This window comes from Spirilliplanes yamanashiensis (assembly GCF_016863475.1).
Classification (GTDB): domain Bacteria; phylum Actinomycetota; class Actinomycetes; order Mycobacteriales; family Micromonosporaceae; genus Spirilliplanes; species Spirilliplanes yamanashiensis.
In genome coordinates this window covers 1-56,479 of record NZ_BOOY01000027.1, presented here as the reverse complement: position 1 = coordinate 56,479, position 56,479 = coordinate 1, and the positions used below count along the sequence as shown (strand labels likewise).

The 56,479-nt window shown below is 75.4% G+C and carries 51 protein-coding genes and 1 pseudogene (1 of these 52 cut by a window edge); 17 read left to right on the top strand and 35 right to left on the bottom strand.

The window, feature by feature from the left end; translation table 11 throughout:
• The 5 genes in view from Sya03_RS18770 to iolC are tightly spaced (each overlapping or abutting the next) and all read right to left on the bottom strand, a layout consistent with a single transcriptional unit that may run on beyond the window.
• On the bottom strand, window positions 1-71 hold the beginning of the coding sequence (locus Sya03_RS18770) for a CoA-acylating methylmalonate-semialdehyde dehydrogenase (protein ID WP_203939629.1). It extends 1,432 nt beyond the left edge of the window; only the first 71 of its 1,503 coding nucleotides appear in the window; the start codon lies at window positions 69-71; its stop codon lies off the left edge, out of view.
• Entirely contained in the window at window positions 68-1,951 is a 1,884-nt protein-coding gene (gene iolD / locus Sya03_RS18765) for a 3D-(3,5/4)-trihydroxycyclohexane-1,2-dione acylhydrolase (decyclizing) (RefSeq protein ID WP_203939628.1), read from the bottom strand. The genes Sya03_RS18770 and iolD overlap by 4 nt, the downstream gene beginning before the upstream one ends.
• Complete coding sequence (gene iolB, locus Sya03_RS18760; RefSeq protein ID WP_203939627.1) at window positions 1,948-2,760, bottom strand: 5-deoxy-glucuronate isomerase; 813 nt, start codon at window positions 2,758-2,760, stop codon at window positions 1,948-1,950. The genes iolD and iolB overlap by 4 nt, the downstream gene beginning before the upstream one ends.
• Window positions 2,757-3,608 (bottom strand): Cgl0159 family (beta/alpha)8-fold protein, encoded by an 852-nt coding sequence (locus tag Sya03_RS18755; protein WP_203939626.1) that lies wholly within the window; start codon window positions 3,606-3,608, stop codon window positions 2,757-2,759. The genes iolB and Sya03_RS18755 overlap by 4 nt, the downstream gene beginning before the upstream one ends.
• Entirely contained in the window at window positions 3,601-4,545 is a 945-nt protein-coding gene (gene iolC / locus Sya03_RS18750; RefSeq protein WP_239107672.1) for a 5-dehydro-2-deoxygluconokinase, read from the bottom strand. Before iolC ends, Sya03_RS18755 begins: the two co-directional genes overlap by 8 nt.
• A 194-nt stretch (window positions 4,546-4,739) precedes the next feature.
• Here iolC and Sya03_RS18745 point away from each other — a divergent pair, with 194 nt between their 5' ends.
• Complete coding sequence (locus Sya03_RS18745; RefSeq protein ID WP_239107671.1) at window positions 4,740-5,501, top strand: GntR family transcriptional regulator; 762 nt, start codon at window positions 4,740-4,742, stop codon at window positions 5,499-5,501.
• Here the strand turns inward: Sya03_RS18745 and Sya03_RS18740 are convergent.
• From Sya03_RS18740 to Sya03_RS18725, 4 genes are all read right to left on the bottom strand, one after another.
• A complete protein-coding gene (locus Sya03_RS18740) occupies window positions 5,498-5,995 on the bottom strand; it encodes a TspO/MBR family protein (RefSeq protein WP_203939624.1) in 498 nt (165 codons plus the stop codon). The two genes, Sya03_RS18745 and Sya03_RS18740, sit on opposite strands and share 4 nt — an antisense overlap.
• A gap of 786 nt (window positions 5,996-6,781) precedes the next feature.
• A complete protein-coding gene (locus Sya03_RS18735) occupies window positions 6,782-8,842 on the bottom strand; it encodes a histidine decarboxylase (RefSeq protein WP_203939623.1) in 2,061 nt (686 codons plus the stop codon).
• On the bottom strand, window positions 8,839-10,305 hold the full coding sequence (locus tag Sya03_RS18730) for a hypothetical protein (RefSeq protein WP_203939622.1): 1,467 nt from the start codon (window positions 10,303-10,305) through the stop codon (window positions 8,839-8,841). Before Sya03_RS18730 ends, Sya03_RS18735 begins: the two co-directional genes overlap by 4 nt.
• 4 nt (window positions 10,306-10,309) lie before the next feature.
• Window positions 10,310-11,761, bottom strand: a complete 1,452-nt coding sequence (locus tag Sya03_RS18725) for an APC family permease (RefSeq protein ID WP_203939621.1) — start codon at window positions 11,759-11,761, stop codon at window positions 10,310-10,312.
• 577 nt (window positions 11,762-12,338) lie between these two features.
• On the opposite strand from Sya03_RS18725, the gene Sya03_RS18720 reads away from it, so the two are divergent.
• Complete coding sequence (locus tag Sya03_RS18720) at window positions 12,339-13,358, top strand: TerC/Alx family metal homeostasis membrane protein (protein WP_203939620.1); 1,020 nt, start codon at window positions 12,339-12,341, stop codon at window positions 13,356-13,358.
• Between the two features lie 166 nt (window positions 13,359-13,524).
• On the opposite strand, the gene Sya03_RS18715 is transcribed toward Sya03_RS18720, so the two are convergent.
• From Sya03_RS18715 to Sya03_RS18685, 7 genes are all read right to left on the bottom strand, one after another.
• The gene (locus tag Sya03_RS18715; protein WP_203939619.1) at window positions 13,525-15,795 is read right to left on the bottom strand and encodes a M4 family metallopeptidase; all 2,271 of its coding nucleotides are present in this window, start codon (window positions 15,793-15,795) and stop codon (window positions 13,525-13,527) included.
• A 355-nt stretch (window positions 15,796-16,150) separates the two neighbouring features.
• Window positions 16,151-16,765, bottom strand: a complete 615-nt coding sequence (locus Sya03_RS18710) for a hypothetical protein (protein ID WP_203939708.1) — start codon at window positions 16,763-16,765, stop codon at window positions 16,151-16,153.
• A gap of 157 nt (window positions 16,766-16,922) precedes the next feature.
• Window positions 16,923-17,435, bottom strand: a complete 513-nt coding sequence (locus tag Sya03_RS18705) for a hypothetical protein (protein ID WP_203939618.1) — start codon at window positions 17,433-17,435, stop codon at window positions 16,923-16,925.
• Window positions 17,436-17,463: 28 nt separating this feature from the next.
• Window positions 17,464-17,832 (bottom strand): DoxX family protein, encoded by a 369-nt coding sequence (locus Sya03_RS18700; RefSeq protein WP_203939617.1) that lies wholly within the window; start codon window positions 17,830-17,832, stop codon window positions 17,464-17,466.
• 40 nt (window positions 17,833-17,872) lie between these two features.
• Complete coding sequence (locus Sya03_RS18695) at window positions 17,873-18,958, bottom strand: winged helix DNA-binding domain-containing protein (RefSeq protein WP_203939616.1); 1,086 nt, start codon at window positions 18,956-18,958, stop codon at window positions 17,873-17,875.
• A complete protein-coding gene (gene pgi / locus Sya03_RS18690) occupies window positions 18,959-20,593 on the bottom strand; it encodes a glucose-6-phosphate isomerase (protein WP_203939615.1) in 1,635 nt (544 codons plus the stop codon).
• 69 nt (window positions 20,594-20,662) lie between these two features.
• Window positions 20,663-21,355 carry a spermidine synthase gene (locus tag Sya03_RS18685; protein ID WP_203939614.1) on the bottom strand — a complete coding sequence of 231 codons (693 nt, stop codon included), beginning with the start codon at window positions 21,353-21,355 and terminating at the stop codon, window positions 20,663-20,665.
• A gap of 72 nt (window positions 21,356-21,427) precedes the next feature.
• On the opposite strand from Sya03_RS18685, the gene Sya03_RS18680 reads away from it, so the two are divergent.
• Window positions 21,428-21,817 carry a YchJ family protein gene (locus Sya03_RS18680; protein ID WP_306891593.1) on the top strand — a complete coding sequence of 130 codons (390 nt, stop codon included), beginning with the start codon at window positions 21,428-21,430 and terminating at the stop codon, window positions 21,815-21,817.
• On the opposite strand, the gene Sya03_RS18675 is transcribed toward Sya03_RS18680, so the two are convergent.
• From Sya03_RS18675 to Sya03_RS18660, 4 genes are all read right to left on the bottom strand, one after another.
• Window positions 21,807-22,919 (bottom strand): SGNH/GDSL hydrolase family protein, encoded by a 1,113-nt coding sequence (locus Sya03_RS18675; protein ID WP_203939612.1) that lies wholly within the window; start codon window positions 22,917-22,919, stop codon window positions 21,807-21,809. The genes Sya03_RS18680 and Sya03_RS18675 overlap by 11 nt on opposite strands.
• 1 nt (window position 22,920) lies before the next feature.
• On the bottom strand, window positions 22,921-23,820 hold the full coding sequence (locus tag Sya03_RS18670; protein WP_203939611.1) for an SGNH/GDSL hydrolase family protein: 900 nt from the start codon (window positions 23,818-23,820) through the stop codon (window positions 22,921-22,923).
• A gap of 69 nt (window positions 23,821-23,889) precedes the next feature.
• Entirely contained in the window at window positions 23,890-24,501 is a 612-nt protein-coding gene (locus Sya03_RS18665) for a CE1759 family FMN reductase (RefSeq protein WP_203939610.1), read from the bottom strand.
• Window positions 24,498-25,574: an LLM class flavin-dependent oxidoreductase gene (locus Sya03_RS18660; protein WP_203939609.1), complete on the bottom strand. Its 1,077-nt coding sequence runs from the start codon at window positions 25,572-25,574 to the stop codon at window positions 24,498-24,500. The genes Sya03_RS18665 and Sya03_RS18660 overlap by 4 nt, the downstream gene beginning before the upstream one ends.
• A 94-nt stretch (window positions 25,575-25,668) precedes the next feature.
• Between Sya03_RS18660 and Sya03_RS18655 the strand changes: the two genes are divergently transcribed.
• The 4 genes from Sya03_RS18655 to Sya03_RS18640 all read left to right on the top strand — a co-directional run bounded on the left by Sya03_RS18655 (window position 25,669) and on the right by Sya03_RS18640 (window position 27,941).
• On the top strand, window positions 25,669-26,265 hold the full coding sequence (locus Sya03_RS18655) for a molybdopterin-dependent oxidoreductase (protein WP_203939608.1): 597 nt from the start codon (window positions 25,669-25,671) through the stop codon (window positions 26,263-26,265).
• Window positions 26,235-26,954 (top strand): ferredoxin reductase, encoded by a 720-nt coding sequence (locus Sya03_RS18650; protein ID WP_239107670.1) that lies wholly within the window; start codon window positions 26,235-26,237, stop codon window positions 26,952-26,954. The genes Sya03_RS18655 and Sya03_RS18650 overlap by 31 nt, the downstream gene beginning before the upstream one ends.
• On the top strand, window positions 26,951-27,217 hold the full coding sequence (locus tag Sya03_RS18645; RefSeq protein ID WP_203939607.1) for a DUF6510 family protein: 267 nt from the start codon (window positions 26,951-26,953) through the stop codon (window positions 27,215-27,217). The genes Sya03_RS18650 and Sya03_RS18645 overlap by 4 nt, the downstream gene beginning before the upstream one ends.
• Before the next feature lie 91 nt (window positions 27,218-27,308).
• Window positions 27,309-27,941, top strand: a complete 633-nt coding sequence (locus tag Sya03_RS18640) for a Scr1 family TA system antitoxin-like transcriptional regulator (protein ID WP_275411459.1) — start codon at window positions 27,309-27,311, stop codon at window positions 27,939-27,941.
• Window positions 27,942-27,944: 3 nt separating this feature from the next.
• Here Sya03_RS18640 and Sya03_RS18635 read toward each other — a convergent pair whose 3' ends face one another.
• The 14 genes from Sya03_RS18635 to Sya03_RS18570 form a co-directional block, all read right to left on the bottom strand.
• Complete coding sequence (locus tag Sya03_RS18635; protein ID WP_203939606.1) at window positions 27,945-28,697, bottom strand: alpha/beta hydrolase; 753 nt, start codon at window positions 28,695-28,697, stop codon at window positions 27,945-27,947.
• A gap of 74 nt (window positions 28,698-28,771) precedes the next feature.
• Window positions 28,772-29,440: a response regulator gene (locus Sya03_RS18630; RefSeq protein ID WP_203939605.1), complete on the bottom strand. Its 669-nt coding sequence runs from the start codon at window positions 29,438-29,440 to the stop codon at window positions 28,772-28,774.
• Window positions 29,437-30,645: a sensor histidine kinase gene (locus tag Sya03_RS18625; protein ID WP_203939604.1), complete on the bottom strand. Its 1,209-nt coding sequence runs from the start codon at window positions 30,643-30,645 to the stop codon at window positions 29,437-29,439. Before Sya03_RS18625 ends, Sya03_RS18630 begins: the two co-directional genes overlap by 4 nt.
• A gap of 64 nt (window positions 30,646-30,709) precedes the next feature.
• Window positions 30,710-31,315 (bottom strand): class I SAM-dependent DNA methyltransferase, encoded by a 606-nt coding sequence (locus Sya03_RS18620; protein WP_203939603.1) that lies wholly within the window; start codon window positions 31,313-31,315, stop codon window positions 30,710-30,712.
• A 104-nt stretch (window positions 31,316-31,419) separates the two neighbouring features.
• Window positions 31,420-31,833 (bottom strand): hypothetical protein, encoded by a 414-nt coding sequence (locus Sya03_RS18615; protein WP_239107669.1) that lies wholly within the window; start codon window positions 31,831-31,833, stop codon window positions 31,420-31,422.
• Between the two features lie 29 nt (window positions 31,834-31,862).
• A complete protein-coding gene (locus Sya03_RS18610) occupies window positions 31,863-32,792 on the bottom strand; it encodes a glycosyltransferase family 9 protein (protein WP_203939602.1) in 930 nt (309 codons plus the stop codon).
• Window positions 32,789-33,469 carry an SDR family oxidoreductase gene (locus Sya03_RS18605; RefSeq protein WP_203939601.1) on the bottom strand — a complete coding sequence of 227 codons (681 nt, stop codon included), beginning with the start codon at window positions 33,467-33,469 and terminating at the stop codon, window positions 32,789-32,791. Before Sya03_RS18605 ends, Sya03_RS18610 begins: the two co-directional genes overlap by 4 nt.
• A complete protein-coding gene (locus Sya03_RS18600; protein ID WP_370872162.1) occupies window positions 33,466-34,833 on the bottom strand; it encodes a PfkB family carbohydrate kinase in 1,368 nt (455 codons plus the stop codon). Before Sya03_RS18600 ends, Sya03_RS18605 begins: the two co-directional genes overlap by 4 nt.
• Before the next feature lie 5 nt (window positions 34,834-34,838).
• Complete coding sequence (locus Sya03_RS18595; protein ID WP_203939600.1) at window positions 34,839-35,453, bottom strand: D-sedoheptulose-7-phosphate isomerase; 615 nt, start codon at window positions 35,451-35,453, stop codon at window positions 34,839-34,841.
• Window positions 35,453-36,658, bottom strand: a complete 1,206-nt coding sequence (locus tag Sya03_RS18590; protein WP_203939599.1) for a glycosyltransferase — start codon at window positions 36,656-36,658, stop codon at window positions 35,453-35,455. The genes Sya03_RS18595 and Sya03_RS18590 overlap by 1 nt, the downstream gene beginning before the upstream one ends.
• Entirely contained in the window at window positions 36,643-37,590 is a 948-nt protein-coding gene (locus Sya03_RS18585) for a glycosyltransferase (protein ID WP_203939598.1), read from the bottom strand. The genes Sya03_RS18590 and Sya03_RS18585 overlap by 16 nt, the downstream gene beginning before the upstream one ends.
• Window positions 37,587-39,206, bottom strand: a complete 1,620-nt coding sequence (locus Sya03_RS18580) for an HAD-IIIA family hydrolase (protein WP_203939597.1) — start codon at window positions 39,204-39,206, stop codon at window positions 37,587-37,589. The genes Sya03_RS18585 and Sya03_RS18580 overlap by 4 nt, the downstream gene beginning before the upstream one ends.
• Window positions 39,206-40,177 (bottom strand): glycosyltransferase family 2 protein, encoded by a 972-nt coding sequence (locus tag Sya03_RS18575; protein WP_203939596.1) that lies wholly within the window; start codon window positions 40,175-40,177, stop codon window positions 39,206-39,208. The genes Sya03_RS18580 and Sya03_RS18575 overlap by 1 nt, the downstream gene beginning before the upstream one ends.
• Window positions 40,174-41,799: a carbamoyltransferase family protein gene (locus tag Sya03_RS18570; RefSeq protein ID WP_203939595.1), complete on the bottom strand. Its 1,626-nt coding sequence runs from the start codon at window positions 41,797-41,799 to the stop codon at window positions 40,174-40,176. The genes Sya03_RS18575 and Sya03_RS18570 overlap by 4 nt, the downstream gene beginning before the upstream one ends.
• 73 nt (window positions 41,800-41,872) lie before the next feature.
• Here Sya03_RS18570 and Sya03_RS18565 point away from each other — a divergent pair, with 73 nt between their 5' ends.
• The 5 genes from Sya03_RS18565 (at window position 41,873) to Sya03_RS18545 (ending at window position 49,286) form a co-directional block, all read left to right on the top strand.
• Window positions 41,873-43,276, top strand: a complete 1,404-nt coding sequence (locus tag Sya03_RS18565) for an aldehyde dehydrogenase family protein (RefSeq protein WP_203939594.1) — start codon at window positions 41,873-41,875, stop codon at window positions 43,274-43,276.
• A 59-nt stretch (window positions 43,277-43,335) separates the two neighbouring features.
• Window positions 43,336-44,013 (top strand): septum formation family protein, encoded by a 678-nt coding sequence (locus tag Sya03_RS18560; protein ID WP_203939593.1) that lies wholly within the window; start codon window positions 43,336-43,338, stop codon window positions 44,011-44,013.
• Window positions 44,014-44,071: 58 nt separating this feature from the next.
• Window positions 44,072-44,734: a DUF4190 domain-containing protein gene (locus tag Sya03_RS18555; RefSeq protein WP_203939592.1), complete on the top strand. Its 663-nt coding sequence runs from the start codon at window positions 44,072-44,074 to the stop codon at window positions 44,732-44,734.
• A 77-nt stretch (window positions 44,735-44,811) separates the two neighbouring features.
• Window positions 44,812-48,072: a glucodextranase DOMON-like domain-containing protein gene (locus Sya03_RS18550; protein WP_203939591.1), complete on the top strand. Its 3,261-nt coding sequence runs from the start codon at window positions 44,812-44,814 to the stop codon at window positions 48,070-48,072.
• 38 nt (window positions 48,073-48,110) lie between these two features.
• Complete coding sequence (locus Sya03_RS18545; protein WP_239107667.1) at window positions 48,111-49,286, top strand: glycoside hydrolase family 18 protein; 1,176 nt, start codon at window positions 48,111-48,113, stop codon at window positions 49,284-49,286.
• 22 nt (window positions 49,287-49,308) lie between these two features.
• Here Sya03_RS18545 and Sya03_RS18540 read toward each other — a convergent pair whose 3' ends face one another.
• Window positions 49,309-51,570, bottom strand: a complete 2,262-nt coding sequence (locus Sya03_RS18540) for a catalase (RefSeq protein ID WP_203939590.1) — start codon at window positions 51,568-51,570, stop codon at window positions 49,309-49,311.
• Between the two features lie 172 nt (window positions 51,571-51,742).
• Here Sya03_RS18540 and Sya03_RS18535 point away from each other — a divergent pair, with 172 nt between their 5' ends.
• The 5 genes and pseudogenes from Sya03_RS18535 to Sya03_RS18515 all read left to right on the top strand — a co-directional run.
• On the top strand, window positions 51,743-52,309 hold the full coding sequence (locus tag Sya03_RS18535) for a dihydrofolate reductase family protein (protein ID WP_203939589.1): 567 nt from the start codon (window positions 51,743-51,745) through the stop codon (window positions 52,307-52,309).
• A gap of 67 nt (window positions 52,310-52,376) precedes the next feature.
• Entirely contained in the window at window positions 52,377-53,534 is a 1,158-nt protein-coding gene (locus Sya03_RS18530) for an acyl-CoA dehydrogenase family protein (protein ID WP_203939588.1), read from the top strand.
• A 20-nt stretch (window positions 53,535-53,554) separates the two neighbouring features.
• Window positions 53,555-53,935 carry a DnaJ family domain-containing protein gene (locus Sya03_RS18525; protein WP_203939587.1) on the top strand — a complete coding sequence of 127 codons (381 nt, stop codon included), beginning with the start codon at window positions 53,555-53,557 and terminating at the stop codon, window positions 53,933-53,935.
• Between the two features lie 124 nt (window positions 53,936-54,059).
• Window positions 54,060-54,893, top strand: coding sequence for a hypothetical protein (locus Sya03_RS18520; protein WP_203939586.1), 834 nt, complete (start codon window positions 54,060-54,062; stop codon window positions 54,891-54,893).
• 391 nt (window positions 54,894-55,284) lie between these two features.
• Window positions 55,285-56,479, top strand: a pseudogene (locus Sya03_RS18515) (glycosyl hydrolase); the annotation flags it as partial.

Genomic DNA, 56,479 nt, shown 5'->3' with positions numbered 1-56,479 from the left:
CAGACGGCGCCGCGGCGGGTCGACGCGCCGGCGGTGGTGCCGCCGCCGATCCAGTGCTCGATGGTGGTCATGGCGTGTCTCCTCCGAGGTACGGGCGCTGGGCGGTCTTCGCGGCCTCGTAGCCGGCGCGGGCCTGCCGGGTGCTGTCCAGGTGCGACACCGCGGCGACCGGCACGTCCCACCAGGACTCCGACGACGGCACGGGGGCGAGCGGGTCGGTCTCGATGTGCACGACGGTGAGCCGGACGTTGGCCCGGGCCTCCTTGAGCGCGTCCGGCAGGTCGCCGATGCCGCGGCAGCGGATGACGGTGGCGCCGAGGCTCTCGGCGTTCGCGGCCAGGTCGACCGGCAGCGTGCCGCCGGTCAGGTCGCCGGTCTCCGGGTCGCGGTAGCGGTAGCTGGTGCCGAAGCGCTGCGAGCCGAGCGCCTCGCTGAGCGCGCCGATGCTGGCGAAGCCGTGGTTCTGCACGACCACCACGACGAGCTTCACGCCCTCCGCGACGGCGGTGACGATCTCCTGCGCCATCATCAGGTACGACCCGTCGCCGACCAGCGCGAACACCTCGCGGGACGGGTCGGCCAGCTTGATGCCGAGCGCGCCGGCGATCTCGAAGCCCATGCAGGAGTAGCCGTACTCGACGTGGTACTGCTTCGGGTCGCGGGCCCGCCACAGCAGCTGCAGGTCGCCGGGCATGCTGCCGGCGGCCTGCACGACGACGTCGCGCTCGCCGCACGCCTCGTTGACGGCGCCGATCACCTCGGTCTGCGCGGGCAGCGGCTGGTGGCCGCGGTGGTACGCCTCGTCCACCGTCCGCTGCCAGGCGGCCGCGCTCTCGCGGTTGCCGGCCCGGTACGCCTCGTCGACGCGGTGGCCGTGCAGGGCCGCCGACAGCGCCTCCAGCCCGGCCCGGGCGTCGCCGACGAGCGACACCCCGGCGTGCTTGGCGGCGTCGAAGCCGGCGATGTTGAGGTTGACGAAGCGCACCCCGGGGTGCCGGAACGCGGTGCGCGACGCGGTGGTGAAGTCGCTGTACCGGGTGCCGATGCCGATGACCACGTCGGCGTCGCGGGCGATCGCGTTGGCGACCGGGGTGCCGGTGGAGCCGACGCCACCCACCGCGTTCGGGTGGTCCCAGGGCACCGCGCCCTTGCCGGCCTGGGTGTCGGCGACGGGGATGCCCGTGGCCCGGGCGAACCGGTCGAGCTGGGCCGCCGCCTCGGCGTAGATCACCCCGCCGCCGGCGACGATCAGTGGGCGGCGCGCGCCTTTGATCGTTTCAGCGGCCCGGGTCAGCGCCCCGGCCTCCGGCAGCGGGCGGCCGACGTGCCACACCCGCCGCGCGAACAGCTCCTCCGGCCAGTCGTACGCCTCGGCCTGCACGTCCTGCGGCAGGCAGATCGTGACCGCGCCGGTCTCGGCCGGGTCGGTGAGCACCCGCATCGCGCCGAGCAGCGCCGACGGCAGCTGCTCGGGCCGCCACACCCGGTCGAAGAAGCGCGACAGCGGGCGGAACGCGTCGTTGACGCTGACGTCGTAGCCGCGCGGGTCCTCCAGCTCCTGCAGCACCGGGCTCGCCGCCCGGGTGGCGAACACGTCGCTGGGCAGCAGCAGCACCGGCAGCCGGTTGACCGTGGCCAGGGCCGCGCCGGTCAGCATGTTCGTCGAGCCCGGGCCGATCGACGCCGTGCAGGCGAGCGTGGCGAGCCGGTTGCGCATCCGGGCGAAGCCGGCCGCCGCGTGCACCATGGCCTGCTCGTTGCGGGCCAGGTAGTACGGCAGGTCGGCGTCGCCGGTGCGGTGCGCCTCCAGCAGCGCCTGGCCGACGCCCGCGACGTTGCCGTGGCCGAAGATGCCGAAGCAGGCGGGGATGGTGCGCTGCTCGGCGCCGTCGCGCTCGGTCCACTGGCTGGCCAGGAACCGCACGACGGCCTGGGCGACGGTGAGCCTCACCGCTGTCTCCTCTCGACGGTGCTCGTCATCGGCAGCCGCGCGTCGACGTCCTGGCCGGCCCAGCTGTCGCGGATCCAGGCGTGCGCGGGGTCGTCGGAGAACAGCCAGCGCCGCTCCCCCGGTCCCGCCATGACGTTCAGGTAGTAGAGGTCGTAGCCCGGCGCGGCCATCGACGGCCCGTGCCAGCCGGACGGCACCAGCACCACGTCGCCGGTGCGCACCTCGGCGCACACGTCGGTGGAGCCGTACACCCGCTGGTAGGCGGGCCCGCCGCGGGCGACCTCGAAGTAGTAGATCTCCTCCAGCTCGCTCTCGCCGTCGCGCTTGGAGTCGTGCTTGTGCGGCGGCCAGCTCGACCAGTTGCCGCCCGGCGTCAGCACCTCGACGGCGATCAGCCGGTCGGCCTCGAACGCCTCCGGCGCGCAGAAGTTGTTCACCTGGCGGCTGGCCTGCCCGGCGCCGCGCAGCTCCACGGGCACGCCCTCGGCGGGGCCGTAGCGGAACTCCAGCCGCCGGTCGGCCCGCGCGGACGGCAGCGCGAACCGGCCGCCGGTGGCGCTGACGACGCTGAGCCGGGCGTCGCGCGGCACGTACGCGAAGTCGGTGACCCGGGCGAACACGTCGCGGCGGCCGGTGAGGGTGATCCGCTCGTCGTCGCACTCGACGTCGCAGCCGCCGCCCGCCAGCGGCAGCACCAGCATCTCCGCGTCGCCGGTGTCGAGCCGCAGCTGCTGACCGGCACGCAGGTCGACGACCCGCAGGCCGCTGTAGCCCCAGCCCGCGCTCTGCGGGGTCACGTGCAGCCTCACAGCAGGCTCACCGCCCGGTCGACGGCGGCCGCGACGTCGCCGCCCGGCGGGTAGAGCAGGCTGCGCCCGATGACCAGCCCCTGCACGGTGGGCAGGGCGAGCGCCTTGGACCAGCTGTCGTACGCCGCCTCGCCCTCGCCGCCGAGGATCACCGCCGGCAGCGTCGTGGCCGCCATGACCCGTTCCATGTCGGCGACGATCGGCACCTTCAGCCACGTGTACGCGCTGGTGGCGCCGAGCCCGGCGGCGACGGTCATCGCGCGGATCATCGCCTCGGGCGTCAGCTCGTTGCGGACCCGGCCGTCGGTGCGGTGGCTGATGAACGGCTCGACCATCGCCATCATGCCGCGCCGGGCGAGTGCGCTGACCGCCGCCGCGCAGGAGGCGAGCGTGGGGGCGGTGCGGTCGTCGGCGGGGTCGATGCGCAGCAGCATCTTGCCCCCCTCGCAGTGCTCCAGCCCCTGGGCGTCGTACGCGGTGAACCGGTCGTCGATCTCGAACGTGGTGCCGGCGAGCCCGCCGCGGTTCATCGACCCGATGACCACCTTGTCGTCGAGCGCGCCCAGCAGCAGCAGGTCCTCCAGCACGTCGGGGGTGCCGAGCACGCCGTTGACGCCGGGCCGTTCCAGCGCGGTGCACAGCCGCCGCAGCAGGTCGGCCCGGTCGCCCATGGCGAGCGGGTCGGCGCCGGCCCGCAGGGCGCCCCGGGCCGGGTGGTCGGCGGCGATCATCATGAGCCGGCCGTGCTCCCCGGTCAGCCGGGCGGGCCGGCGGCGCGCGCGGGCCGCCTCGGCGATCCGCCCGGGGTGCCGCACGCGGGTGGCGACGAGCTCGGCGATGTCAGGCATGGCTGGCCTCCCGGATCAGGCCCTCGACCTCGGCGGCGGTGGGCATCGCGTCGGCGCAGGCCAGCCGCGACGCGACGAGCGCGCCGGCGGCGTTGCCGAAGCGCATGACGCGGGCGAGGTCCCAGCCGGCCAGCAGGCCGTGGCACAGCGCCCCGCCGAACGCGTCGCCCGCGCCGAGGCCGTTGACGACCTCGACGGGCACCGGCGGCTGCTCGGTCCGCTCGTCGCGGGTCGCGGCGAGCACGCCCTTCGGGCCCTGCTTGACGACGGCCAGCTCGACGCCCGCCGCGTGCAGGGCGTCGGCCGCCCGCCCGGGGTCGCGCTCGCCGACGGCGGTCTCGCACTCGTCGAGGTTGCCGACGGCGACCGTGACGTGCGGCAGCGCCGCGCGCACCTGCCGCCGGGCCTCGGCGCGCGACGGCCAGAACATCGGCCGGTAGTCCAGGTCGAGCACGGTGATGCCGGCCCGGCCGCGCGCCTCCAGCGCCGCCAGGGTGGCGTCGCGGCTGGGCTGCTCGCTCAGCCCGGTGACGGTCACCCAGAACACCCCGGCCGACCGGATCGCGTCGTAGTCCAGCTCGGACGCCCGGATCTGCAGGTCGGGGGCGGTGGGCAGGCGGTAGAAGTAGAGCGGGAAGTCGTCCGGCGGGAAGATCTCGCAGAACGTCACCGGCGTCGGCAGCCCGGCCACCTCGGTGACGTGGCTGTCGTCGACGCCGAAGCCGCGCAGCGCGTCGTGCACGTACGCGCCGAACGGGTCGGCGCCGGTGCGGGTGATGACGGCGGACCGCCGCCCGTAGCGGGCGGCGGCAACGGCCACGTTGGTCGGGCTGCCGCCGAGGAACTTGCCGAAGGTGGTCACCTCGCGCAGCGAGACCCCGCTCTGCAACGGGTAGAGGTCGACGCCGACGCGGCCCATGGTCAGCACTTCGAGCATGGCGGCCCTTCCGTGGGCATGAACAACGCATTTCGGGCGCGTCGGCGCGCACCGGATGCCGTGCTGATACGGCGCGGTGTCAGAAACTCGATCACCCAGCGCTACGGGGGAGGCACGCTAGGTCGGCTGTCCTCGATGTAATAACGTGAGGGCTCTTACGTCAATACTTTGTCATGACAAACCCGGGGTGCCTCGTGACGTCAGACCTTTCCCCACCCAGCCCCGCGCGCGCCGTCGAGGTCGACCGCACCAGCCCCATCCCCCTGTACTTCCAGGTCGCCAGCCGGCTCCAGGAACTCATCGAACAGGGTGAGATCGGCGTCGGCAGCCGCATCGAGAACGAGGTCGACCTCGCCGAACGCCTCGGCGTCTCCCGGCCCACCACCCGCCGCGCCATCCAGTACCTGGTGGAACGCGGCATGCTGGTGCGCAAACGCGGCGTCGGCACCCAGGTCGTCCACCCCAAGGTCCGCCGCCCGGTCCAGCTGACCTCGCTGTACGACGACCTCAGCGCCGCCGCCCGCTACCCCCGCACCGAAGTCCTCGACCTGCGCGTCGTGCCCGCCCCCGCCGAGGTCGCCGAGGCCCTGCAGGTCGCCCCCGGCACCCCGGTCACCTGGTTCGAACGTCTGCGCTACGCCAACGACGAGCCGCTGGCGCTCATGCACAACGCCATCCCGACCGGCCTGCTCACCCTCGACCGCACCGAACTCGCCAAGCACGGCCTGTACGAACTGCTGCGCCGCGCCGGCATCGTCCCCCAGGTCGCCACCCAGACCATCGGCGCCCGCGCCGCCACCGCCGCCGAAGCGCGGGTGCTCAACGAGAAACGCGGCGCGTCCCTGCTCACCATGACCCGCACCGCGTGGGACGCCACCGGCAAGGCCCTGGAGTACGGCTCCCACCTGTACCGGGCCAGCCGCTACTCCTTCGAGCTCAACCTGTCGGCGGGCTAGTTCATCGCGACGATCGCCGCGTTCAGCGCCGTCGCGTAACTCACCCACAGCAGATACGGCACCAGCAACGCGGAGGCGACCCGGCTGATCCGCCAGAACAACCCGATCGTCAGGGCGATCAGCACCCACAGCACCGTGATGTCGACCAGCGCCCAGCCGTACTGTCCGGCGCCGAAGAAAATGGGCGTCCAGACGGCGTTCAACACCAGCTGCACCGCGAACACGGTCAGCGCACCCGTCCACCCCGCCCGCCGCCACGCCAGCCACCCACTGACCGCGATGAGAACGTAGAGCACCGTCCACACCGGGCCGAACAGCCAGCCCGGGGGCGCCCACGACGGCTGGGCGAGAGAGGCGTACTCGGCGCGGGTGCCGGCGACGCCGAGCCCGCCGATGAGAGCCGCGGCGGCCGACGCCGCCCCGAAACCGGCCAGCCCGGAGAACCGGGCGACGGGGGTACGCGGACGCTGCGCAACATTGCTCACCACGGTCATGCCGTTACCCGGCTGTGCTACCGCGAAACGACGCGGGCGTGTCGCTGTGGCGCCGCTGCGTCGAATCGCCCTCCTTGCTGGGCACGAAACCTGGGCGGGTGTGGGCCCGCGCGCTTCGCCGGCGCCCCAACCGCTCCGCGCGGACGGCGCGCCGCCTTCTGCCCGCCCGCCTGACCCCTGCCTCGGGCACGCACGCCATCCGTCGCCTCCGGGCTCCGCGCCACCCACCGCCTCCGGGCTGCGAGCCACCCCACCGCCTCCGGGCCGCCGGCCGCCCGCCGTATTCGCGCCGCTGCACCCGCCGCAGTCGGGGCCGCGCGCCCCCACCGCCTTCCGGTTCACGGGCGTGACCAACGCCAGCCCGCGCGCGTCGCTCACCGCCTCCGGCCTGCGCGGTCATGGTCGCTGCGACCGACCTCGGGCCTTCACTCCCCGCCCGTATCGGTCGCACCGCTCCCCCGGCGCCCGCCGGACCTACCGCTCCCCCGGCGCCCGCCGGACCTGCCGCGCTCCCCCGGCCCCGCCGAGCCCACCGACTCCAGCCCCGCCGGACCAACGTGCCAGGCGCCCTGGACCGATCTGTGCCCGGCCCGCCTCGGAACCGATCGCATTCGGCCGGGCGGAAGCCACCGCCTCCGGCCCGCCCGAGCCGCGGAAGCCGCGTGGTCCGGATAGGCCGGCCGAGCCCGGCCCGGGCCAGACGGAAGCCACCGCTTCCGTGCGGGCCGGGCCGTGGTCGTCCGCGTGGTCCGGGTCGGCTCGGCCGAGCCCGGCCGGCGGCTCCGGTCAGAAGCGGGACGTCATGTGGCGGCGCAGGCCGCGGCGCTTCTCGATGCCCGGTGGGGGCGGCGCCACCGCGCCCGCCGGGGTGATCGCGGCGCGCAGGTCGGCCACGAACGCGTCGATCTGGGCCGCCGTCACGCCCGGCATGCAGACGATGAGGCTGTTGGCGCCGTGGGTGGCCAGCACCCACTTCGCCGTGACCGCCGCCGGCGGCGTCGGGAAGCTCACCGTCAGCGCGTGCCGGTGCCGGTGCGCCGGCCAGCCGATCTCGCGCAGCGCCTCGTGGGCCGCCGCCGCGAGCTGGCGGGCCTGGTCGGCGCGCTGGCGCAGGCCCTCGAGGCCGTGGGTGCGCAGCGCGTACCAGAGCACCAGCGCCGCCAGGCCGCTGCGCGAGTTGGCGACGGTCGTGTCGGGGCTGCCGGTGTACGTCACGAAGCGGGCGTGCGCCTGCCGGTGGCTGTTGCGCACCACCACCACCGCGCACGGCACCGGGGCGCCGAGGAACTTGTGACCCGACGTCACGACGCTGTCCAGGCCGGCCGCGAAGTCGATGGCCGGCCGGTCGTCCGGGTCGAGCAGCGCCAGCGGCAGCCCCGCCAGGGCGGCGTCGCCGTGGATCCACCGGCGGTGCACCGCGCGGCTGTCCAGCACCTGGGTGATCATGGCGACGTCGTCGACGGCCTCCGTCACGGCGGTGCCGATGTTCGCGATGACGATCGCCGGGCGGATGCGGTGCCGGTCCACCTGGTCGGCGAGGTCGTCGTAGTCGATCTCGCCGAGCGCGTCCGCGCGGATCGCCACGGACATCATGCCGAGCCGGCCGATCGCGTTGGTGACGCTGTGGTGTGCGGCCGCCGAGTGGTAGACGACGGCGTCCGGGTGCAGCGTGCGGGCCAGGTGCAGCGCGTACTCGGTGCCCTCGGTGGCGCCGCTGGTCACGTACCCCCAGCGGTCGTCGGCAGGCGCGCCGAACAGGTCGGCGACCGTGTCGACGACCTCGCGCTCCATCGGCTTGGTGTGGATGGGGTACGCGCCGTCGGTGTACGGGTCGCCCAGGTTGTTCAGCATGTAGCGGGCGAAGAACGGGGCGAGCGCGCTGTAGTCGAAGCCGGTCGTCGCCGGGAAGCCGATGTTCGTGGCGGCGGCGCCGTCGAGGCGGCGGCGCAGGGCGTCGAGCTCGGCGGCGGTGTCGGCGCCGAGCCCCGTGACGGCGGCCGGGCCGGTGCCGGCGCCGGGCGTGACGAACGCGTCGCCGTCGTCGAGGCCGGCGACGGCCGGGACGGCGTCGGACGGTCGCAGCACACCGGGCACGCCGGCTTCGGCTGCGGAGGCGCCGCGGGGGTCGCTGGGGAGGTCGCTGACGCCGGAGCCGTTCGCGGCCGGGCCGCTCTGGGCGGAGCCGTTGGCGGCCGTGCCGCCAGAGGCAGCGCCGTTCGCGGCCGAGCCGCCGGAGGCAGCGCCGTTCGCGGCCGGGCCACCGGCGGTAGCGCCGTTCGCGGCCGAGCCGCCGGATGCGGAGCCATTCGCGGCCAGGCCGCCAGAGGCGGCCGCCGGGGCGCCGCCGTTCGCGGCCGCGGGGCTATGCGCGCCGTCGGTGGAGCCGCCCTGGGCGGCACCGCCCACGGCCGCGGGCCCCTCAGAGGCCGAGCCGTTGGCCGGCGCCGAGCCACCGTGGGCAGCACCGCTCACGGCAGCGGGGCCGCCCGGCGCCGCGCCGCCGGCCGCCGGGTTATCGGCCACGAGGGCGGCGGCTTGGGCCGCTGCCTGCCGGGGTACCGGGGCGGGTGCGGTCGGGGCGGCGTTCAGGGGCGTCGCCGTCGGGGCCGCGCCCACGGCCGCCGGGGCCGCCGGGGCCGCGGCGACCGGGACCGGGGACGCGGCGAAGCCGGGGCGGGTGCCGTTGACCGGGGCGTTCGCGCGGGCCGGGACGGCGCCGTTGATGGGCACCGGGGTGGCGCCGGGCGGGCTGCCGAAGGTGGGGGCGTTCGGCGGGGCCGGCTCGGGCGGGGTCTTGTCGCCCTCGCCCCGGGGGCGGCCGGGGCGGGGCAGGCGGCGCAGGCTCACCGGTGGCCGCCGGCGACGACGGCGTCGTGCAGGCCGCGCAGGCGCACCCAGATGTCGTACGTGGCCGGGTCGGCCAGGTCGGCGAGGGAGCGGTCGTAGGTCCAGCGTTGCATGGAGTCGCCCGGGATCTCGTCGAGGCTGTCGGTGGAGCGGACCTCGAAGTGGCCGAAGCGGGACTGCCCGCCGCGGTCCATGAGGATCATCGTGCCGTCGGCGAGCAGGGCGTAGCAGCGGCCCGGGACGTCGATGGAGCCCGCGACCTGCTGGCGGACGTCGGCCCAGCGGCCGGCCGGGGTGTCGAGGCTGGACACGGCGACGCCCATGTAGGTGGCGCCGGGCGTCATGTCCTCCGCGCGGTCGGTGAGGGTGCGGCAGTCGAGGCGGCCGTGCGGCGCGGCGGTGACGACCTGGGTGAGGTCGGCGAGCAGCTGCGGCAGGTCGTCGACCTCGGGGCCGGCGAGGAACAGCCGGGTGGCGGTCTTCAGGGCGTTGCGCGGGGGCTTGCCGCGGGCCGGCTCCGCGTACAGGAACGCGAGGGCGTGCGGGCCGATCGGGTCGCGGTAGCGGCGCTCCCAGGCGTGCTCGGCGTGCCGGAAGTTCATGAACCGGATCCGGCGCACGACCTGGCTGCGCAGGTCGGCGGCCGCCGGGTCGTGGGTGCGGTAGACCGGGTCGGCGTACGGCGACGGCGCCGGCGCGGGGTCGGCGGGCGGGGCGGGCGGCGCGGCCGGTTCGGGGGCGGCGCCCCAGAACCCGGACTGCTCCTGGCGCGGCAGCGGCGGCCGGTAGCCGGGCTGCTGGTACCCGGGCTGGTCGTAGCCGGACTGCTCGTACCCGGGCTGCTCGTAGCCGGACTGCTCGCGCGCGGACGGCTCGTAGCCGGACCGGTCGCGGGCGGGCTGGTCGGGGCCGGCGCCGTAGCCGGGCCGGTCGTAGCCGGCCTGCTCGTACCCGGGCGGGGTGGCGCCGAAGGACGTGCCCTGCGGCGCGGGCGCCGGCGGCGGGGTGGACGGCAGGCGGCGGGTGACCGGCTGCCACTCGCCGGAGGCGGTGGCGGCCCAGTCGCCGGCGGCCTTCGCGCGGACCCACTCGCCGCTGGGCGTCTGCACCCACTCGGGGGTGCCGCTGCCCGCGGGCCGGCCGGCGGGCACGGCGGCGGCCGGGGTCGCGGCGGGGACGGGCGCGGCCGGGGCCGGGGCCGGGGTGCGGGTCGGGGACAGCCACTCGCTGGTGGCGGCGCCGGGCGACGTCCACGACGGCGTCGCGGCGGCGGCCGGGGTCTGGCCGGTGGCGCCGCTCCAGCCCGGTGACGGGCGCAGCTGCGCGGCGATGCTCGGCGGCGGCACGGGGTAGCCGCCGGTGCCGCCGACCGGGCGGGCCGGGTCGTAGCGGTGGCGGGGCCCGGTGGGCGCGGACCAGCCGGAGGTGTCGTCGGCGGCCTGTTCGGAGACGTCGTACGACATCTGCTCAGATCTCCAACTCTGCGAGGCGCTGTTCCGGGGTGGCGAGCGGGTTGGGCTGGCCGTGACCGATGCCGTCGTAGACCTCGCGGTTGCGGCTGCGCAGCACCAGGCCGCCGACGAGGCCGGCGACGGCGGCGAGCGCGATGATCACCGGCAGGATCCACGGCAGCGCCGAGCCGGGGTCGACCCCGAGCAGCGAGTCGAGGTTGAAAACGGTCACGCCGAGGACCGCGAGGCCGAGCAGGCCGCCGACGATCGGGGCGATGCGCCGGGTGAGGACGCTCTCGCCGGCGCCGCCGCCACGGGCGAAGAAGACGAACGACGCGACGGCCGTGGTGATGAGCAGGACCAGCACGCCGATGGCGGCGCCGGTGGCGAGCCAGGTGAACATGGCCATCGGGTCGACGCCCAGGACGACGGTGAGCAGCACGACGACGATCGCGGCCGCGGACTGCAGCAGCGAGCCGGCCGTCGGGGCGCCGCCGTGCACGCCGCTGCCGATGCGGGCGAGGCTGACGGGCAGCACCTGCTCGCGGGCCATGCCGAAGACGTAGCGGGCGACGCCGTTGTGGAAGCTGAGCATCGCCGCGAGGATGCTGCTGATCAGCAGCAGGGTGGCGATCCAGACCATCGGGTTGCCGTAGTGCTCCTTGAGCACCGTCATCGGCAGGTCCGGGTCGGCGTTGGCGGCGGCGGAGACATTCGCGGGGCCGACGGCCACGGCGAGCGCCCACGAGCTGAGGGCGTAGAACACGCCGACGAAGGCGAGCGCACCGAACGTCGCGGCGGTCACCGAGCGGCTGCTGCGGGCCTCCTCGGCGTACGCGGGGCCGGACTCGTACCCCACGAACGCGGCGATGCCGAGGGCGAGCACGCCGCCCAGGCCGTCCACGACGAGGTTGTCGAAGGCGAGCGGCGCGGCGCTGATGCTGCCCCCGGCGGGGTTGCCGAACGCGGCCAGGTCGAGCAGGACGACGACGGCGATCTCGGCGAGCAGCGCCCAGGCGAAGAACGTGGCGTTGATGTCGACGCGCAGCACGCCGAGGACGCCGACGGTGACCCAGGCCAGGGCGGCGCACACCCACCAGGGCAGGCCGGTGAGGCCGGCGACGGTGTAGCCGAACAGGCCGTACAGCGACCACTGGATGGCGTTGTAGGACAGCAGCGCGACCGCGCCGGACGCGACGCCGGCGGCGCCGCCCAGGCCGCGGGCGCTGAGCCCGTAGAAGATCGCGGGGTGCGGGACGTACCGGCTCATCGCCACGTAGCTGAGGGTCAGCGGCAGCAGCGCCACCGCCAGCACGAGGAAGCTCAGCGGCACACCGACGACGCCGGTGGCGGCGTACGTCGCCACCACGGAACCCGCCAGCACCGTCAGGGGGGCCGACGCTCCGACCTGGAACAGCCAGAGCGAGATGCCGCCCACCGACTTGCGGGCGAGGCTGATCTGTGTCATCTCCACACTTCCACACGCACCGCCGCACGGGCGGTTACCGACACTCCGTTGAGGACCACGCCGTCCGGGTGCGTGCCGCAGCTCAAGGTCACGGCCGGCGACACGCCGACTACCATACAGACATCCTGTTTGGACGAAAGCCCGGATGGTGAGCGGTCCTCAGCATCATTCCGCCCCTGGTCACGATGGGTGATGAGCGGCCGGGAACGCCCTCGGGACAAGATCACGCTGGGTGTCCGGCAGTGTCACCCGTCGATGGTCCTGCCGCCCGCGGTGATCAGGCCCGACGGCCTGCCATGACATCCGTCGAACCCCCGGAACCGGTGTCGCACCGTGACGGCCGGCCGCCGGGGCGAGCACGAGGCGTGTTTCCCGGAATTTCCGTCACGCCTGCCCTCCGGGACGGCCCACCCTGCCCTGCGGTCCTTACCGCCCCGCCCCCGCCACCAGGGCCGGCCTGCGTCGTTCCGCCCACCGCGGCTCCTCCGAACGGCCGATCGGCGCCCCGTCGCCGATTACGCTGGCCGGGATCCGGCACCTTCCCGCCGGCACCGCCTCACCAGCGAGGAGCAGGCCCATGCCGGACGAGCTTCAGGTCACCGGACTCGGCTGGGCGCTCACGATCGGCGTGGTGCTGGCGCTGTTCGCACTCGACCTCGTCGTCGGCACCGTCCGCCCGCACCACGTCGGGTTCCGCGAGGCCACCGCCTGGTCGGTGTTCTACATCGCGGTGGCGCTGGCGTTCGGCGTGGTCTTCGGCTCCGTGTACGGCTGGACCTGGGGCACCGAGTACTTCGCCGGCTACATCGTCGAGAAGAGCCTGTCGGTCGACAACCTGTTCGTCTTCGTCATCATCATGGCGACGTTCGCGGTGCCCGACGAGCACCAGCAGAAGGTGCTGACGTTCGGCATCCTCATCGCGCTGGTGCTGCGCGCCATCTTCATCGCGCTCGGCGCGACACTGCTGAGCCTGTTCTCGTTCATGTTCCTGCTGTTCGGCCTCCTGCTGATCTGGACGGCGGTCCAGCTGTTCCGGCACCGCGACGAGGACCCCGACGTCGAGGACAACGCCCTCGTCAAGGCCACCCGCCGGGTGCTGCCGGTGACCGACGACTACGTGGGCGGCAAACTCCTCACCCACGCCGACGGCCGGCGCGTGGTCACCCCGCTGTTCATCGTGCTCATCGCCATCGGCAGCACCGACCTGCTGTTCGCGCTCGACTCCATCCCGGCGGTGTTCGGCGTGACGGAGGAGGCGTTCATCGTCTTCGCGGCGAACGCGTTCGCGCTGCTGGGGTTGCGGGCCCTGTTCTTCCTCGTGAAGGGCCTGCTCGACCGGCTCGTGTACCTGTCGGCGGGGCTGGCGCTGATCCTGGCCTTCATCGGCGTGAAGCTGGTGCTGCACTGGGCGCACGGCATCTGGCCGGCGGTGCCGGAGATCGAGACGCCGTTCTCGCTAGGCTTCATCCTGGTGGTCCTGGTGGTCACGACGGTCGCCAGCCTGATCAAGGTGCGGCGGGACCCGACGGCTACGGCGCACGCGGGGAACGTGCGGGCGCGGCGGCCGCGGGAGGAGCGGCCGGCGGGCGACCGCTGACGGATCCGACGTGGGACTGGACAGGATCAGTTAACAGTCTTAATAATTGGTCCACGTCGACCCGCCCCCCGCTCGTGGCTCGCCGCCTTCCTCGGCGACGGGCCACACGACGCCGCGAGGGGCCCGCGGCAGGTACGCCGCGGGCCCCTCGTCGGGTGCCGTCCGGTCAGAGCGTCAGCGACCAGCTGTCGATGTAACCGGTGTCGCCGCTGTATACGTCGCGCACCGACAGCCGCCAGGTGCCGTCCGCCTTGTGCTTCTTCAGATCGACGGTGTAGGTCGCGTTGACATTCGCGTCGCTGTCCTCGGGACCGTTTCGCTTGAGCCTGTACTTGACGGCGTCGGGCGCGATCAACTCGATGACCACGTCACCGCGGTACGGGTGCACCACCGACACCTTGACGACCGATTCCTTGGACGGGGCGCGCTCACAGCCGATCAGGGTGATCGCGCTTTCCACCGCCTGCATCGCGTCCGCATCCGGGATCTCGAGGTCCTGATCGTTCGTGGCGGAACAGCCGGTGGCCTTGGCGACGACGAGGTTGAACGTCACCGAGACATCTCGCACGCCACTGCCGACGACCGTCACCGGGTAGGTGCCGAGCGGGGTGTCGGGTGCCGTGGTGACCGTCATGGTCGCCGGTTGACCCGACTTCACCCACGGCGGGCTGAACGCCGCCGTCGCACCGGCGGGCAGACCCTCCGCCTTGAGCCGGACGGACTGCACCTTGCCTGCTGTCGTCGTCGTCCTCACGGCAGCCGTGACGGCGCCGCCGGCGCCGACCGTGGCCCGGTCCGGCGACACGGTCACCGCAAACCTGGCGGCTGTGTCGGAGACGCAACCCGGCTCCTCCGGGCCTGCCGGAACCTGTACGGCGTCCCACGCGGCCTTGATGGTCGCGTACGCGGCGCAGTTGGCGTCCACGGCCGCGTGCAGCGTCCCTTCCCGCACGTCCACGTGCGTCCAGGATCCGGACCTGGACAGCAGGGCGTTGTAGAAGATCTCGCCCGCCTTTTCGATGCCGATGCCGGAGACCCGGGAGCCGTCACAGGTCGGGCTGAAGGAGTCCGCGGCACCGCTGGAACCCTCGGCGGCCAGCACGAACCAGTGGTTCAGCAGACCGGCTCCTAAATGGGGCTTGGCGAACGTCCCGCGCTCGTTCCAGCATTGAACGTGGCCCGGGAGCTTCTTGGGCTCGTTCATGTAGCGGATCGGGCCATCGCCCTTGAGGTCCACCTCCTCGCCGACCTGGTAGTCCGGGTCGTCATCCGGGTGGTCGGCGGCCTTCTCGGCCAGGGCGCCGAAGATGTCACTGCTGGCCTCGTTGATGGCCTTGTCCTCGTTGGTGTAGCTCAGTCCGCCGTGAACCGAGTAAATGGCGTGGGCGAGCTCGTGTGCCACGATGTCGATGGACGTCACCTGCTCGCCCTTGTCGGTGTGGCCGAGCGTCACGGACGAGCCGTCCCAGTAGGCGTTCACGTCGTTGAGGGCCACGAAGATCGGTGGCGTCGTCCCGTTGCCCAGCACGCCTTGCCGCTTGCCGAACGCCTCGGTCTTCAACATGTCCACGAAGGTCTGCGCTCCGTACAGCGCGTCGACGCACGCCCTCTCGTGGACCTCGCTGCCCGCGCCTCCCCAGACGTCGTCACTGCTGGTGAGGCTGGGGATGAGCTCCGCTGCAGTCTTGTCCACCCACTTGCCGCACCGCAGGCCGGGGCGCGCCGGGTCGGCCATCACGTACCGGGAACCGGACTTCGTCGTGTTGATCTGCACCGCTCCGTACCGCGAACCGGTGGCCGTGGCATGCATGATCTCGTCGAAGGACCCGATCACCGCGCCGGACTCCGCGTCCACCCACACGTGCAGCCTGCTCGTGTCGCCGGCCTTGCCGGCGCCGTCGACGACCGCTTCCCAGGCGAGCCTGGGGGTGTCGCCCTGGGCGTGCACCACCAGCTCCGGCTCGGAGGCCTCCGTCACGGTCGCCAGCTGCTTGCGTGCCGTGGCCAGGGCATCCTCGCGGGAGACCCGCGGCTTCGTGTCCACGGTCACCGGGGTCGGCTGGACCACCGACAGGCGCGTCACCGCGCCGTCGGCATCGGTCACGACCACCACGTCACCGCCGATGACCGGCAGCCCCTCATGGGTCCGGGCGTACCGCACGTAATGCGTGCCACGCGGTCCCTCCGTGATGCCCGTACGGGTCAGGCTGTCGCCGGCGGCGCGGCGCAGTGCCTCGCTCGACGCCGGGGCGGCGACGGCCGCGTCCGCGTTCGCGGCCGCCGTCTCGGCCGGGGTCGCCGGAGCGGACGGCGCGGCGGCAGGCGTGGAGGGGGCCTGCTGCTCGGCGCTGGCCGGCAGGGCGGCGGCGGCCGCCGCCGCCAGGGCGCCGGTTGCCGCTACCGCGACCGCTGCGCGGGTCAGGATGGTTCGTTGCACTCTCGGTCTCCTTCCCTCGCCCGGGGTGGGGAGCGAGGTCAGTGGGGGTCGCGGAGTAGGGCCGGCGCCGGGACGGGCGCCGGTGGGCCGCCGGTGACGGTCACCGGGGGTGGTCGGCGGCGCGGTCACCTCCCGCCGTGCGGGCCGGCGGGCGGGCAGGGTGGGGTGCGCGGCCGGGCGTACCCGGTGGCGTCGTGAAGCTCATCGGCGGCTGCAGCGCCATCTCCCCTGCTCGGCTGGCGGTCCCGGGCCAGCCTAGGGATAGCTGGAACAGCCATCAATGGGCCGCGAGTCCCACGCGCATCATCCACGCGGCCGACCCGGTGTGTGATCCGTTACCTACCGGAGGTAAGCGTCAGTTGTCCGATGTGTCCGCGGGCGGCAGGGCGTCGAGGAGCGCGTCGAGCAGCGCCGGGTCCTCGCGGCGGGCGCGCGGGTCCGTCGCCGGGGCGCCGTCCGGCGGCAGGTGCCACCGGGTACGGCCGGGCGACAGGCGGTCCAGGGTCGCGTACCACTCGCGCAGGCCCGCGGCCAGCCGCACGTGCCGCTCGAAGTTCCGCCGGGTGCGGGTGCGGTCGGCTTCCCGGCGGCGGCGCAGCTCCGGCTCCGGCGGCACCGACACCAGGTACAGGTCGGCGAAGCCGAGCCGGCCGGCGGCGACGGCGGACCGGTGCGCGGCCACCTCCCGGTCCCACAGGCGGCGGTCGCCGAGGCCGGCGCGCAGCATCGACCACGTGTAGTGCAGCTTGAGCGGGTCGTCGTCGCAGACGGCGAGGCCGCCGCGCCGCTCCAGGTCGCGGGCCGCCGCCCACCGGTCGCAGCCGGCGGCGCACCAGTACACGGCCTGCGCGGCCGGGTCCGCCGGCTCGGCGCCGGCCGGCGCGTGCTCGGGCACGGTCTGGGCGGGGTGGTGCCGGCGGCACCAGGTGGTCTTGCCGGCGGCGCTCGGCCCGGTGACGACGACGATCATCGCGACCCGGCGCCGTCCGCGCCTCCCGCGCCGGACGCAACCGACGCAAACGCAACAGGCCCGACCGGCGCGACCGACGCAAACGCAACAGGCCCGACCGGCGCGACCGGCGCGACCGCAACAGGCCCGACCGGCGAGACCGGCGCGACGGCGGCGGTCACCGCGGGCGGGTGGTGATCGTGAAGACGCCGGTGCGGCGGTCGATGCGGAGCTCGTCGCGGGCCCAGGAGTGGTCGCAGCTCAGCCACTGCCGGCCGTCCGGGGTGATCCGGACCTCGAGGCGTGGGAGCCGGGCGTCGAGGAGCGGTCCGCGCAGCAGATCGGCCGCCATCTGCTCGGCGCGGGCCCGGGGCACCCGGGCCGGGCGGGCGCGGTAGCCGAGCAGGCGGTCCACCCAGGCGGCGTAGCCGCGGGTGCGCTCGTCGGGGGACGCGGCGGCGATGCCGGCGGCCGCCCGCAGGGCCGGGTAGGTGTCCGCCCGGTCGTGGCCGACGACGTGTCGGGTGTAGCTCTCAGGAAGGTGGTCGCGCTTCGGGTAGCCGGGCCGCCCCGCGGCCGCGACGAGCAGCGGCAGGCCCTCGCTCGTCTGGAGCAGGCCCTCCTCGCCCGAGTCGTCGAGGACGGCGTCGGGATCGTAGTCCCAGGCGTCGTCGTCGAAAGGCCAGAGCACGGCCGACAGCCTACGGAAGGGCGCCCGCTCACAGCTGCCCCGTGCGGCCCACCGCGACGGTCAGCGCCAGCGCGAACAGCACCGCGTTCACCGCGACAGCGCGGGGTTCGCGCAGGCGGGTGTGGGCGTACGCGGCGCCCAGCATCACCACGCACAGCCCGGCGGCGGCCAGCGGGGTGAGGGCCGGGGCGACGCCGGTGGCCCAGGGCAGCAGCAGGCCGGCGGCGGCGAGCAGTTCGCAGGCCGCGGTGAGGCGGACGACCGGCATCGGGTACACGGCGATGCCGGTCTGGCCGGAGGCGATGAGCCGCTGCCGGCTCCAGCTGATCTTGGTGGTGCCGGAGCCGAGGAAGACGGCGGCGAGCAGGGCCTGCAGGACCCACAACAGGGTGTTCATGCCCGGTGGACGAGGCGGCGCGGCCGATCGTGACGGGCGGTCAGGGCCAGCGGACGCGGCCCGGCAGGCCCAGGTACGCCGCGTACGGCTCGAACGCCGCCTCGACCCGGGCGCGGCCGGCGCCGTCGAGCGGGGTCAGCGGGCGCACGTCGACGGTGACGGCCTTCGCGGTGACGGTGCGTCTCCAGGTGGCGGCGACCCGGCCGGCGAGCACGACGGTGGGCTGGAAGACGCCGTTGTTGCCGGGGACGATGGCCTGCTTGTGCGCGTCGTCGAGCATCAGCGAGCGGTCCTTGTAGCCCAGCAGGTACTCGTCGAAGCCGGGCAGCACCAGCACCGGCGGGACGTCCGCGTCGAGGGCGTCGGACGCCACGATCATCTCGGTGCCGTCGACGGTGACCGTGGTGAGCGCGTCGCCGGCGGCGGCCACGCCCCGGCGCACCTCGGCGATCTTCAGGCCGGCCCAGCGGCCCAGGTCGGCGCGGGTGGCGGGGCCGTGGCTGCGGTAGTAGCGCAGCGTCAGCGTCGCCAGGGCCTCGTCCGGGGTCGGGGTGGCCTGGTCGGGGGCCCAGTCGGACAGCAGCGCGAACGTCTGCTCCTTGCCCGCGTTCGGGGCGATGCAGGCGACGCCGCGCTGGCTGGCGTACCAGAGCATGTGGTAGCCGATCTGGCCGCTCGCGGTGATGCCGGCGTCGGCGAGGACCTGCACGCACTCGGCCCGGGTGAGCCGGCGGCCCGCCAGGGCCGCGGCGAGCACCTCGACGCCGCGGTCGGCCATCGCCTCGGTCAGGCCGAGGGTGGCGCGGCGGGACGCGACGCCCGCCAGGGCACGCTCGCCGGTGAGGGCGAGCAGCCAGCGGGCGTCGCGGCACGGGACGAGGTGGACGGTGCCGCGCATCGGCCAGGTGCGCAGGGCCTCGCGGCGTTCCAGCGCCTCGTGGACGCCCGCGGCCGTCGTGCCGGGCAGGCGCAGGCCGAGCGACCACATGACGCTGGCCAGGTCCTGGCCCTGCATGGCGCCGAACCATTCGACGACCCCGGCGACGGTGGTGTGCCGGGGCGGGCCGGCGAGCAGCAGGCTGCCCAGTCGCAGGCGCAGCGCGCCGGCCGCCGTCAGATCGGCCATTCAGGAGCGGCCGCGCTGCGCCCGGTAGCGGGCGATCAGGGCGTTGGTGGACGAGTCCTGGTCGCCGGCCGGCGCCTCGTCCTGGGTGAGCAGCGGGGCGAGCTGGTTGGCCATCACCTTGCCGAGCTCGACGCCCCACTGGTCGAACGGGTTGATGTCCCAGATGACGCCGCAGGTGAACGTGATGTGCTCGTACAGGGCGACGAGCTGGCCCAGCGTCGCCGGCGTCAGCTCGGGCGCGATGATCGTGGTGGTGGGGTGGTTGCCCGGCATCACCTTGTGCGGCACCACGTCGGCGGCCACGCCCTCGGCCTCGACCTGCTCGCGGGTGCGGCCGAAGGCCAGCGCGGCGGTCTGGGCGAAGAAGTTCGACATGAACAGGTCGTGCATGCTGCCCGTGTCGTGGTTGGGCCGGCTGAAGCCGATGAAGTCGGCCGGGATCAGCTTCGTGCCCTGGTGGATGAGCTGGTAGAAGGCGTGCTGGCCGTTGGTGCCCGGCTCGCCCCAGAAGATCTCGCCGGTCTGGTGGTCGACGGGGGTGCCGTCGAGGGTCACCGACTTGCCGTTGCTCTCCATCGTGAGCTGCTGCAGGTAGGCGGCGAACCGGTGCAGGTACTGCGAGTACGGCAGCACGGCGTGGGTCTGCGCGCCGAGGAAGTCGTTGTACCAGACGTTGAGCAGCCCCAGCGTGGCCGGCACGTTGGACTCCAGCGGCGCGGTGCGGAAGTGCTCGTCGACGGTGTGGTAGCCGCTGAGCAGTTCGCGGAAGCGCTCCGGGCCGATCGCGACCATGACGGACAGGCCGACGGCGGACGGCAGCGAGTAGCGCCCGCCCACCCAGTCCCAGAAGCCGAACATGTTGTCGGTGTCGATGCCGAAGTCGGCGACCCGCGACGCGTTGGTGGACACGGCCACGAAGTGCTTCGCCACGGCCGCGGCGTCGCCGCCCAGGCCGGCGAGCAGCCAGTTGCGCGCCTCGGTGGCGTTGGTCAGCGTCTCCTGGGTGGAGAACGTCTTGCTCACGATCACGAACAGGGTGGTGGCCGGGTCGAGGTCACGCGTCTTGTCGTACAGGTCCGTCGGGTCGATGTTGGACACGAACCGGCAGGTCAGCTCGTCGGTCTTGTAGGACTTCAAGGCCTCGTACGCCATCACCGGGCCGAGGTCGGAGCCGCCGATGCCGATGTTGACGACGGTGCGGATGCGCTCGCCGGTGTGCCCGCGCCACTCCCCCGACCGGACCCGCTCGCTGAACGCCGCCATCCGGTCGAGCACCTGGTGCACGTCGGCGACGACGTCCTGGCCGTCGACGACCAGGTCGGCGTCGCGCGGCAGCCGCAGCGCGGTGTGCAGCACGGCCCGGTCCTCGGAGCGGTTGATGTGCTCGCCCGAGAACATCGCGGCGATGCGGCCGGTGAGGCCCGCCTTGCCGGCCAGGGCGCGCAGCAGCCCCAGCGTCTCGTCGGTGACCAGGTGCTTGCTGTAGTCGACGTACAGGTCGCCGGCCTGGGCCGACAGCCGCTCGCCGCGGCCCGCGTCGCCCGCGAAGAGGTCCCGCAGGTGGCTGTGGCGGATCTTCTCCGCGTGCGCGGTCAGCGCCTGCCACTCCGAGCTGCGCGAGATCTGTGCGCCCATCACCGTGCTCCCGTCGTCGTCACCGGACGCTGACCATCCTGGCACGGATGCCCCCGCCGCGCCGTGAAGTCAGCGCCGGTTCGCCACGTAGACGGTGTTGCTCGCCGGGCCGTCGTGCAGCGGGCTGCGGAACGCCACCACGTGGGCCCGCACCCCGTCGAACACCTCGGCCAGGACCTGCTCGAACGCGGCGTCGGGGGCCTCGTCGGACCACAGCGCGAACACCCCGCCGGGACGCAGCAGCGCCGCCACCCGGCTGAGCCCGGCCACGGTGTAGAAGGCGGCGTTGGGCGCGTGCAGCACCTGCCGCGGCGAGTGGTCGATGTCGACGAGGATCGCGTCGTGCGGGCCGGTGCCGCCGCGCTCCACCAGCGCGAAGAAGTCGTCGTGGCGCAGCTCGGCGCGCGGGTCGCCGGTGAGCTCGGCGGCGTGCGGCAGCAGCCCGCGCCGGTGCCAGTCGATGACCGGCGCGAGGGCCTCCACCACGGTCAGCCGGGCCACCCGCGGGTCGGCGAGCGCCGCCCGGGCGGTGTAGCCGAGGCCGAGGCCGCCGACGACCACGTCGAGGGCGTCGCCGGGCGTGGCGGCCAGGCCGAGGGTGGCGAGGGCCTCCTCGGCGACGGTGAACAGGCTCGACATCAGGTACTCGTCGTCCAGCTTCACCTCGTACACGTCGACGCCGAGGCCGGGGTCGCGGCGCCGCCGCAGGCTGATCGCCCCGATCGGTGTCTCGACCCAGTCCAGTTCCTCGAAGCGCGCCATCGGGCCATCCTGCCGGGTCGGCGCGCCGCGGCCCGGTCCGGCCCGCCGGGCGGGCCGTGGACAATGGCGGCGATGGACGACGGCGCGCGGTGCCCCTGCGGCACCGGACACACCTACGGCGACTGCTGCGGCCCCCTGCACCGGGGCGCGGCCCGGGCGCCCACCGCGGAGGCGCTGATGCGCTCCCGGTTCTCGGCGTTCGCGGCCGGCGAGACCGCGTACCTGCTGGCCACCTGGCACCCGCGGACCCGGCCGGCGGACCTCGGCCTGGACCCGGACCAGCGCTGGCTGCGCCTCGACGTGCTGGCCACCGGCGCGGGCGGGCCGTTCGACGACGCGGGCACGGTGGAGTTCGCCGCCCACTACCGCCGCGCCGGCCGGCGCGGCACCCAGCGCGAGCTGAGCCGGTTCGCCCGGGTGGGCGGGGCGTGGGTGTACGTCGACGGCGAGGTCAGCGGCTGACCCAGGCGGTCACCCAGCGGTACCGGGTGACCTTCCGCTTCTTCACCTTGACGGTGTACGCCTGGCGCACCGGCCGCAGCGTCTGCCACTCGTAGGTGACGGCGGTGATCCCCACCCGGCCGGGCGTCTTCACCGGGCGCAGGTGCCACCACCGGCAGTCGGGGCCGGCGGTGGTGGCGTGGCACAGCCACGCCTGCTTCGCCTGGTACGGGTTGACCCCGGCGGGCCAGGGGGTGTCCGTGGTGTTCAGCACCGGCTCCAGCGCCCGGTACAGGTTCCACGCCATCTTGGCGTACCCGGCGTCGTTGGGGTGCAGGTTGTCGGTGAGGGCGAGGCCGTCGACGCTGCGCTGGTCGACCAGGTGGACGCGGTCGCCCGCGGCCGCGGCGATCGCCGGGACGGCCGCGTTGTAGGCGTCGATGCGGCGCTGCTCGGCGGCGTTCTTCGCGCCGGGCAGCCGGGACAGGAACACCCGGGCGGCGGGGCGGGCGGCGAGGATCCGGTCGACGAGAGCGGCGAGCCGGGCCGGGGCGCCGACGGCGCCCGCGGCGGTGCGCAGGTCGTTCGTGCCGATCTGGAGCAGCACCACGTCGGGCTCGGCGGCGGCCAGCCACCCGTCGGCGCGGGCGGCGACCTGCGCGACGGTCCAGCCCGGGTGGCCCTCGTGGTCGGGGTCGGGGCCGGTCCCGTGGCGGGCGGAGCCGACCAGGTCGACGGCGAGCCCGGCGCCGGTGAGGCGCTGGTACAGGTCGGCGCGGAAGCCGTCGGTGGTCGACGAGGTGTAGCCGTAGGTGATGGAGTCGCCGAGCGGCATGATCCGCAGCGGGCCCGGCGCGGGCGTGGGGGCCGGCGTCTCGACGGGCGGCTCCGTTTCCGCCGGCGGCTGCGTCTCGGCCGGGGTCTCGGTCGGGATCTCGGTCGGGATCTCGGTCGGGATCTCGGTCGGGATCTCGGTCGGGATCTCAACCGGCGGCGGCGTTTCGGCCGGGGTCTCCGTGGGGGCCGGCGGGTCGGCCGGGTGGTCGTCGGCGGTGGCCGTGCCGGGGGCGGTGGCGAGCAGCGCGCAGGCCAGCGCCGCCGCGGTCAGCAGGCGGGCGCGCACGTCAGGCGCCGGACAGCTCGTACGTGGCGGCGAGCGCCGCGTACAGGTTGTCGGCCATCTGGGCGTAGCCCGCGTCGTTGGGGTGCAGAGCGTCCTTGAGCATGGTGCCGCTGACCTCGGACTGGTCGACGAGGTGCAGCCAGGACCCCTTGCCGGAGATGACGGCGGGCATGGCGGCGTTGTAGGCCGTGATCCGGTTGTTCACCACGGCGTCGGAGGAGCCGACGATCTGCTGCAGGTAGACCTGCGCGGTCGGCCGGGCCGCGTGGATGGCGTCGACGAGCGCCTCCAGGCGGTCGGGGGCGCCGGCGACGGACAGGTTCTTGTTCATGTCGTTGGTGCCGATGTGCAGCAGCACGACGTCGGGCTGCTGGGCGGCGAGCCAGCCGTCGACCTTGGCGGTGACCTGGGCGATGGTCCAGCCGTTGTGGCCCTCGTTCTCGGTGTCGGGGCCGCTGCCGGACTTCACCGAGCCGACGAAGTCGACGGCGAGGCCGGCGTTGACCAGCTTGCGGCGCAGGCCGGTGCGGTAGGAGCCGGAGGACTGCGAGCCGACGCCGTAGGTGATGGAGTCGCCGAGCGCCATGATCTTCACCGGGGCGGCGGCGCTCGCGGTGGGGACGGCGGTGGCGGTGCCGGCGGGGCGGGCCGTGGAGGTGCGCACGGGGGTGGCGGCGATCGGGCCGGCCGTGGGCAGGCCGGTGGCCGTGGGGCCGGCCGGCGGGGCCGCGGACGGGCCGTCGCCGGTCTGCACGCTGACCCACGACGACGGGGCGGGCGCGGGGGCGACCGCGGCGGCCGGGGTCGTCGCCGCGCCCGTGGGCATGGTGACGACGAAGTAGGTGCCGACGCTGGCGGCGACACCCGCGGCGAGGACGAGCAGCCCGACGGTCCTGTTCACGTCCTACTCGTCGTACGCGACCGCCCCCGGCGTGATGGCAGGCCGGGGGCGGTTCGGTTGCGACTGGGTTCAGTCGCCGGCGAGCAGGGCCGCGAAGTCGGTGGTCAGCGCGAACGGGTCGGCGGGCGCGGCGGGCTCGCGGCGCGCCATGGCGTCCGCCAGCTCGGCCGCGGCCCGGTCGATCCGGGCCCGCAGCGCGCCGCCGGCGAAGTCCTCGGTGGCGGCGAAGACCCCGGTGGGGACGACCGCGGCCCGCAGGTACGCGAACAGGGGCCGCAGCGCGTGGTCGAGGGCGAGCGAGTGCCGCGCGGTGCCGCCGGTGGCGGCGAGCAGCACGGGCGTGCCGTCGAGGGCGGTCCGGTCGAGCACGTCGGTGAACGACTTGAACAGCCCGCTGTACGAGGCGTTGAAGATCGGCGTGACGGCGATCAGCCCGTCCGCGGCGGCGACGGCGTCGAGCGCCCGCCGGAGCGCCGCCGGGGCGAACCCGGTGAGCAGGTGGTCGGTGATGTCGTGGGCCAGCTCGCGCAACTCGACGTGGGTCACCTCGACCGGCATGGCGTCGCCCGCCGCCCGGCCGGCCGCCGCGACGGTGGCGGCGGCGAGCCGGTCGGCGAGCAGGCGGGTCGACGACGGCACGCTCAGGCCGGCGGAGACGACGACGAGCGTCCGGGTGGTCATGCGGCGACCCTCGCCTTCAGGCTCTGGTGGGTGGGGGCGTCGGGCACGTGCGCCGGCTTGAGCGCCGCGAACTCCTTGCGCAGCACCGGAACGACTTCCTCGCCCAGCAGGTCGAGCTGCTCGAGGACGGTCTTGAGCGGCAGGCCCGCGTGGTCGAGCAGGAACAGCTGCCGCTGGTAGTCGCCCACGTAGTCGCGGAAGCCCAGCGTGCGGTCGATGACCTGCTGCGGGCTGCCGACGGTCAGCGGCGTCTCCCGGCTGAAGTCCTCCAGGCTGGGGCCGTGGCCGTAGACGGGGGCGTTGTCGAAGTACGGCCGGAACTCGCGGACCGCGTCCTGGGAGTTCTTCCGCATGAACACCTGGCCGCCGAGGCCGACGATGGCCTGGTCGGGGTCGCCGTGGCCGTAGTGGGCGAAGCGCTGCCGGTACAGGCCCACCATGCGCTGGGTGTGCTCCTTGGGCCAGAAGATGTGGTTGGCGAAGAACCCGTCGCCGTAGTACGCGGCCTGCTCGGCGATCTCCGGGCTGCGGATCGAGCCGTGCCACACGAACGGCGGGACGCCGTCGAGCGGGCGCGGGGTCGAGGTGAACGACTGCAGCGGCGTGCGGAACTTGCCCTGCCAGTCGACGACCTCCTCGCGCCACAGCCGGTGCAGCAGCGCGTAGTTCTCGACCGCGAGCGGGATGCCGTTGCGGATGTCCTGGCCGAACCACGGGTAGACCGGCCCGGTGTTGCCGCGGCCCATCATGAGGTCGACGCGGCCGTCGGCGAGGACCTGCAGCATCGCGTAGTCCTCGGCGATCTTGACCGGGTCGTTCGTGGTGATCAGCGTCGTGGAGGTGCTGAGCAGCAGCCGCTCGGTGCGGGCGGCGATCCAGCCCAGCAGGGTGGTGGGCGACGACGGCACGAACGGCGGGTTGTGGTGCTCGCCCAGGGCGAAGACGTCGAGCCCGACCTCCTCGGCCTTCAGCGCGATGGCCGTGATCGCCTTGACCCGCTCGGCGTCCGTCGGCTCGCGCCCGGTCGTCGGGTCCGGCGTGACGTCGCCGACGGTGAAGATTCCGAACTGCATCGCTACCGCGCTCCTTCGATCGTCCTGCCGCGCACAACGGTATTTGACTACGCAACTATTCCGCCATGACGCCGGACACGTCAGGATGGGGGGCATGGCGATCGTGTCCCCCGGCTTCCACGGCCGGCGCCGCGCGGACCCGGACCTCCCGCCCGGCCAGTACCTGACGACCGACTTCCCGGTGCTGTCCGCCGGGCCCACCCCGCGCGTCCCGGCCGACCGCTGGCAGTTCACGGTCACCACCGAGACCGGCGCGGCCACCACCTGGACGTGGGCCGACCTGACGGCCATGCCCGCCCGCGACGTCACCGTCGACATCCACTGCGTCACCAAGTGGTCGAAGCTGGGCACCACGTGGCGCGGCGTTCCCGTGTCGGCGTTCCTGGAGGACGTCGACACCGCCGCCGACTACGCCATGGCGCACTCCTACGGCGGCTACACCACCAACCTGCCCCTCGACGACCTGCTCGACGACCAGGCCTGGGTGGCGTACCGCTACGACGGCGACGACATCACCCCCGAGCACGGCGGGCCCGTCCGGCTGCTCGTGCCGCACCTGTACTTCTGGAAGTCCGCCAAGTGGCTGCGGGGGCTCACCCTCATGCTGGAAGACTCGCCGGGCTTCTGGGAGACCGCCGGCTACCACGACTACGGAGACCCGTGGCGCGAACAGCGATACCAGGGCGACTGACCTGGCGGGCCGCCACCGTCACCGCCGTCCGCGACGAGACCCCCACGGCCCGCACCCTCACCCTGGACGTCCCCGGCTGGCCCGGCCACCTCGCCGGCCAGCACGTCGACGTGCGCCTCACCGCCCCCGACGGCTACTCCGCCCAGCGCAGCTACTCGCTGGCGTCCGCCTCGCCCACCGTCGAACTGACCGTGCAGGTGCTCGCCGACGGCGAGGTGTCGCCGTACCTGGGCACCGCCGTCAAACCCGGAGACCAGCTCGAACTGCGCGGCCCCGTCGGCGGCTGGTTCGTCTGGCGCCCCACCGACCCCGCCCCCGTCCTGCTGGTCGCGGGCGGCTCCGGCATCGTCCCGCTGATGGCGATGATCCGCACCCGCGCGGCCGCCGGCTCCCGCACCCCGTTTCGCCTCGTCCACTCCGCCCGCACCCCCGCCGACGCCCTGTACGCGACCGAACTGGCCCGCCGCACCCGCGACGACGCCGGCCTCGACGTCCACCACGTGTGGAGCCGCACCGCCGGGCGCCTCACCGTGGCCACCCTCAACACCCACGGCTGGCCGCCGGACTTCGCCCCCGCCTGCTACGTCTGCGGCCCCACCGGCTTCGTCGAGGCCGCCGCCGACATGCTGGTCGCCCTCGGCCACTCCCCCCGCCTCGTCAAGACGGAACGCTTCGGAGGCACCCCATGACCGCATCCGTGGACGGCAACGCCCTCGCCGGGGCGCTGCGCGAGATCTTCGCCGTGGACGTCACCGCGGCCGTCGTCCGGTGCTGCGGCTGCGGGCAGGCCGGGGCGGTGGCGCAGCTGACGGTGTGGGCGCATGCGCCGGGGCTCGTGGCGCGGTGCCCGGGGTGCTCCGACGTGGTGCTGCGGGTGGTGCGGGGGCCCGACCGGGCGTGGCTCGACCTGCGGGGGACGGTGGCGCTGGAGGTCGCGCTGCCCGCGGAGTGAGCCGGCGTCAGCGGCCCGCACGCAGCCGGCAGACCCGCGCCCGAACCGCCGATCGGCATCTCGCTGAAGCGGCTGCGCCTGCCAGGCCGGCCTGACCGGGCAGGCGCTCGGCCGGCGCGTCAACATGAGCCAGGCGAAGATCTCGAAGATCGAAACCGGCTCGGTCATCCCGGCCCCGGCCGACGTCGACGTTCTTGCACGCGCGCTGCACGCCGACGACGCCGAGGTGTTCCGGCTCGTGATGCTCGCGGAATCGCGCAGAAATCGCGTGCAGGAGTTGCCGCCCGGCCGGACCGACGCGGCCATCTGGCAGGTTGAAATAGCGCAGCTGGAAGCGGCCGCATCCACCTTTCGCGTCTTTCAGCCGGCGGTCGTCAGCGGACTTCTGCAGGCCAGCGAATACGCGCGCACCGTCCTTGCCAGGGTGCAGAGCACCGTCATGGACCCGCCCGTGGAACCGGATCGCGCCGTGGCCGAGGCCGTCTCGGGACGGATGCGGCGCCAGGAGGTCCTGACGGACCGGAACAAGGAATTCCGATTCGTGATGCCGGAGACGCTGCTGCGCTTTCAGCTCGGGCGCGCGGACGTGATGCCGGCCCAGCTGAACCGGCTCCGGGAGGTTGCCCGGCCGGACAACGTCGAGCGGGAGGCCACCTGTGACATCGAGCCGCTGCTCGACCGGTACCGGCGCCACTACCTCGCCCTGGCGGCAGCTCAGGGGTGACGGTCAGCGGGTCACCCCGATCCGCGCCAGCGCCCGCAGCGACGACGTCCCCGCCCGGAAGTACCCGTCGTGCCCCGCCACGTCCCCCGCCGGCAGCGGCAGCGCCCCGAACCCCGGGTCCGTCGGCTTGGCCCCGTGCCCGAAGCCCAGTACGCGCATCCCCGGGATCCGCCGCGTCCAGTCCCCCGGTGACGCCCCCGCCCACACCCGCGCCGTCGTGCGCAGCTCCGCCACCGACGACGCCCCGCCCAGCCCCGGGCTGCCGATCGCCACCAGGTCCGTGACCGCGGCGGGCAGGCGTGGTGCCGCCAGGCCGGCCACCGTCGAGCCGTAGCTGTGGCCGACGATCGCGATGGTGCGGGTCGGGTGGCCCGCGGTGAGGCCGTCGACGAAGCCGAGCAGGGCGTCGGCGCCGGTGCGGGCGCGGGCGCCGCGGGCCGCCGACCAGCCGATGCCTTCCGGGGGGTCGTAGCCGAGCCAGGCGATGACCGCGACGCGGCGGTGCGGGTCCAGGGTGGTCATCGTCTCGGCCAGGCGGGCCGCCTGCCAGGCCGGGGCGCGTTCGATCATGCCGCCGAGGCCGGTGTGGAAGTTCGCCGGGGTGGTGTCGACGCCGGGCACCAGGATCACCACCCGGTCGGCGGTGGTCAGGTCGCCGACCACGTGGATCGTTCTGCCGTCGGGCTGCGGCGGGGCCGGGTCGACCAGGAACACGCACAGGGCGCCCGCCAGGACGTACACGATCTTGCGCATCATGCGCGGAAAGGTAGGAACGAGGTGGGGGCCGGGTCGTGACCCCGCGGGGGGAGATCCGGGGGGCTACCGGGGGGCTACGCGCCCGGCGCGACCAGGCCCGACTCGTACGCCAGGATGACGGCCTGGGCGCGGTCGCGCAGGTCCAGTTTGGTGAAGATGCGGCCCACGTGGGTCTTCACGGTCTGCTCGGCGACCATCAGGTCGGCGGCGATCTCGGTGTTCGAGCGGCCGCGGGCGATCAGTTCCAGCACCTCGGTCTCGCGGGCCGTCAGGGCGGACAGCGACAGCGACACCCGGCGCGGGGTGGCCGGGCGGGCGGCGTAGTCGGCGATGAGCCGGCGGGTCACCGACGGGGCGAGCAGGCTGTCGCCGGCCGCCACCACCCGGACGGCGTGCACCAGTTCGGCGCCCGTGGCGTCCTTGAGCAGGAAGCCGCTGGCGCCGGCGCGCAGCGCCTCGAAGATGTACTCGTCCACGTCGAACGTGGTCAGCATGATGACGCGCGGCCGGTGCAGGCCGGGGGCCACGTCCAGCAGCTGCCGGGTGGCGGCCAGCCCGTCGAGGACGGGCATCCGGATGTCCATCAGCACCACGTCCGGGCGGTGCTCCCGGGCCGCGGCGACGCCCTGGGCGCCGTCGGCGGCGTCGCCGACCACCAGCAGGTCGGGCTGGGCGCCGAGCAGCGCGCCGAAACCCTCGCGCACCATCGCCTGGTCGTCGACGATCAGGACCCGCGTCGTCACGCCGGCACCCCCAGCGGCAGGCGGGCCCGCACCTCGTACCCGCCGTCGGGCGTGGGGCCCGCGGTCACCTCGCCGCCGTGCACGGCCGCGCGTTCGCGCATCCCGGCGAGGCCGGCGCCGTCGGCGCCGGGCGCCGCCGGCCGGTCCGGGCGGTCGTTGCGGATGGTCACGGCCAGCGCCGCGTCGTCCGCGACCACATCGATGCGCACGGCCGCGCCCGCGGCGTGCCGGGTCGCGTTCGACAGGCCTTCCTGCACGATCCGGTACGCGGACAGCCCGACCGCCTCCGGCACCTCCGTCGCCGGGCACACCAGCTCCACCGTGAGGCCCGCCCGGCGCGCGGCCGCCACCATCGCGGGCAGGTCCGCCAGTCCCGGCTGCGGCGCCAGGTCCGGCCCGCCGGACTCGCTGCGCAGCACCCCGAGCAGCCGGCGCATCTCCCCCAGCGCCTCCCGGGCCGCGCCCGCGATGGACGCGAACTCCGCCGCCTGCGCCTCCGGCCCGCCCGTGACCCGGAACGGCGCCGTCTCGGCCCGCACGGCGATCAGCGACATGTGGTGGGCCACGACGTCGTGCAGCTCGCGGGCGATGCGGGCGCGTTCCTCCAGCACCGCCCGGCGGGCCTGTTCCAGCTCGCTGACCTCGCGCTCGGCGACCAGCCGGCGCTGCGCCTCGCCGCGGCGGCGGGCCTGGTCGCCGACCACGGCGATCAGGGTCAGCACGATGACCAGCCCGGCGACGTTCTCCGGCTCCGTCCAGAGCACGCCGAGCGTGGTGGTGGCCGCCCACACCCAGAACACCACCGGGCCGGGGTGGCGCAGCGCCACGAGGAACAGCACCACCGGGAAGAACACCAGCTGCGCGGCGTGCCAGGGCAGCGGCGCCCCGGCGGGCGCGACGCCGATCAACACGCTGGCCAGGGCCACCGGCAGGGCGATCCGCCACGCCACCAGCGGCAGGCGCGGCAGCAGGGTGATCGGCGCGCCGATGCCGGCGGCCAGCAGCAGCCGCAGCCAGCCGATCAGGTTCGCGTCCGCGAGGTCGTTGTACGCGACCATGGCCATGCCGACGCCGAGGACGACGCAGGCGCCGGCGGTCAGTGTGCTGCGCGCCAGCCGGCCGCGCGAGGCGGGCGGCGGGTCGGCGCCGGCGACGGTGCCGCGCAGGCCCGCGAGGACCCTCAGCAGCAGCTCCGTGACCGACATGATCCCCTCCCCCGACGCCGCCGAGCGTAGTACGGGCGGTCCCGGCCACACCCGCTAGAGCGTCCTAGGAAGAAGCTGTGGCGGCGATCGCGGCGAGCGGCCGGTGGGTGCCGTCGGCCTGGCGGCGCAGCCGCTCCACCTCCGTGAAGCCCGCCCGGCGCAGCCGCCCGGCCAGCTCGTCCGCCGGGTGGCGGTAAGCGGTGACGACCTTGTGGTCGAACGCGGCCACCTCGTCGCCGTCGAAGAAGCCGATTACCAGCGCGCCGCCGCCGGCCAGCGCCCGCCGGAACCCGGCGAGGACGCCGTCGAGGTCGTCCGGCGGCAGGTGGATCAGCGAGTACCAGGCCAGGATGCCCGCCAGGGAGCCGTCGGGGACGTCCAGGCCGGTCAGCGACCCCTGCCGGAACGGCACGCCGGGGTGCCGCGCCCGGGCGTGGGCGAGGAACTCCGGCACCAGGTCGAGGCCGGACGCGTCGGCGCCGAGGGAGCGCAGGTGGCCGGTGAGGTGGCCGGGGCCGCAGCCGGCGTCGAGCACCGGGCCCGCCCGGCCGGCCAGGTGCCGGCCGATGAACGCCAGGTCGTCGGGGTGCACGCGGTCGGCCGCGCCGAACAGTCCGATGTACAGCTCGGCGACGGCGGCGTACGCCTGCCGGACGGGGTCGACGGTCACCGCGCGACTGTAGCGACGGCGAAGCGCCGCCCGGCGCGGGGCCGGGCGGCGCTTCGTCCCCCGCTGGCGGGCGGGTCTGTCGGGGAGGGCAGGCGGGTGACGGGTCAGGTCCGGAAGCCGTCGCGCAGCCGGCGCAGGACGGGCGCGGTGCGCGACCGGTAGCCCGCCGGGTACGACGGCGCGCGGTCGCGGTCGCGGCCGGGCTCCGGCGCGGGGCGGCGCGGGACGCGGCCGGCCGGGGCGTCGTAGTCGGTGCGGGCGATCGCGTCGACGATCTGCGGCTCGGTGAAGTTCTCCGAGCCGGGAATGGACGGCACGAACCCGACCAGCATGCCGTCGCGCATGACCTGGGCCTCCAGGCCGGCGGTGCCGTCGGTGTCCCACACCGCCTCGCGGCCGTCGCCCAGCACCACCCGCACGCCGGCGGTCGTCAGGCCCGCCTGCGGCAGTTTGACGTGCGCGAACACCTGCCGTGCCCGCAGCGCCTGGACCACCCGGCCCGCTCGTCCCTCGTCCATGGGATCGACCGTAGTGAGCGGAGCTGGCCTCAGCCTGTCGGCGAGCTGAGTGCTTGCTGAACACGTTCCGCGGCGGCGAGGACCTCCGGCACGGTGACCCGCAGCAGGGCCGGGTGGACGCCGGGCGCGGTGGTGTCGCCGCGGTCGACGCGGGTGCCGTGCCAGATGGCGTGGTGCACCGGCGACGGCGGCGGCCCCCACAGCCGGGGCGGCACCGGCCCGAACAGCACCACCGACGGCGTGCCGTACGCGGTGGCCAGGTGGGCGATGCCGGTGTCGCCGCTGACCACGAGGCGGGCGGCGGCCACCAGCGCGGCCAGCTCGCCGATGCCGGTGCCGCCCGCGAGCACCCGGTCGGCGGGCAGGCCGGCCGCCTCGGCCACCGCGCGGGCCAGGTCGCGCTCGGCGGCGGAGCCGGTGACCACCACGTGGTGGCCGTCGGCAGCCAGCCGGCGGGCCACGGCGGCGAAGCGGCGCGGCGGCCAGCGGCGCGCCGGGGACTTCGCGCCCGGGTGCACGATCGTGGCGCCGGCGACGGCGGGGTGCGCCTCGGGCGGCGGCAGGCGCAGGTCGGCGGGGTCGGCGGAGACCCCGTACCAGGACAGCAGTCGGCACCAGCGGCGGACCTCGTGGTCGCCGGCGGGCCAGGCCGGGCCGGCGTGCCCGGCGCGGTCGTTGCCGAACGCCCACAGCGCGCCCGGCCGGGTGGCGGCCAGCAGGCGGTGCGACTCCGGGCCGCTGCCGTGCAGGTTGACGGCGACCTCCGGCCGGTCGGTGTCCAGCGGGGCGTCGAGGCCGGCGGTGGGCAGCAGGCGGTCGGCGAGCGGCGCGGCCAGCGGCGCCAGCCACGCGGGGGTGGCCAGCACGAGCGGCCCCGGCAGCGCGGCGCGCAGGCCGCGCAGCGCCGGGACCGCGGTGAGCAGGTCGCCGAGACCCAGCGCCCGCAGGGCGAGGATCACGGGTACGAGGTCTCCGTCTCGGCGGCCACGACCAGCTCGCGGACGGCGCAGCCGGGCGGCTGGTTGAGCGCGAACAGGATGGCGGCGGCCACGTTGGCGGGGTCGTTGAGGATCGCGTCCGGGCCGGGCTTGTACTGCTCGTCGCGCTCGTCGAAGAACTTCGTGCGCATGCCGCCCGGGATGACCAGGGTGACGCCGACCGCCCCGGCCAGCTCGGCGGCCAGCGAGCGGGTGAAGCCGACGACGCCGAACTTCGCGGCGCAGTACGCGGTGGCGTCGCTGACCGCCTTGACGCCGAGCGTCGACGACACGGTGACCACGGTGCCGTGCGACTCGCGCAGCGCCGGGATCGCCGCGCGCACCACGGCGGCGGTGGCCAGCAGGTCGATCGCGACGATGCGGTCCCACACGTCGCCGGGCACGTCCTCGAGCCGGCCGGGCACGTCCATGCCGGCGGCGGTGACGACGCCGGACAGGCCGCCGGCGGACTCGATCACGCGGCGGGTGGCGGCCTCGGCGGCGCGGGTGTCGGCGAGGTCGCACTCGACCCACTCGACGCCGTCGGCCGGCGGCTGCCGGTCGATCACGACCGCGGTGCCGCCCGCCTTCTGCACGGCGGTGACGACGGCGGCGCCGAGGCCGCTCGATCCGCCGGTGACCAGCACGGGGTACGTCATCGGGTGGCTCCTTCCGGCTGCCGGGAGCCCCGGGCAGCGGCGATCATGGTGGTGGTGGAGTGGCCGTCCAGGTAGGGGACGATCACGGTCTGGCCGCCCCAGCCGGCGACGAGCGCCGACTCGGGCACGGTGTCGTAGTCGCCGCCCTTGACCCAGACGTCCGGCCGCAGCCAGGTCAGGGCCGCCTCGGGCGTGGCCTCGTCGAACACGACGACGGCGTCGACGCAGCCGAGCGCGGCGAGCAGCCGGGCCCGGTCATGCTGGTCGTTGAGCGGACGGTCGGGGCCCTTGAGGCCGCGCACGCTGGCGTCGGAGTTCAGCAGCACCACCAGGCAGTCGCCGAGCGAGCGGGCCGCCTCCAGGGTGGCGACGTGCCCGGCGTGCAGCAGGTCGAAGCAGCCGCCGGTGGCGACGACGGTGCCGCCGCGGGCGCGGACCTCGGCGGCGAGCCGGCCCGCGTCGTCGTGGCCGTGCCGGGCCGGTTCGGCGGGCGCGGGCGGCGGCGCCAGCGCGGCGGCCACTCCCCCGGCGGCGACGTAGGCGGTGGCGGCGGCCACCGCGGCCTGGACGGCCTCGGTGACCAGGGCGCCCGACGCCAGCGCGGCGGCGGCCGCGGCCGCGAACCGGTCGCCGGCGCCGCAGGTGTCGCCGTCGGCGGCGGCCGGGGCGGGCACCACCAGCGGCGTCGGGCCGCTGTGGCACAGCACCGCCCCCGCCGCGCCGGTGGTGACGGCGACGGCCGCGGCCCGCCAGCGGCGGCGCAGCTCGTGCCCGCCGTGGCTGGCGGCGGCCAGGGCGGTGCCGCCCGCGCCGGTGGCCGTCCGGACCTCCGCCGCGTTCGGGGTGGCGAGCCGGACGCCCGGCACCGGGGCGGGCCCGCGCGGGTGCGGGTCCCAGACGATCGGGGCCTTCGCGGCGGTCAGCGCGGCCCGCACCTCCGGGTGCGCCGCCACGCCGCGGCCGTAGTCGCTGACCAGGATCGCGTCCGCGGTGTGCAGGCAGTCCAGGTCGGGCGCGGGGCCGATGTCGCCGCCCTCGCCGCGGTCGAGGCGCAGCAGCACCCGGCCGTCGGCGCGCAGCCGGATCTTCTCCGGGGTCGTGCCGGTCACCGGCAGGGCGCACAGCCGCACCCCCGCGGCCGCCAGCCGGGCGGTGATCCGGGCGGCGGGCGCGTCGGCGGCCAGCGCCGTGACGAGCGTGACGTCGTGGCCGTCCGCGGCGGCCAGCAGCGCGGCCAGGCCGGCGCCGCCGGGGCGCTCGGCGACGTGCTCCTGGTCGAGCACGGGCGCCGGCGCGTCCGGGGCGACGCGGCGCACCGCGCCGTCGACGTCCGCGTCGAGCAGCGTGTCCCCCACGATCACCAGGCGGGTCACGAGGCCACCCCGTCGCCGACCAGCAGCTCCGCCTCCTCGCACGCCAGCACCGTGGGCAGGCAGCGGTCGACGTGCTCGCACAGCACGTGCACCGAGACCAGGTGCAGCTCCTGCACCACCTGCGAGTCCGGCGACGGGCACGCGAGCACCTCGTCGCACAGCTCGGCCAGCGGGTTCGGGGCCGGCCCGGTCAGCGCCCACGTGTGCAGCCCGGACTCGCGGGCGGCGCGGGCGGCGGCGAGCAGGTTCGGGCTGCGGCCGCTGGTGCTCATCAGCAGCAGCACGTCGCCGGGGCGGCCGTGGCCGCGCACCTGCCGGGCGAACATCTCGTCGAAGCCGTAGTCGTTGCTGATGGCCGTGACCGCCGACGAGTCGGCGCACAGGGCGACGGCCGACAGCGGGGTGCGGTCGTCGCGCAGCTTGCCCACCAGCTCGGCGGCCAGGTGCTGCGCCTCGGCCGCGCTGCCGCCGTTGCCCGCGGTCAGCAGCCGGCCGCCCCGGCCCAGCGTCCAGGCCAGCCGCTCGCCCCAGCCGGCCAGCACGCCCGCCGCCTGGCGGTACGGGCCGAGCGCGGCCGACAGGTTCCCGAGGTGCACATCCAGGGGGTTCATCACGCGACGGCTCCCGTCGTCTCGCGGTCCCGCACGCCGCTGACGCGGGCGTACAGGGTGGACAGCTGGTCCGCGGCGCGCGACCAGGGGTAACAGTTGCGGGCGCGGTCGAGGGCCGCGGAGCCGTAGGCGAGCCGGCGCACCGGGTCGCGCAGCAGCCGGCGCAGCGCCAGGCCGAGCGCGCGCGGGTCGCGCGGCGGCACCAGGTCGCCGGTGAGGCCGTCGACGACGGTGTCGCGCAGGCCGCCCACGGCGGTGCCGACGACCGGCACGCCGCACGCCATCGCCTCGAGCGGGGTCAGCCCGAACGGCTCGTACCAGGGGGTGGCGGCGAGCACGTCGGCGGAGCGGTACCACCGGGCCATGTCGCCGGGCTTCACCGCGCCGACCAGGCGCAGCCGGTCCGCCACGCCCAGCTCGGCGGCCAGCTCGCGCAGCCGCCCGGCCAGCGGGTCGCCCGGCACGCCGCCGACGATGACGCACTCGGCGCCGGGCACCGCCGGCAGGGCGCGGACCAGATCGAGGAAGCCCTTGCGCTCCACGAACCGGCCGACGCTCAGGATCCGCGGCCGGCCCGGCTCGCGCGGCTCGGCCGGACCGTCCGGGGTGAACCGCTCGTGGTCCACGCCGGACGGGATGAGCGCGATCCGGTTCGCCGGCACGCCCATCCGCAGCAGCTCCGCGGTCTCGTCGCGGCACTGCGACACGACCGCGTCGACGGCGCGCCCCACGGCCCGCTCGTAGCCAATGCGCTGCGCCGGGCTGGTGTCCTTGTCGCCCTGGTGGCGGCGCTTGACGACGCCCAGCGCGTGGTACGTCTGCACCACCGGCACGCCGGTCTGCTGGGCGGCGCTCACGGTGGCGAGCCCGCTCATCCAGAAGTGCGCGTGCGCGACGTCGGGGCGCCAGTCGCCGCCCCAGGCGGCGGCGAGCCAGTCGCCGAAGGCGCCCATGTACGGCAGCAGGTCGTCCTTCGGCACCTGCTCGGCGGGCCCGGCGGGCACGTGCACGACCGTGACGCCGGGGCGCACCGCGACGCATTCGGGCAGCGCGGGGTCGTCGCGGCGGGTGTAGACGCGCACGTCGTTGCCGGCGTCGGCCAGCGCGGCGGCCAGCTCGGCCACGTGGGTGTTCTGCCCGCCCGCGTCCTCGCCGCCGAGCGCGGCGAGCGGGCTGGCGTGCTCGGAGATCAGCGCGATGCGCATACTTCGTCCTCCAGGATGCGGTCCCAGTCCGCGAGGAACCGGTCGAGGCCGTAGCGGGCGAGGGCGACCTGGCGCGCGCGGGCGCCGAGGCGGGCCGCCTCGTCCGGCTCGTCGAGCAGCCACCGGGTGGCCTCGACGAGCGCCGCGGCGTCGGTGCTCAGCACGCCCGCGTCCGGCGGGACGGCCTCGTGTGCCTCGGTGGTGGCCAGGGCCACCACGGGCATGCCCATCTGCATGGCCTCGATGAGGCTGAGCCCCAGCGACGTCCACCGGCACAGGTGCAGGTAGACGCGCCGCTGCGCCACCAGGGCGTGCATGGCGTGCTGGGGCGGGTCGTCGTGCGGGGTGATGCCGGGTTCGCCGGCCAGTCCGGCGACGCCCATGCCGAACACGTCGAGCGGGGCGACCGCGGCGAACCGGCCGAACAGGTCGGTGCCGGTGACCCGGCCGCGGCGCACCGGCTCGTTGGTGACGACGGCGAGGCGGTCGAGCTCGCCGGTCCAGCGGGCGGCGGGCTCGACGACGCCGTGCTCCACGACGGCGGTGCGGGTGCCGCCCGCGTCCCAGAACAGGTCGTTGAAGTGGGTGACGTGGACGAGCAGCAGGTCGTCGCGGTCCGCCATCGGGTGCCGGCTCGCCGGCACGTCGCCCTTGGGGGTGTTGTGCTCGACGTAGACGACGGGCACCCGGCGGCCGAGCCAGCGCTCGGCCAGCTCCAGCTCCTCGGGGCGCTGGGCGACGACGACGTCGACGTCCTCGGCGGCGAGCCGGTCCGCGGTCACCTCGACGGCCGTGGCGGGCCAGTCCCAGGTGCGGGCGCGGCCGCGGCCGTACGGGCCGCGCTCGTCGTCGACCGGGATCAGGTAGCGGTGCTTGCCCTGGACGAACGACGTCGTCCAGGAGCCGTGCACGTGCCAGTGCAGGATGTTCACGCCGCGACCTCCACGGGCTTCGATGACGCGCTCAGGAGCCCGACCGCGGCGACCACGGCCGAAATCTCCAGAGTGGACAGACAGGGATGAGCGGGGACGGGGCAGACGCTCGCCCGGGTGTCCCGGCACGGCGCGGCCGCGTCCCCCAGGCGCACCGCCGGGACGCGGTAGGGGCCCCACTGGCCGTACGGGACGGTCGGGGCGTACAGGCTGACCACGGGCGTGCCCACGGCGGCGGCGACGTGCGCGGGCCCGGTGTTGCCGACGACGACGCAGCTCGCGGCGGCCAGCACGCCCGCCAGCTCGCCCAGCGACAGCCGGCCGCCCAGGTCGGTGCCGGCGTCGCCGGCGACCTCGGCGGTCAGCGCCGTCTCGGCGGGCCCGCCGGTGACGACGACCCGGTGCCCGGCCGCGGCCAGCGCCGCGACGGCGGCGCGCAGCGGCCCGGCGGGCGCGGCGCGGGCGGGCACGGACGCGCCGGGGTGCACCACGACGTAGCCGGGCGGCAGGTCGCCCGGCACGACCCGGTCGGCGCGCAGCCGCAGGGCGAGGTCGTCGCCGGGCGGCGGCGGGAAGCCGGCGGCCGCGGCGAGCGACAGGGCCCGCTCCGGCTCGGGCACGCCGGGCGGCACCCGGTGCCGCACGTCGAGCAGCGAGCCGGGGTAGTCGTCGCTGATCGCGGAGACGCGGGGCACGCCGGCCATCCGCAGCAGCAGGGCCAGTGGCAGCGCCGACTGGTGGAACGAGGTGAACACGACCGCCTCGTCGAAGCCGGCGAGGCGGTCGGTGAGCGCGGCCATCGCGGCCGGGTCGACCGGTTGCGGCTGCGGGTCGATCCACGGCAGCCGGTGCTCGATCAGCTCGTCGACGCCGGGCAGCAGCTCGGCGGCGGCGCGCCCGCGCGGCCCGCACAGCAGCGTGACCCGGTCGGCGTGCGCGGCGACGGCGCGGAAGGCGGGGCCCATCAGCAGGACGTCGCCCGCCGAGTCGGGGCGGGCGACGAGCACGTGGCGGCGGCGGCGCGGTTGCCCGGCGGCGGCGACGGACGCCTGCCGGCGCAGGATCTCGTCCACGGCGGCGGGCAGGTCGGCGGCCACGGCCGGGGCGGCGGCGACCTCGCCGGCCAGCGTGACGGGTGTCGGCACGAGGATGCCGGTGGCGCCCGCGGCCAGGGCGGCGCCCATGTCGCGGCCGATGTCGCCGACGACGACGCAGCGCGCCGCGGTGGTGCCCAGCGCCCGGGCGGCGGCGTGCACGAGGCCGGGCGCGGGCTTGCGGCACGCGCAGCCGGCGGCGTCGTCGTGCGGGCACACCTGCCAGGTGCCGAACGGGCCGAGCAGCTCCTCGACGCGGGCGTTCACGGCGTCGGCCTGCGCACGGGTGAGCAGGCCGCGGGCGATGCCGGACTGGTTGGTGACGACGCCGAGGCGCAGGCCCGCGGCGCGCAGCCGGTCGAGCGCCGCGCGGGCGCCCGCGACGGGCTCCACCAGGGCCGGGTCACCGTTGTACGGCACGTCGTGCACGAGGGTGCCGTCGCGGTCGAACAGGACGGCGTCGAACAGCCCGGGGGGTGTCGTCACCCCGGGTACCTGCCCGTGGCCAGCACTGATAAACATCAACGACTTGTCCACCAGCCCCGCGTCCAGTGCGCGACCGCTGCGACAGGGATGATTGCGCTGCTCAGGAGCATGGTGGTCACCTCCCGGGCGTCGCGGGGACCGGGGGCGATGCGGGCCCAGGCGAACTCGGCCGTGCCGGTCAGCCAGGCCGCGCCGGCCGCCGCGGCGGCGTACGCCGGGGCGCGGCGGCGGGTCACGGCGGCGGCCGCCGCGCAGGCCAGCGCCGCGGCGCCCGCGGCCGTCACGGCGAGGTGGCGGCGCCGGCGGCCCGGGGGCACGTCGAGGACGGCCCGCCAGGACGGCCCGTACAGGCGGCGCAGCAGCGCGTCGTCGGCGTTGCCGCGCTGGGTGCGCACGCTGACCCAGCGGCTCTCCGGGCGCACCGGGTGGGTCACCCGGCGCTCGCCGCGCACCAGCTCCCAGCCCGCGCTGCGGACCCGGTGGGCCAGCTCGGCGTCCTCCCGGAACGCGCGCGGGAACCGCTCGTCGAAGCCGTCGACCGCGGCGAGGGCCGCGCGCCGGTACGCCATGTCGGCGGTGATCCAGTCGCCGTCGGCGAGCGCCGCGGTGACCCGTTCCCAGTCGGTGGGGCGCCGGTCGGCCGGCAGCGGCACGACCACGCGGCCCTGCACGCCGCCCACCCGTGCCGGCACGCCGGCCAGGTCGGCGTGCAGCCGCACCAGCCAGTCGGCGTCGGGCACCACGTCGTCGTCGAGGAACGCCACCCACGGGTGCCCGGCGGCGCGCCAGCCGGTGTTGCGGGCGGCGGCGGGCCCGGCGGCGCGGCCGGGCAGCACCTTGACCAGCCCGGCCAGCGACGCCGGCACGGGCAGCTCCCCCACCGGGTCGGCCCGGTCGTCGACCACCAGCACCTCGACCGGCACGGCGGGGCGTTCGCCGGTGGCCAGGGCCGTCAGCACGGCGGCCAGGCTCGGCCGCCCGAGCGTGGGCACGACGACGCTGATCATCCGAACGCCTTGGCCCGGTGCACGGCGAACGGCCCGAGCGCGAGCAGGTCGACGGGCGCCGATCCGAACAGCTCCATCGCCTCGCGCGGGGTGTCCACCATGGGCCGCCCGGCCGTGTTCAGCGACGTGTTGACCACCACCGGCAGCCCGGTGAGCCGCTCGAACTCGGCCAGCATCTCCGCCACCACCGGCTCGGTCTCCGGGTGGACGGTCTGCACGCGGGCGGTGCCGTCGACGTGCACGACGGCCGGGATGCGGTCCTTCCACTCCGGCTTCACGGTGTGCACGAACAGCATGTACGGGCTGGGGTAGACGCCGTCGAAGATGTCGGCGAACCGCTCGGCGCGCACCATCGGCGCGATCGGCCGGAACTGCTCGCGGCCCTTGACGTCGTTCATCCGGGTCTGGGTGTCGGGGTCGCCGGGGTGGGCCAGCAGCGACCGGTGGCCCAGCGCGCGCGGGCCGTACTCGCTGCGGCCCTGGTACCAGGCGACGATGCCGTTGTCGGCGAGCACCCGGGCGGCCTCGGCGGCGATGGACTCCGGCCGGGTGTACGGCAGCGCGGCGCGCCGCAGCTCCGCCTCCAGCTCCTCGTCGGACCAGCCGCGCCCGAGGGCGGCGCCCGCCATCGGCTCGACCGGGCCGGCCTCGCGGGCCACGTGCAGGGCGGCGCCGAGCGCGGTGCCCGCGTCGCCGGCCGCGGGCTGCACCCACACCTGCCGGTACGGGCCCTCGGCGGCGATCCGCGCGTTCGCCACGCAGTTCAGCGCGGTGCCGCCGGCCATCGTCAGCGTCTCGGGGCCGCCGGCGGCGTCGTGGGTCCACCGGGCGAGGTCGAGCATGACCTCCTCCAGCCGGGTCTGGATGCTGGAGGCCAGGTCGGCGTGCGCGTCCGTCAGCGTGCCGTCGGTGACCGGCTTGGCCATCGCCGACCAGTCGATGCGCTCCACCCGGAAGCCGCCGTCGTCGGTGGCGTGGATCAGCTCGCGCAGCAGCGGCAGGAACCGCGGCTCGCCGAACGACGCCAGCGCCATCACCTTGTACTCGTCGCTGGAGTGCAGGAAGCCCAGGTGCCGGGTCAGGTCCTCGTAGAGCAGGCCGAGCGAGTGCGGCAGGTCCTGCGCGGCCAGCACCTCCAGCTGCCCGTCCCGGTACACCCCGCCGAGGTGGCTGGCCCGCTCGCCGCGGCCGTCGAGCACCAGCACGGCGCCGTCGCCGTGCGGGTTCGCCAGGCCGGACGAGGCGGCGTGCGCGACGTGGTGCGGCACGAACCGCACCTGCTCCGGGTCGAGCCCGGGCAGCGCGGTGGCCAGGAACTGCGGGGCCCGCCGGGCGTAGTCGACGCGCAGGTGGTCCCACGGGTCGCTGGCCGACACGTCGCCGGCCAGGGCCGGGTCGAACGAGTACGCGACGGCGTCCAGCTCGCCCGGCGTCAGCCCTGCCTCGGCCAGGCACCACGCGGCGGCCAGCTCGGGCAGCTCCCAGGCGGAGAACGGCACCGGCCGCTTGCCGTGCTTGCGGCGGCTGAACCGCTCCTCCTCCGCGGCGGCGACGATGCGCCCGTCGACGACGAGCGCCGCCGCCGGGTCGTGGAACACGGCGTTGATCCCGAGCACCTTCATGGCGCTGCGAGTACCGCCGGCAAGCGGTTCTAAACCATAGTTTGGCGGCAGTTCTTTGGGGCATTCGCGCCACATGCATGAGGTGGAACAGCTGATCGGGGGCGTCTGGACGCCCGCCGCGGGCGACACGTTCGAGGTCCGCAGCCCCGTCGACGGCGCCGCGGTGAGCCGGGTGCCGGTGGCGACGGAGTCCGACGTGGCCGCCGCCGTGAAGGCGGCCCGCGACGCGCAGCCCGGCTGGGCCCGCACCGCGCCGGCCGCGCGCGCCGCCGCCGTGCACGCCGCCGCGGACGCGCTGGAGGCCGCCGCCGACGACATCGCGGAGCTGATGCGCGCCGAGATGGGCAAGCCGGTCGCCGACGCCCGCGGCAGCATCGACGCCGGCATCGGCACGCTGCGCCAGTACGCCGAGCTGGGCCCCGTGCACCGCGGGCGCGCGCTGGCCGGCAACGACGAGGCGATCGACCTGATGGCGTACCAGCCGCGCGGCGTGGTCGCGGCCATCACCCCGTGGAACGACCCGGTCGCCGTGACCTGCGGGCTCATCGGCGCCGCCCTGGTCACCGGCAACACCGTCGTGTCGAAGCCGAGCGAGCGCACCCCCGCCGTCGGCCACGCCGTCGTCCGGGCGCTCGCCCCGCACCTGCCCGACGGCGTGCTGTCGCTGCTCACCGGCCCGGGCAGCGTCGGCGCGGCGCTCACCGGCGCCGACGTCGACGTGGTCGCGCACGTCGGCTCGACGGCCACCGGCCGGGCCATCGCCGCGGTGTGCGCCCGCACCGGCGCCAAGGCGCTGCTGGAGAACGGCGGCAGCGACCCGCTGATCGTCGACGCCGGGGTTGACCCGGCGTGGGCGGCCGGGCAGGCGGCGCTGGGCGCGTTCGCCAACTCGGGCCAGATCTGCGTCGCCGTCGAGCGCGTCTACGTGCACCGCTCCGTCGCCGACGCGTTCCTCGACGCCCTGGTCGCCGAGGCCGGCGCGTGGGCCGACCGGCTCGGCCCGCTCGTCGACACCCGCCACCGCGACGCCGTGCACGCCCAGGTGACGGCGGCGGTCGCGGCCGGCGCGACGGCCCGCTGCGGCGGCGAGGTGCCGCCCGGCCCCGGCGCCTGGTACCCGCCGACCGTCCTGGCCGGCTGCACCGACGACATGGCGGTGCTGCGCGAGGAGACGTTCGGCCCGGTCGCGCCCGTCGTGGTGGTCGACAGCTTCGACGAGGCCCTGGCCCGGGCCGCCGACTCCCCGTACGGGCTGGCCGCGACCGTGCTGACGCCGTCGATGAGCAACGCCCAGCGCGCCTGGCGCGACCTGCCCGCCGGCACGGTCAAGATCAACGCGGTGTTCGGCGGCGCCCCGGGCGGCGCCGCGCACCCGCGCCGCGCCAGCGGCCAGGGCTTCGGGTACGGCCCGGAGCTGCTCGACGAGCTGACGGTGACCAAGGCCGTCCACGTGGAGGCGCCGCCGTCGGGCTGGTGAACGCCGACGATCGTCATGGGGCGGCGCGCGGGCCCCCGTCGCTGCTAGCGTGCCGCCTCGTGTCCGAGACTCTGCCGCCGCCGCCCGCCGCCCCGCAGCCTGCCCACCCGCAGCCCGCCGGCCCGCAGCCGCCGTACCCCCAGGCCGCCCCGCCGCGCGCCGGGAACAACGGGCTGTCCATCGCCGCCTTCGTGCTGTCGCTGCTCGGCGGCGTCCTGCTCGGCCTCGGCCTCGGCATCGCCGGGCTCGTGCAGGCCCGCAAGCGCAACCAGAAGCGCGGCCTGGCCATCGCCGCCATCGCCATCTCCTGCGCGTGGGCCCTGCTCATCGGCATCGGCGCCGCCATCGCGATCGCGCAGTCCCCGGACCGCGACGCCGACGGCGCGCTGACCTCCGGTGGCACCGCGGCGGTCACCGAGCTGCGCGCCGGCGACTGCCTCAACGGCGCCCGCGAGGGCATGGTCACCGACGTGTCCGTCGTGCCGTGCGCCCAGCCGCACGACGCCGAGGTCGTCGGCGTGCACACCATGACCGGCGCGGCGTTCCCGGGCGCGGCCGCCGTCGAGCAGGCGGCCACCGAGGAGTGCGGCCGGCTGCTGGACGACTACGCCGGGGAGAAGGCCGACGCCGTCGACCTGCTGTTCCTGCAGCCGGTGGCGGAGAGCTGGGACCGCGACAAGACCATCACCTGCCTGGCCACCCAGCCGGCGAAGGGCACCGGCTCGATCCGGCAGTGACGGGGGTCGCAGGAAACGGGGCGGCACGGGGGACGCGCCGCCGCTAGTGTCCCGCGTCGTGCCCGACGCCGAACCGACCACCACCCCGCCCGCCGACGCGACCGACGGCCGGCCCGCCGCCTCACCGGCGGCGCGGCCGCCGCTGAGCGGGCTCGCCGTCGCCGCGCTGGCCACCTCCCTCACCGCCTGCGCGCCCCTGAGCATCGGCCTCGGCCTGGCCGCCCTTGCCCGGATCCGCCGCGGCCAGGAGCGGGGCCGCGGCATCGCCGTGGCCGGGATGGTCGCCGGCACCCTGGCGCTCGCCGCCATGCTGGCCCTCAACCTGTGGCCGGTCGGGGGTCCCGCGCGCGACGCGGCGGGCCGGGTGGTCGCCGCCGGCCCGGTGGGCCTCGTCCACCTGCGCCCGGGCGACTGCGTCGAGGTGCTCGGCACCGAGACGACGGTCTCCGAGCTGCCCGTGGTCGGTTGCCGGGAGGCGCACGCCGCGGAGGTCGTCTCCGTCGGCGACATCCCGTACCCGGCGCGCATCGACGACTACGACAAGGACGAGTTCCTCGCGGCCGCCTGCGCCGACCGGCTCGCGGCCTACGCTCCCGCCGCCGACCGCTCCACGCGCGCGGTGCCCCTGGAGCCGACGTGGCTGTCGCGCGTCTCGGGCCGCGGCGACGTGGTCTGCCTCGCCGTGCTGCCAGTGCCGCAGAACTACTCCCTGCGCGGCTGACCCGGCGAGCGGCACGCGCGCTGCCGATTGCCGACGGAGGTGTTGTCGGCGACGGGCATCAATGGTCTGATGCGCGGATGAGGCCCGTGCTGCTCGCCGCGTCGCTGTTGCTCGCCCCGTTCGCCGTCGCGTCGCCCGCGGGGGCGGCGGCCGCTCCCCCGGCGCCGGGTGGGCCGGGGACGGTGTCGCACTTCGGGCTGGCGCGCAAGGACTGTGTCGGCACGGCGTACGGGCGGGGCTCGAAGGTCTGGTACACGGTCGCCAACGGCGTGCTGTCCGATGTCTACAGCCCCACCGTCGACAACACGAACCTGGAGTCGGTGCAGTTCGTCGTCACCGACGGGGTCACGTTCACCGACATCCAGACCCGCGACACCACGTACTCGGTGCGGGCGCTGGACGAGTCGGGGATGTCGTGCGAGGTCACCAGCGTGGCGCGCAGCGGGAAGTACCGGATCGTGGCGGAGTACCTGACGGACCCGCGGCGCGACGCCGTGGTGGCGCGGGTGCGGCTGGTGACGGAGGTGCCGGGGCTGCAGCTGTGGGTGCACGTGGACCCGAGCGTCAACGGCAACGGCGGGGGCGGCGCGGCCAACGGCGGCGCCGACGACGCGCAGGTGGACGCGGCGACGGGCGCGCTGGTGGCGGCCGACCCGCAGACGACCAGCAGCGCGCTGAACCGCGACTACGCGGTGCCGACCGCGCTGGCGGTGCGCGCCGACCGGCCGTTCCTGGCCTCGACCAGCGGGTTCGCGGGCACCGCGTCGGACGGGCTGGCGCAGCTGGACGCGTCGCGGCGGCTGACCACCCGGTACGCGGACGCGTTCGGCGGCAACGTGGTGCAGACGGCGCGGCTGGACACCGGGCGGGGGCCGGTGACGCTGGCGCTGGGGTTCGGCCGCGACGCCGGGTCCGCCGTCGAGGTGGCCGGCGCCGCCGCGCGGACCCCGTTCGCCGCCACCGCCGCGCGCTACCACCTGGGCTGGGCGGCGTACGACCGCACGCTGGCCCGGCCGCCGCGGGACCGGCGGCGGGCCTACTACCTGTCGGCGAACGTGCTCAAGGCCAGCGAGGACAAGACGTTCCCGGGGGCGATCGTGGCGTCGCTGGCCAGCCCGTGGGGGCAGGCGGTCAGCGCCGGTGACACCCCGGGCGGGCGGCCGGTGTACTTCGGCTCGTACCGCGAGATCTTCGCCCGGGACCTGTACGAGTCGTTCACGGGGCTGCTGGCGACCGGCGACCGGGCGACCGCCCGCGACACCGTGCGCTGGCTGTTCGAGCGCCAGCAGCTGCCCGACGGGCGGTTCCCGCGCAACTCGCTGCTGAACGGCAAGGTGGCGCCCGACTCGGGCGGCGACCAGCTCGACGAGACCGCGTACCCGGTGCTGATGGCGTGGCAGGCGGGGCTGGCGGGCGACCGGGGCCTGTGGCCGCGGGTGCGCCGGGCGGCGGACTTCCTGGTGGCGTACGGTCCGTCGTTCGGCAGCGAGCGGTGGGAGGAGCAGTCGGGGCACTCGCCGTCGACGATCGCGGCGGAGATCGCCGGGCTGGTCGCGGCGGCGCGGATCGCCGACCGGCAGGGCGCCCGGGACGCGGCGCGGGTCTACCGGGCCACCGCCGACCACTTCCAGCGCTCGGTGAAGGGCTGGACGGTCACCACGAGCGGCCCGTACGCGCCGCGGTACTTCATCCGGCTCGCCAAGACGGGCGACCCGGACGCCGCGATCACCTACAACCTGGGCAACGGCGGCCCGGACGCCGACCAGCGCACGGTGGTCGACGCGGGCTTCCTGGAGCTGACCCGGCTGGGTGTCCTGCCGCCGGACGACCCGGACGTGCTGGCGTCGCTGCCGGTGGTCGACCGGGTGCTGCGCATCGGCGACGGCTTCTACCGCTACGGCACCGCCACCGCGGGCACCGAGGACGGCTACGGCGACTGCTGGGAGCCCGACCCGACCGCGTGCGCCCCGAGCGGGCGGCCGTGGCCGACGGGCAACGCGGGGTCCGGGCACCTGTGGCCGGTGCTCAGCGGCGAGCGCGCCCAGCACCACCTGGAGCGCGGCGACTCCCCCGGCGCCGCCCGGCTGCTCGACGCGATGACCGCGTCCGGCACGGGCGTCGGGCTGATCCCCGAGCAGACGTGGGAGAACCCGGCGGTGCCGCCGTCGGCGTGGGGCACCCCGCCCGAGCAGGCGTCGATCGGGTTCGTGCCGGGCGGCGCGGCCGGTTCGGCGTCGCCGCTGACGTGGGCGCAGTCGCAGCAGGTGCGGCTGATCCGCTCGCTGGGCGAGGGCCGGGTGATCGAGCAGCCGGCGGCCGTGCGCGACCGGTACGTGACCCGCGGCGCGCCCGGCACCCTGCCGGTGACGATCACCGCCCCGGCCGAGGGCGCCGTGGTGCCCGGCGGCACGGCGACGGTCACCGGTGTGACGGCGCCGCGCGCCCGCGTCACCGTGGCGGGCACCCCGACCGACGTGGCGGGGGCGACCCGCACGGTCACCGTGACCGCCGACGCCGCGGGCGCGTTCCGGGCCGTCGTGCCCGTCGGGTTCCTGGCGAACGTGGTGACGGTGGCCGCCGAGCGGGGCCGGGCGACCGGCTACGCGCGGGTGACGGTGGTGTCCGAGGCGCTGCCCGGCCCGGCGCTGCTCACCGTGGACGACCCGCAGGGCGACGACAACGGCCCGGGCACCTACCGGTACCCGACGGCCGCCGACTTCCGGCCCGGCGCGTACGACATCGAGCGGTTCCAGGTCGTCGACGCGGGCGACACCGTCTACCTGCTGACCCGGCTGCGCGACCTGACGCCCACGTTCGGCTCGGCGCTGGGCGCCCAGCTGCTCGACGTGTTCGTGCGCGACCCGGCCGCCGGGAGCTTCTCGACGGCCGCGCCGTTCCCGCAGCGCAACTACACGATCGCGCCCGGCTCGGCCTGGTCGAGCCGGATCGAGGTGCAGGGCTTCGCCGGGCCGGTGTTCGCCGACGCCGGCGGCGACTCCCTGGGCACGGTCACCGTCACGGCCAACGCCGCCACCCGGTCCATCCTGGTCGGCGTGCCGAAGGCGGCGCTGGGGACGCCCGGCCCCGGCTGGGTGTTCACGGTGGCGCTCCACGGCCAGGACGGCTACAGCCCGGACCAGGCGCGCGGGTTCGCGGCGACGCCGCAGCCGTACCAGTTCGGGCTGTGCGCGGCGGGCGACAGCGCGCCGGTGTGCGGCACCGACCCGGCCGCCGCGCCGAAGGTGATGGACACGGTCGTCCCGGCGGGCGTCAGCCAGCAGGAGGTGCTCGACCCGGCGGCGCCGCCGGTGCAGCTGGTGGGGGTGCCCGTCCCCTGAACGGGTGACGAATCGGGCATCGCAGGCACAATGGCGCGGTGAGACTGCGCCGTGCCCTGCTCGCCGCCGCCGTGCTGGCCTCCGGGTGCGCCGCCCCGGCACCCGCCGAACCGCCCCCGCCGGCGCCCGCGGAACCGCGCGTCGTCGGGTACCTCGCCGGGTGGGGCGTCTACGCCCGCGACTTCCAGGTCGCCGACGTCGCGGCGGGCCGGCTCACCCACCTGGTGTACGCGTTCGGGTCCGTCGACGGTGGCCGGTGCGCCCCCGCGGACCCGTGGGCCGACACCGCCCGCCCGTACCCGGCCGCGGAGAGCGTCGGTGGCCGGCCGGCCACCGGCGGCGCGATCGGCCAGCTGCGCCTGCTCAAGGCGGCGCACCCGGACCTGAAGGTGCTGTGGTCGTTCGGCGGCTGGAACGGCTCGGCCGGTTTCGCCGACGCCGCCCGCGACCCGGCCGGGTTCGCCGCGTCCTGTGCCAGGCTGCTGGACGACCCGCGCTGGGCCGGCGTCTTCGACGGCATCGACGTGGACTGGGAGTACCCGAACGCCTGCGGCCGGCAGTGCGACACCAGCGGGCCCGGGGCGCTGGCCGCCGTGGTGGCGGCGCTGCGCGGCGCGCTCGGCCCGGACCGGCTGGTCACGGCGGCCGTCCCCGCGGACGCCGGGAAGCTGGCCGCCGCCGACTACGCGGGCGCCGCCCGGCACCTCGACTGGGTGGCCGCCATGACGTACGACTTCGCCGGCACGGGCGGCGGCGGGGACGTGACGGCGGCGCACTCGGCGCTGACCGCGTACCCGGGCGCGCCCCGGCCCGACGCGGTCGGCGACGCGGCGATCGGGCGGCTGACGGCGCTGGGCATCCCGGCGGGCAAGCTGCTGCTGGGCATCGGCTTCTACGGCCGGGGCTGGGTCGGGGTGCGCGACGCGGCCCCGGGCTCGGCCGCGGCCGGGCCGGCGCCGGGGCGCTTCGAGGCGGGCATGGAGGACTACGCGGTGCTGGCGCGGCGCTGCCCGCCGACGGGGGAGGCGGGCGGCACGGCGTACGCGTTCTGCAACGGCCAGTGGTGGAGCTACGACACCCCGGCGACCGTGACGGCGAAGGCGCGGTGGGCGCGCGAGCGCGGCCTCGGCGGGGCGTTCGCGTGGGAGCTGTCGGGCGACTCCCCGGACGCGGCGCTGCTGACCGCGATGGCGGCGGGCCTCGGACGACCGTGACCCGCCGCCGTTCGCGGCCGCGTCAGGCGACCGTGGCGGGGAACCGCTCCCAGACCCGGTGGGCGGCCATCAGGTCCTGCACCGCGGCGAGGGCCTCGGCGCCGGAGCCGGCGGTGACGACGCCCGGTGTGCCGGCCAGGCCGGCCTGCTCCAGGACGGCGGCGCCGGCGCCCCACGCGCCGATCGCCTTGGCGTGCCGCCAGCACTCGTCCACCAGCAGCAGCACGCGCGGGTCCACCGTGGCGGTGGCGCTGGCGCCGGCCTTGGCGTCGCGGCCGGGCAGGGCGTCCGCGGCGGGGGCGGGCGACCCGGCGAGCAGCACCGCGTCGAACTCGACGGACCGGGCGGTGGCGAACGTGCGCTGCACCGGCGTGCCGTCCACGGTGCCGCCGTGCGGGGCGATCAGCAGCGGCACCATGCCGGCGGAGAACACCGCCCGGCGCACCTCGTCGACGCCGTCCAGGTCACCGTCCGGGTCGACGACGATGCCGACGAGCCGGCCGTCGGCCGGCCACCGGCCGCCGACCTGCGACAGCGCCGGGCTGGGCGTGACGTCGGCGAGCGGCACGGTGGGTTCCGGCGCGGGCAGGCCCAGCCCGGCGGCGACCTGGGCGCACAGCACCGGGTCCACGTTGGCCAGGCACTGCAGCTGGCGCTCCTTGATCGCCTGCTCGTAGCACTTGCCCAGCTCGAAGGTGTACGCGTGGATGATGTGCTCCTTCTCGACCGGCGTCATGCTCTGCCAGAACAGCCGCACCTGGCTGTAGTGGTCGTCGAAGGACGCCGGGTTGGCCCGCACCTTCGGCGCCTGCGCCACCGTCACGGGCACGTCGAGGAACGCCCGCTCGGCGTCGCCGGCCGGGAACGGGTTGCCGCCGTCGAGCGAGTTCGGCCGGTACGGCGCCACGCCCGCGTGCACGGCGTGCTGGTGGAAGCCGTCGCGCAGCATGTCGTTGACGTCGGCGTGCGGCCGGTTGATCGGGATCTGCGAGAAGTTCGGCCCGCCGAGCCGGGTGAGCTGGGTGTCCACGTACGAGAACAGCCGGCCCTGCAGCAGCGGGTCGTTGGTGACGTCGATGCCGGGCGGCAGGTGCCCGAGGTGGAACGCGACCTGCTCGGTCTCGGCGAAGAAGTTGCGCGGGGTGCGGTTCAGCACGAGCCGGCCGACCGCCTGCACCGGGGCCAGCTCCTCCGGCACGATCTTGGTGGGGTCGAGCAGGTCGATGCCGGCGAACGTCTCCTCCGGGGTGTCGGGGAAGACCTGCAGGCCGAGCTCCCACTCGGGGAACGCGCCGGCCTCGATCGCGTCGTACAGGTCGCGGCGGTGGAAGTCGGGGTCGACGCCCGCGGCGAGCTGCGCCTCCTCCCAGGTCAGGGAGTGCACGCCGAGCTTGGGCTTCCAGTGGAACTTGACCAGCACCGTCTCCCCCGCCTCGTTGACGAGGCGGAAGGTGTGCACGCCGAAGCCCTCCATCGTCCGGTACGAGCGCGGGATGCCCCGGTCGGACATGTTCCAGATCGTGTGGTGCTGCGCCTCGGTGTGCAGCGAGACGAAGTCCCAGAACGTGTCGTGCGCGCTCTGCGCCTGGGGGATCTCCCGGTCCGGGTGCGGCTTGCCCGCGTGGATGATGTCCGGGAACTTGATCGCGTCCTGGATGAAGAACACCGGGATGTTGTTCGCGACCAGGTCGAACGTGCCCTCGTCGGTGTAGAACTTCGTCGCGAAGCCGCGGGTGTCGCGCACGGTGTCGGCCGAGCCGCGCGACCCGAGCACGGTGGAGAACCGTACGAAGACCGCCGTCTCCTTGCCCTTGCGCAGGAACCCGGCCCGGGTGAGGTCGTCGGCGGTGCCGTAGCCGGTGAACACGCCGTGCGCCCCGGCGCCGCGGGCGTGCACGACCCGCTCGGGGATGCGCTCGTGGTCGAAGTGGGTGATCTTCTCGCGGAGGTGGTGGTCCTGCAGGAGGACGGGCCCGCGCGGCCCGGCCTTCAGCGAGTGGTCGGTGTCCCGCAGCCGGGCCCCCTGGGCGGTGGTGAGGTGGGCGCCCTGCTGCCCCTTCGCGGTCGGCGGGACGCCGGTCTCGGCGCCGGTGGGGGTCCGGGTGTCGGGGGCGCCCTGCTCGCTCTTGGCCGGCAGCGGGCCCGCCGGCGTGGTGGGCTCGGCGACCGGGGCGGGTGCGCTGCCCGGGGCGCCCGGCACGGTGTCGGTCAGGGCGTCGGCCACCTTCGCGGCGGCGGCCCCCACGACGTCCTTGACGACCTTGACGGGCTTGCTGCTGTCCATGGGTCTCCTCCGTCGGCGCGGGATGCGGTCAGTGGGCGCTACCCCGCCGACCGGCCAGCAAACGCTTTATCCGGTCAAACGGGACAGGCGGCGACCAGTTGCATTCCGAAAGCGGTCTCGCTACGGTGAGCGGACCGGTTGCAGACAGCAATCGGTTGTGAGGAGGCTCGGCATGGGCAAGCTCGTGTACTCGATGATCACCTCGGTCGACGGCTACGTCAGCGACCCCGCCGGCGGCTTCGAGTGGGCCGGCCGGGAGGAGGTCCACCGGTTCGTCAACGAGGCCTCCCGCGCCTTCGGCACCTACCTGGTCGGCCGCCGGATGTACGAGGTGATGTCCTACTGGGAGACCGCCCACCTGGAGCCGGGCCAGCCCGACGTCGCCCTCGAGTACGCACGCATCTGGCAGGCGGCCGACAAGGTCGTGTACTCCACGACGCTGGAGACCGTCGGCACCGCCCGCACCCGCCTGGAGCGCACCTTCGACCCCGACGCCGTCCGCGCCCTCAAGGAGCGGTCCGAGCGGGACCTCACCGTCGACGGGCCCACCCTGGCGGCGCACGCGCTGCGGGCCGGGCTCGTCGACGAGGTGCAGCTCTACGTCGGTCCCGCCGTCGTGGGCGGCGGCCTGCGCTTCTTCCCCGACGGCGTGCGTTCCCGCCTGGAGCTGCTCGACGAACAGCGGCTGGCCGGCGACGTGCTGTTCCTGCGCTACGCCCTGCCGACCCTCGCGGCCTGAGCCCGCCCACGCGGCCTGACCGGCGAAGCGGCCGCATGGCCGGGCCGGGCGCGGGAACATGGACGGCATGCTGACCGGCGACTTCTACCGCTTCGAGGACCTGCTGCCCGGCGACGAGCGGGAGATCCTCGCCCGCACCCGCGAGTTCCTGCGCGCCGAGGTCGCCCCCGTCGCGAACCACCACTGGAACCGGGCCGAGTTCCCGCACCACCTCATCGGCGGCTTCGCCGAGCTGGGGCTGGCCGCGCTGCCGTACCGGGACCCGGCGCCCAGCAGCCTGCTCAGCGGGTTCCTGGCGCTGGAGATGGCGCACGCCGACCCGTCCATGGCCACGTTCTTCGGCGTGCACGCCGGGCTCGCCATGGGCAGCATCGCCGCGTGCGGGTCGCCGGAGCAGCAGGAGCGCTGGCTGCCGGCGATGGGGCAGATGGAGCAGATCGGGGCGTTCGCGCTGACCGAGCCCGAGGGCGGCTCGGACGTGTCGCAGGGCATGCGCACCACCGCCCGGCGCGACGGCGACACCTGGGTCCTCAACGGCGCGAAGCGGTGGATCGGCAACGGCACGTTCGCCGACCTGATCGTGGTGTGGGCCCGCGACGAGGCCGACAACAAGGTCAAGGGCTTCGTCGTGCGCGGCGACAACCCCGGCTACGCCGCCACGAAGATCGAGAACAAGATCGCCCTGCGCACGGTCCAGAACGCCGACATCCGGCTCACCGACTGCCGGGTGCCGGAGGCCGACCGGCTGCAGAACGCCACCTCGTTCCGGGACACCGCGGTCGTGCTGCGGCGCACCCGCAGCGGCGTCGCCTGGCAGTCCGTCGGCGTGATGCTCGCCGCGTACGACATCGCGCTCGACTACGCGCGCAAGCGCGAGCAGTTCGGCAAGCCGATCGCCGGGTTCCAGCTGGTGCAGGACCTGCTGGTGCGGATGCTCGGCAACGCCACCGCCTCGCTGGGCATGTGCGTGCGGCTGGCCCAGCTGCAGGACGACGGAACCTACCGCGACGAGCACTCGGCGCTGGCCAAGGCGTGGTGCACCAGCCGGATGCGCGAGGTCGCCGGGTGGGCCCGGGAGCTGCTGGCCGGCAACGGCATCGTGCTGGACTACGACATCGGCCGGTTCGTCGCCGACTCCGAGGCCCTCTACTCGTACGAGGGCACCCGTGAGATCAACACCCTGGTCGTCGGGCGGGCGATCACCGGGCACAGCGCGTTCGTCTGAGCCGTGCCTACGCTGGACGCATGACGAACCGGTGGGAATCGGCCGTCGACCGGCAGATCCGCGAGGCGCAGGAGCGCGGCGAGTGGGACGGCCTGAGCGGCCTCGGCAAGCCGCTGCCCGGGGCGGGCGGCGAGTACGACGAGGACTGGTGGGTGCGCGACTGGGTGCGCCGCGAAGAGGTGACCGGCGTGCTGCCCGCCACGCTGACGCTGCGCCGCGAGCTGGAGGACCTGCCCGCCACCGTCGACCGGCTGCGCACGGAGGCGCAGGTGCGGGCCGCGGTCGCCGCCCTGAACGAGCGGATCGCGCGCAACCGGCGCGGGCACCTCGGCGGGCCGCCCGTGCTGCTGCGCGACCTCGACGCCGACGCCGTGGTGGCGGGCTGGCGGGAGCGCCGCTGAGCCGGCCGGGCCGGCCGGGCGCACCGTGTGCTGTGCCACGGAATCGGCACCTGGATGGTTCAGCCGAGCACGGCGGGTAACAGTGGAGGGCGACACCCGCAGTCTGCTGGAAGCCCTGAGGAGTATGACGACTACCGAAACGCCCGCGAAGATCTGGTCCGGCATCGACATCGCGAAGATCTGCGCCGGCGGCCTGGCCGCCGTGTCCGCCGCGGTGGCCGCGTCCTCGCTCGGCGTGGCCGGAACCCTGGGCGGCGCGGCGGTGGCCAGCATCGTCGGCTCGGTCGGCACCGAGCTGTACACCAACTCGCTGCGCCGCGGCTACGGCCGCCTGCGCAAGGCCAAGCCGGGCCTGGTGACCGTGCCGCGCACCGGCGACGCCGTCCCCGTGTCCGCCTCGGCGACGAGCGTGACGGGCGCGTCGGGCGCGTCGGGGGCGTCGGGGGCGGCCGGCCCCGACGCCACCACGGTCATCCCGGTGACGTCGGCGTCGGCGACCGGCGCGGCCGGGGCGTACGGCCCGGTCACCCCGGCGACGCCGAAGTGGAAGCGCATCGCGCTGCTGTCGGGCGTCGTGTTCGTGCTGGCCATGGCCGCGATACTGCTGGTGGAGCTGATGGCCGGCCAGTCGCTCGCGGCGGTGTTCGGCGACGACACCGCCGGGGCCACGACGATCACCAGCGTGGTGGGCGGCGACCCGGGCGGCGCGCCCGCGCCGGAGGTCAGCCCCACCCCGGCCGACGGCGCCACGGTGACGCCGGCCGTCACCGCCGAGCCGGAGCCGTCGGTCGCGCCGACGACCACCGCGCCCGGCGCCGACCCCACCGGCACCGCCCCGGCCGTCCCGCAGGACCCGGCCACCACGTCCGGCCCGGGCACCCCGGCCGACGGCGGCGGCACGGGCCCGGAGGACGGCACCGACGGCGGCGGCCAGGCCCCGACGCCGGCCGCTTCCTGACGGCCACCCACCCGGTCCCGGCGCCCGCCCGCACGGCGGGGGCCGGGACCGCGTGCTGTCACGCTGCGCAGTCGGCGGAGCGCCGGTCCGTGGGCACGCCGGGCCGGTGAGCCCGCGGGCGGCGGCTGGGCGGCGGACCGCTGCGCGCAGCAGCGGAGCCGTTACGCGTCACGGGGCGGACACAAATCGACGCCCGCAACGAACCAGGCTCGAGAAACATTGACGTAACACTTCGGACTCCGTTAATGTCTCGCCCTGAGAGAGCGCTCTCTCACTCTCTGTTCTCTCGATCTCACCGTTCCGCCCTGCCCTGGAACGTCTCCCTCTCACCCCTCACGGCCCGGCGCCCAGTGCCGGGCCGTCGTCCTCCCCTACCTGCCGGAGGCTTCGCATGTCCCTGCCGCTGCGCCCCGCCACTCTGGACACCGGCCCGCCGCGCCGGTCCCGCCTGCCCCGCTTCGCCGCCGCCGCGCTCATCGCGGTGACGTCGGGCGCCGTCGCCGTCGGCATCGCCGGCACCGCCGACGCCGCCACCGTGGGCGCCGGCAGCTACACCGAGACCCTCCCGCCCGGCGCGGCGCTGCCGACCGGCTGCGGCGACCTGGCCACCAACCCGCGCCAGTTCGTCACGGAGAACGCCCCCAAGGGCGGCCTGCCCACCAACGACTGGTGGTCGTCGCTGCTGTTCAAGAAGGGCGACGACTGCGCGTTCTCGCAGCCGCTCTACGCGCACCCGGCCGCCTACCGGCCCGTCTCGGGCGGTCTCGGCGTGTCGTACCAGACGACCCCGGCGATCAGCGGCAGCGCGACCGGCCTGGGCGAGTACCACTACCCGTACGCCCAGCACCTGGTGGTCGGCGTGGCCGGGCTGAACGCCCCGCGGGCGCTGGTGGACGGCTGGTCGGACTGGACCGTCAGCCCCCTGTGGAGCGACGGCAGCCGCACCCTGCGCGCGACCATCGGCCACGGCCTGCCGATGGCGTACTTCACCGCGACCGGCGGCGACGCGCTCATCTCGATCGTCGGCCCGCCGCAGGTCTGGGCGAACACCGGCGGCCGGGTCGGCTTCTCGATCGGCGGCCACGACTACGTGGCGTACGGGCCGGCGGGTTCGACGTGGACGCTCGAGGGCAACAACCTGCGCTCCAGCCTGGCCGGCAAGGGCTACTTCTCCGTCGCGGTGCTGCCGACCGACGGCTCCGGCGACCGGGCCGCGCTGGCCGAGTCGTGGGCCGCGCTGGCGCACAACCACGTGACCGGCACGACGGTGTCGTACGCCTACGACCAGGCGGGCGGCGTCGTCAACAGCACGTACGCGTACACCACGACCGCCCGCGAGAGCGGCGGCACCGGCACGGTCATGGCGCTGTACCCGCACCAGTGGCGCAACCTGTCGGGCGGCTCCCCGCTGACGCCGACGTACGTGTCGCCGCGCGGCCGGATGAAGATTCTCACCGGCACGCAGTTCCGCACGACCATGCGCTACACCGGCGTGCTGCCGGAGGTGCCCGCGGTCGGCGACTCGTCCGGGGCGGACCTGGCGACGATCACCCAGTTCCTGACGAACGAGCTGAACAACCCGGCGG

Excerpts from the sequence above, each read along its gene's own strand:
- Sya03_RS18580 (WP_203939597.1), bottom strand. The coding sequence starts at position 39,206 with ATGTTTATCAGTGCTGGCCACGGGCAGGTACCCGGGGTGACGACACCC.
- Sya03_RS18535 (WP_203939589.1), top strand. The coding sequence starts at position 51,743 with ATGGGCAAGCTCGTGTACTCGATGATCACCTCGGTCGACGGCTACGTC.
- Sya03_RS18665 (WP_203939610.1), bottom strand. The coding sequence starts at position 24,501 with ATGACCACCCGGACGCTCGTCGTCGTCTCCGCCGGCCTGAGCGTGCCG.
- Sya03_RS18525 (WP_203939587.1), top strand. The coding sequence starts at position 53,555 with ATGACGAACCGGTGGGAATCGGCCGTCGACCGGCAGATCCGCGAGGCG.
- Sya03_RS18540 (WP_203939590.1), bottom strand. The coding sequence starts at position 51,570 with ATGGACAGCAGCAAGCCCGTCAAGGTCGTCAAGGACGTCGTGGGGGCC.
- Sya03_RS18660 (WP_203939609.1), bottom strand. The coding sequence starts at position 25,574 with ATGCAGTTCGGAATCTTCACCGTCGGCGACGTCACGCCGGACCCGACG.
- Sya03_RS18730 (WP_203939622.1), bottom strand. The coding sequence starts at position 10,305 with ATGTCGTACGACGTCTCCGAACAGGCCGCCGACGACACCTCCGGCTGG.
- iolC (WP_239107672.1), bottom strand. The coding sequence starts at position 4,545 with ATGCTCGAAGTGCTGACCATGGGCCGCGTCGGCGTCGACCTCTACCCG.
- Sya03_RS18570 (WP_203939595.1), bottom strand. The coding sequence starts at position 41,799 with ATGAAGGTGCTCGGGATCAACGCCGTGTTCCACGACCCGGCGGCGGCG.
- Sya03_RS18550 (WP_203939591.1), top strand. The coding sequence starts at position 44,812 with ATGAGGCCCGTGCTGCTCGCCGCGTCGCTGTTGCTCGCCCCGTTCGCC.
- pgi (WP_203939615.1), bottom strand. The coding sequence starts at position 20,593 with ATGGGCGCACAGATCTCGCGCAGCTCGGAGTGGCAGGCGCTGACCGCG.
- Sya03_RS18700 (WP_203939617.1), bottom strand. The coding sequence starts at position 17,832 with ATGAACACCCTGTTGTGGGTCCTGCAGGCCCTGCTCGCCGCCGTCTTC.
- Sya03_RS18725 (WP_203939621.1), bottom strand. The coding sequence starts at position 11,761 with ATGACACAGATCAGCCTCGCCCGCAAGTCGGTGGGCGGCATCTCGCTC.
- Sya03_RS18635 (WP_203939606.1), bottom strand. The coding sequence starts at position 28,697 with ATGATGCGCAAGATCGTGTACGTCCTGGCGGGCGCCCTGTGCGTGTTC.
- Sya03_RS18680 (WP_306891593.1), top strand. The coding sequence starts at position 21,428 with ATGGACGACGGCGCGCGGTGCCCCTGCGGCACCGGACACACCTACGGC.
- Sya03_RS18655 (WP_203939608.1), top strand. The coding sequence starts at position 25,669 with ATGGCGATCGTGTCCCCCGGCTTCCACGGCCGGCGCCGCGCGGACCCG.
- Sya03_RS18720 (WP_203939620.1), top strand. The coding sequence starts at position 12,339 with ATGCCGGACGAGCTTCAGGTCACCGGACTCGGCTGGGCGCTCACGATC.
- Sya03_RS18695 (WP_203939616.1), bottom strand. The coding sequence starts at position 18,958 with ATGGCCGATCTGACGGCGGCCGGCGCGCTGCGCCTGCGACTGGGCAGC.
- Sya03_RS18520 (WP_203939586.1), top strand. The coding sequence starts at position 54,060 with ATGACGACTACCGAAACGCCCGCGAAGATCTGGTCCGGCATCGACATC.
- Sya03_RS18625 (WP_203939604.1), bottom strand. The coding sequence starts at position 30,645 with ATGTCGGTCACGGAGCTGCTGCTGAGGGTCCTCGCGGGCCTGCGCGGC.
- Sya03_RS18740 (WP_203939624.1), bottom strand. The coding sequence starts at position 5,995 with ATGACCGTGGTGAGCAATGTTGCGCAGCGTCCGCGTACCCCCGTCGCC.
- Sya03_RS18645 (WP_203939607.1), top strand. The coding sequence starts at position 26,951 with ATGACCGCATCCGTGGACGGCAACGCCCTCGCCGGGGCGCTGCGCGAG.
- Sya03_RS18685 (WP_203939614.1), bottom strand. The coding sequence starts at position 21,355 with ATGGCGCGCTTCGAGGAACTGGACTGGGTCGAGACACCGATCGGGGCG.
- Sya03_RS18595 (WP_203939600.1), bottom strand. The coding sequence starts at position 35,453 with ATGAACCCCCTGGATGTGCACCTCGGGAACCTGTCGGCCGCGCTCGGC.
- Sya03_RS18605 (WP_203939601.1), bottom strand. The coding sequence starts at position 33,469 with ATGACGTACCCCGTGCTGGTCACCGGCGGATCGAGCGGCCTCGGCGCC.
- Sya03_RS18755 (WP_203939626.1), bottom strand. The coding sequence starts at position 3,608 with ATGCCTGACATCGCCGAGCTCGTCGCCACCCGCGTGCGGCACCCCGGG.
- Sya03_RS18565 (WP_203939594.1), top strand. The coding sequence starts at position 41,873 with ATGCATGAGGTGGAACAGCTGATCGGGGGCGTCTGGACGCCCGCCGCG.
- Sya03_RS18575 (WP_203939596.1), bottom strand. The coding sequence starts at position 40,177 with ATGATCAGCGTCGTCGTGCCCACGCTCGGGCGGCCGAGCCTGGCCGCC.
- Sya03_RS18590 (WP_203939599.1), bottom strand. The coding sequence starts at position 36,658 with ATGCGCATCGCGCTGATCTCCGAGCACGCCAGCCCGCTCGCCGCGCTC.
- Sya03_RS18710 (WP_203939708.1), bottom strand. The coding sequence starts at position 16,765 with ATGATCGTCGTCGTCACCGGGCCGAGCGCCGCCGGCAAGACCACCTGG.
- Sya03_RS18530 (WP_203939588.1), top strand. The coding sequence starts at position 52,377 with ATGCTGACCGGCGACTTCTACCGCTTCGAGGACCTGCTGCCCGGCGAC.
- Sya03_RS18615 (WP_239107669.1), bottom strand. The coding sequence starts at position 31,833 with ATGGACGAGGGACGAGCGGGCCGGGTGGTCCAGGCGCTGCGGGCACGG.